Consider the following 57671-nt stretch of genomic DNA (forward strand, 5'->3'; position numbering starts at 1 on the left):
ATCCTCCACTTTTTCTTCCTTATCCGCCACTTTGAGCAGGTTATCCGCTACATTAAATTCTAACCTCTACTTTACGCTCTATCCACCGCTCTATAAAAAAACGCCCACCGAAGTGAGCGTTTCTTGTTATTCGTTTGTGCCTTTTTCCACGTCATATTCTGTAATCCAATCACTGAAGCTGCCTACATATAATTGGATGTTTTCATAGCCTTCATCTGCTAATACAGCATAAAGCGGAGAGGCTGTTACGCCGCTTCCACAGTAAACAACAACCTGTTCATCAGGTGTAACTTTTTGACGTAATGCATCGTTTGCCTTTAGTTGACCATTTGACTTCAATTGCTCCCAGTCAAAGTTTTTCGCAGTTGGGATATGGCCAGCTACTTTATCCAATGGCTCTACTTCCCCTCTATACCGTTCAGCAGCGCGCGCATCAAGTAAAGTGGCTTTCACCTCTCCATCCACAATGGCTTTTACGGCTTGGCGTGGTGCGTAAAGCTCATCTTTCCAATCAAACTCAATGATGGTTGGGGGATATTTAATAATATCCTTGGTAAAAGGAATTTTCGCCTCAAGCGCAGGGGCACCTCCGTTGACAATCACTACATTTGGGAAACCAGCGTAGGTTAGCATCCACCAGGCGCGTGGGGCAAATGGAGCTGCTCCTTGGTCATAAACTACAATCTGATCTTCATACCGTAATCCTAGTTCTTGAAAAACGGATGCCAATTTTTCTTTGCTTGGCATTGGATGACGACCTTCTTTGCTGTCCATATCCGATAACTGCTGTTCTAAATCAATATAGATAGCACCAGTAGCATGACCTTCCTCGAATGCTTTTTTGCCAGCCTCTTTGTCCTGAAGATCGAAACGAGCATCGATAAAACGGACGCCATTAAACTGAATTTCATCCACTGATTTGAATACTTTTCCCATTAGAATCACCTCATGCGTATTGTAATTGTGCGTAAATCGCTTTCCAAGAAGCTAAACGACTCTCTTCTTGTAAGGCTAATCTTTCTGTGTCAATTTGTTCAAGCGCTTGATGATAGATATAGTAACGTAATTTTTCGGCTTCCTCTGCAATAAACGTAATCGCCCATGTCATGAGAGAAACTTTCTGTGCATCTAAATAATCTTGTGCATCTGGTTTTGTTACAGCTTCTAATGCCTCACTCAGCTTCACTTTTTCATTCTTTTCAAAGAAAGCTTTTTGATTGCGGAAATGAGATTTTACGCTAGCATATTTGGAAATATCCGCAAACGGTCCTTCAAAATCCAATAAATTTGGCTCAGAAGATTCAAAGGCTAGGAATGAGAAGCTTCGATTTAACTCTTTTAATTCGCGTACTTCATCTTTAAAACGTTGTTGCATCTTTTTGCTAATGAACTGCGATAAACGGAAGTTTGTTACACGCATTTCTTGAGTAAAATCAAAACGCAAGCTTTGCATCACTTCTTTTAATGCATGCTCCAATGCTTGCTGTGCTGGCATTGCAGCAAAGGTAGAAGGATTGTAGCCTTCCTTAAAGAACTCAGGATAACGATAATAAACACGCTGAAGAACATAATAGAGTAGCTCATCAAGCTCCTGTTTTGTTTCACTCTCTAACATGCTCGTATTCAGCACACTGAACTTCGATTGAATATGCTTTTCAAGTGTTGCTAATTCCTCTAGTCGCTCATCTTTACGTTTTAAGTTTTCCTCTGTTTGGGCAATTAAATCCGCCAAACGTTGCTCTGTTTTATCAACTTCCTCTGCAAGAGCTTGAACGGCTAATGCACTCAATTCATCATTTAAGAATGTATGGAAGTCTTTTTCAAATGGTGGCATACCTGATGTTAAATCGGCACCTTCTACCTTTTCCTTCAACGCTAAAAGACTAGATACTCCATATAGTCTTGGGAAGCGAATGCCAAAGCGTTGTAACTCTGAGCGTACATACCCTTTTACATCTTCCTGTTCTTCATCCGTTGTTGCTAAATCAATCGCATTGACAATAAAGAACATTTTATCAAGCTCAAATGCATCCTTTACACGACCAAGCTGGATTAAAAACTCGCGGTCAGCTTTGGCAAAGGCATGGTTATAGTACGTAATAAATAGGATGGCATCAGCATTACGAATATATTCAAATGCTACGCCTGTATGGCGGGCATTAATAGAGTCCGCTCCTGGCGTGTCAACAAGTGTCACGCCCATACGTGTTAATGGACTATCATAATAGAAGTCGATATTGTCAACAAAGCAAGATTTATTCTCTTGTGCTACAAATTTTTCAAACTCTTCACGGTCTACACGAAGAATAGAGCCAAACTCAGACTTAAAGGTTGGATAGCCTTCTTTATAGGCACGAATAAATGATTTATGAACATTTAAACGTTCGTCCGTTAACTGAACGGCAAGCCCTTCATCAGCACGATTATAGGCTTCCTCCAATGACGAGACAGACAAACCAATCGCCGCATAGGAGCCTTGAATATCCTCTAGCATTTGTTCTGCAGTTTTAAGCTGTACATCCGCTGTTTCATGTGGGTGCTCAGGTGTAACTGGACGAATTTTATTGATGGCCGCAGTTGTTGGGTTTGGGGATACAGGTAACACCTTGGCTCCCATTAAAGCATTCGAGAAGGAAGATTTCCCAGCACTAAATGCGCCAAACAAAGCAATCGTAAAATCCTTTTTCTGTAAACGTTCTACTTTATTTTCAAGGTATTGGGCAACTTCGGCAAAGCCTTGCACCTCTTTGACTGCATTGGCAGTATGGAGTGCACGGTTAATCACACCTTCGATTGGTAGAGTCGTTGCACTAATAGCTTGCTGAGCTTCCTCTTGTTGGATGATTTGCTCTTTTGGCTGCAACATGGACTCGTCAAATAATCGAATTTCTGCTAAATCTTGCTTAAATGATTGTTCCCAATTTGTAAGCTGTTGATTGGCAACTTGACGAATTTCATTGCTCGCTTGATGCATAGTGCTTGCACTATATTGCTGATAGCCTTCAATTTCAAGAACCGCATTAATAGCATCTACTTTGTCCTGCATACCCGCCATTTTTAATTTTGACGGTGCAGCAGTTTCTGTTGCTACAGCTTCAAGTGTTGGCGCTTGCGCATTTTTCCAGCTATCTGTCTCCTGAATGAAGTAGCGCTTTGTTGCTTCTGCGACACGGTTAGCGAAGTTTAGCACAGCATCACCTGTTAAAATAGCGCCTGTTTGAACTTGTTGCTCAATCAATGAAAAAGGTAAGTCAAATACATAGGCATCAATGGCAGCGGCACGTTCCTCGTTTAATGCACTAACGTCCTTCAATGCCTTTTTCATAAGGCCTTTTAAATGCCCCGTAATTTGTGCATGGACCACATTTTGATAGGCACTATACGCATCCTCTTTACGTCGGTTTCGCTCTTCCTCTGTTTTTTTCTTTGCAGTAAAGAGCCCACCAACTTTAAAGCCTTCCTGCATACTTTCTAAATAAAGGCGTAAGCGATCACGTAAATCAGCTGGCATAATTGCAGCATTCGCGAGCAACTCCTTACGTTGCTCCTCAAACGTTTCGTTCCAAGCTTCTACTGAGAATAATTCAACCTGACGATTTAATTTATTGTATTGCTCTAAAATATCTTGATGGTGTGCCCAGTCATCCGCACTTAAAATTTCTTCATCAATTGCTAAACGATCCTGTCTTTCTTCCATTAAATAATTGTCATGCTCGCTTTGCAATAAACGCAATGTATTCGTAGCTGTTTGTACAAGCTGCTCCTGCCAATCATTCATACTGTCCATCACGATTTTCTTTACTGCCTCAAAATCATTATGTGGATGTTCAGGCTCTCTTAATGATGTGAAGAAAACACCCTTCGGTACAACACCCCATGCTGCAAAGGATTGATGAACAGTTGCTTTAAATTCTTCGAAGCTCAATTCATTATCTTTATGCTTATCGATCATATTGACAATTAAATAAACATTTGGATTATATTTCATTAATTGCTTTGTGAATTGGAAATTTAATTCTGACTGCACATGGTTGTAGTCCATTGTATAAAATACGATATCGGCAATATGTAATGCTGATTCCGTTGACATGCGGTGTGCATCATCTGTGGAGTCTACCCCAGGCGTATCCATTACAGTGACACCTAGTGGTAGTGTAGAGGCACTGTGTCCAATCTCAATCTGTGACACTAAATCCCCATTTTTACTTAGCTCTTTTACTGTTTTAAAATCATAGCCAGCCTCAAATTTTACAGGCTTTTCATTGTGCATGTAAACAATCGCATAGTCTTCCTCTGATTTATGGACTTTTACGATGTTCGCACTTGTTGGAATTGGACTAGATGCCAGTAGATTTTCACCAGACAACGCATTAATCATACTTGACTTCCCTGCAGAGAAATGGCCTGCAAAGCCAATCACATACTCTTTTTGCTGAATTTTTCGAGCAAAAAGTGATGTTTTATCCATACGCTCTGTATCACCATTATGCTGATAAATTATGTATTGCAAAGAGGCTTGCTTTAATAGCCCCTCCAATTGTTGTTCAAAATCTTTCATGAAACCAGTAACCCCTTTTTCATTAATTATTCATAATTAGTATTCTACCTTATTCAACTAGCAAAGTATAACACTAATTTAAAGCATATATGCCAACGTTTCCATCCTTACAAAAACATGTTTATACAAAAAATCTATGCCAAATGATAGATGGTCAACTAGTTCTTTTTGTATTTACTTCATATTTTATAGTAAGCATATTCGGGGCAAAGTTATATTTTTTATGAAGGGAGTGTGATGCCATATGATGAATCCTAAGCCTCATCAAATCATTGAAAAATATTGCTCATGTAACTGTGAGGATCGATTTATCTGGCCCCGTATAAAGGCAACTAACGGCATACCCATTAATCCTCCTACTGAAATAGTCCCAGAAGGAACGATTATACCAACGATCCAGCGATATTTTTATATCGTTACAGCTGATCTTGATCTATCTAATGGGGCAACTCTTCCAGCCGATCTCTTTTGGAATGATGAAGCAAATTCCGTTACTGAGTTTGCAGTTTTTTCACCCAATGGTTACGTTAACCTTTATATTAATGCAGTAATGCAGGAAGGCGGTATTTATACGGTAACCCCAGCCTCCCTGACAATCGTACCCTATAATGCGACATTGTATAGAGGAACACCCATTATTATCGAATCGCTAGGCTTTACAACAAAATAAAGGAAATGAAAGGAGGTGAAATGGGTGGCACTTTCCATTATTAATATTCACGTCAATGTAACAGGTAGTTCTACAAGATTTTTTAACGTCTTAGCTGCACCACTAGCCATTGCAGATGGCACAACAGTCGCTGCAACAACGTTTTTAAATGATAGCGGTACAGCCGCAACAGCATTCCCAGAAGTCGCAAATGGTTACTATAACTTATATATCAATGGTGTTCTTCAGGAGGGTGGTGCCTATACAGTTTCTACAACTGAAATAACGTTCAATACTGTCACAGGTACACTTTCTGCTGGTACGCCCATTGTGCTAGAAGCTGTTGAGCTAGTGACAACAATCTAAATAAAATGGATGCCTTGTTTAGGGCATCCATTCTTACATTTTATTGCAGTTGCTGTCTGACACCTGCAATTTTTTTTGCGTAATCTAGCGCATGTGGGCCATCTCCGTGAATACATAAGGTTTGCACCGCAACTTTAATTTTTTGGGACTGGACTGACAACACTTCATTAGCAGTCAAAATACCTTTTACATGCACTAGCATTTCTTCTTCCGATTGTATTAAGGCATTTGGTTCCTGTCTGTTCACTAATGTGCCGTCATCGTTATAGCGTCGATCCGAAAAAACCTCTTCATATACTTGAAGCCCTATGTCTCTAGCAATCTCTACGATGAGGCTACCAGATAAGGCATATAAAATAAGCTGCGGATTAAAATCATACACTGCATTGACTACAGCTAACGCTTTTTCACGGTCATTCGCGCATTGATTATAGAGAGCGCCATGTGGTTTAACATGATGAAGCGTACCTTTTTCAATCTGCACAAATGCTTGTAAGGCACCAATCTGATAAACTAACATATCATAAATTTCAGCTGGGCTACATTCCATATTGCGGCGACCAAATCCCTCTCGATCAGGATAGCCTGGATGTGCACCAATATGAACATTTTTATTAATGGCACTGCGGACAATTTGATGCATAATCGAATGATGTCCAGCATGGTAGCCGCATGCAATATTGATGGAAGTTACATAGTCTAATAGTGCTTCGTCTTTACCTGTGATAAATGCATTATAGCTTTCACCTAAATCACAATTAATATCAATTGGCATCATGCTTCCTCCAGTACAAAGTGAATAGTGTTAAACATACGCATTTGTGCTACTTTATGTAAATCCTCTTCATGAACTGTCGCAATAATAGGATAGCCTCCTACTGTTTGAGCATCAGCCATTAGGATAATGGGATCACCACTTTGCGGCACTTGGATCGTACCGAACTGTGTAGCTTCTGACAGTATATCTTTCATTTCCTGAAGTTGTAAGGCAGGTCCTTTTATGTAGTAGCCCATACGATTGCCGCCGATAAATTGAAAAGGATTTTGTAAAAATTGTTGCTGACTCTTTTCTGTAAATAAATGAAAGTGCGGTCCTTTAAACAATCGAACCGTAATGGAACTGTCAAAATTCGGACGATAGGGTGCATATAGCCCTCTATTATATTTTAAAGACGATGATACCTGCCCATACAAAATACTTCCTTTTGTAATCCGTGTTCCCAAATTGCCAAGCGGAAGGCAGGATTGGCTACCAAGCTCATCGTTTGTACGAAAACCTCCTAATGGAGTTAAGTAAACAATAGAGCCTTGATGGACACCCTTGATAGCTAATCTATCTCCCCTCGTTAAATGGAATGTTTTCCACATTTCGATTGGTACATGATTAACCAAGCATGTACTATGCCCCCCTGTTAATACATAAACACAATCAGCAAGCGCCTCAAATTCAAAACCACCAACAAACATTTCAAAAGACGTTTGATCATGGTGGTGATGTAAGATTCTCTGAGCTGCTTGAAACGATCGGTTATCCATTGGTCCAGATAACGGAATACCAAATGCCCGATAGCCGTACCTTCCTTTGTCTTGTAAGCTACCATAAACCCCTTGTTTTGTTACGAGCAGAAGTGGCTTCAAACGCTACACTCCTTTGCTTTTCATTTCCCAAAATTGCTGTTTGGTTATTTCATAAAACTGAACTTCATCACCAAGTTCAAATAAAAATGGCTCTTTGCCATGAACATCAAATAAATCCAACGGTGTTTTTCCTATAATATTCCAGCCACCGGGTGAATCGACAGGATAGATTCCTGTTTGTCCACCCCCAACTCCAACAGAGCTTGCTGATACAGATGCCCTTGGTTTCTGTAAGCGTGGCACAAATAATTTAGAATCAAGCTCGCCTAAGTAAGGAAAGCCTGGTAAAAAGCCGATTAAATACACATAATAGCTTTTGGACATATGCAATGTTTTAATGTCCTCAAAAGGTAAACCTGTAAAATTCATGACGCGCTTTGAATCTAAGGCAAATTCCTCATCATAGCAGACGGGGATTTTTAAAAATCGATTCGTTCCTTTATCAATTGTTGTGGAGGCTTGCATCTCAAGCCACTGCATTTCTAAACGTTCAACATCTATATTTTGTTTAATATAAGCTGTTACTGTATGGTAGCTTGCAACACTTTCAACTAGGTTATGTCGTAGCTGCTGTTTCAGAAAACGATTAAACGTTTGGACCGCGTGAAAGTTTGAGTGGGAGATTTCCTCCTTGAATGCAAAACGAATAGTATGTTGACTAATCCACATCGAATGAGGAAAATCAATGATTGGTTGCACGTGCCGTCTCCTCAATACAAAGCTGTACTGCAGCTATCAAATCTCCGATATTCCAGCCGGGAATTTTGCCATGTTGGATTGCCAGCTCAAATGATGCTGGAATATGAATAAAGCCAGCACGAACCCCTTTATGTTGCTGGGCATAAGCAAGCCCCTCATACATAATGTTATTACACAAGTATGTACCTGCTGTATTGGAGATTTCCGCTGGATATCCTTCTCCCTGCAAACGATTTACCATACTGCGAATCGGTAAGTTTGTTAGATAAGCATCCTCCCCCTCCTCATAGATACTCTCATCAACGGGTGTATAGCCATTATTATCAGGCTCTCCGTCTTTCACATTAATGGCAATGCGCTCTGGTGTTACTTTAAAACGTCCTCCTGCTAACCCTAATGAAATGATGATTTGTGGTTTCACTTCTTCTATATGTTGTTTTAATTGCTCCGCTGATTGCTGAAAATCAACAGATAAAATTCGTCCGACGATATCATAGCTATCTATCTTCTTTCCATTTAATGCTTCCACAATTTGCATTGTTGGATTTATTTTAAAATCAAGAAATGGTTCAAACCCTGTTACTAATATTTTTGTCATATTTGTCACCTGATTTCTATCGGACGTTTTTTAAAGTAGCGTCCAAATTGTTTAATTTTATTTACTTTAGTAGAAAGTGCTGCTTCAATAATAGCTTGATTAAATAATTTATGTGCTTCAATACAAGAAGTTAATTCTTCATCATAAACAATTTCATCAGACACTTCAGAAATGATATCTAGAGCCACCCACTGCGGGTAGCGTAATATACTTACAGATGAGTATGTTGGCGTAACTTCCATACTTCGATAAAAATTTATATTTCCCATTTCTTCAATTGGGTACTTTTGTGGATCCCACTTTGTGCCATATTTATAGTAGCGTTCACGCCAATAAGCATTTTCTTGGGCAAATATTGTACCCTCAAAAATCATATTCACTTTTTCAGCTACTCGTTCTAGATTCGTAGCCTGGACTTCCCTCGTATCATAATCCGCATATCGACCAATTCCGTAGATCTTAGCACTTGGAAGCGTGTAAGAAACAGGGAAAATAGGTGGACACGCATATCCTGCGAATGGTTGAACCCATTCACGAGCAGGGATTCCATGATCATCAATCACTATATCAGGTGCCCATTTTTTTAAGATAAGTGGTAAAACATTTGCCTCACCAAATACACTTTCTTGGAATTTGACATAGGCAAACTCTAAACCTACCGCATTAAATCTTGCAGCATGATGTTTCCATTTTGGATGTTCTTTTGTCAAGCTCTCCATTATTTCATAACCATCTGGATTTGATAGCGGAATAATGATTATATTAATCTTTTTTAAGATTTCAGGATGGTGACAAATAATATCTTCCATGAGCTCTAATATAGCAGGTGTACTAGATACTTCGTTTGGATGATGGCCCGCTTCAAAGACAATCGTATGCTTTTCATCCGATTTTTTAAGTCCTGAATAAAAGTCACTAGTAATAGGCTCAGTCACTTCAAAAAATGGAATGACATTCCCTTTGTAAGATATATCCCCATAATTTAGTTTGACCTCAGAATAATTTTGATACCGCGTTGATAGTTGATAAACATTTTTAATTTTGTATTTTAAATTATCATTCATTTTCATTACTTTCAGATAATTACCTAAATACATTTCTACTGTTTCAAATTGCCCCTCTTGGTTAAATAAAATTCTTTTTGTAACTGGAACTAAATTGGTTTTTTCATGCCATTTGTATGCCCGTATTACACTTTTAATAGGCTTATAAATATTTTCCTCTATATGAATAAAGGGAATAATACCACCAGGAGCTTGATAAGGTTGATTAACTAATCGGCGACCGAGTTCATTAAAATAATCAAGCGTGTTAAAATAAAGGTCTTCGTATAACGCTTCAAAGGACGAGTTTGCTTCTTGCTTCACGTTTAATTCTTCTTCAATTCCAGATGAAGTAAAGTCAATTTCGATGCGATCAAATAAAGGGAACAATTGTCCTTGATCACGATTTGTTACATCAATATTTAATTTTCCCACTATCTGAGGAAGAAACCCATTGATATACGTTTTATAGAAACGCTCACGATCTGACAATATTGCATTTTCTTGAACCAGTTTCCCATCTTCAAATAACCTATACCCCGCTGTAGTTGGATAGACTTTTCTCTGACCATCAACATAATCCAATTCACTAATCAGCGGATTTAATTCAGCAATTAATAGATCATCAACATAGACACTATAGATGTGCTGCTGTGTGCTTGAAAGCTCAAATTGTACATTTTCTTTCGGTATGCCATATTGCATTTCAATCAATTCGTCCACTGGGTAAAGTTCCATAATCCAGCGATTATGTTGTTCTAAACCATTTTGATTAACCCCATCTTTACATATTATTTTTACTTGTTCAAAATGACCCGAAACAGATGGAAGTACTTCCTCTAATATCCAGTATAACCCTGTTTTAAACGCAGAGCGAACTGTAATTGTCTTTAAATTTGAAAATTTCTTATACAAATCTAAACAATATTCATCTCGATTTTTTTTAGAAGCTGTAAGATAGATTTCAGCATCAAGCATTTTATTTGGTTCATCTTGCAAAGCATTTAAAATATACGATGCTTCCGATTCATCTTCCCATGTTGTTTCATACAACAAATCTGCTACATTTACTTGTTTTTCGTTTAGCTCCCAAACACCAAATAAGCCACCTTCAGACACATGCTTTTCTTTTGCTATTGAATGTAGGACAGTCGGTAAGCAATCTTTAGTACCACAAATTTGAATAACGTTTCTAGAACTTAACTCCATGAAATTTTCAGTTCCTTGCTTGATATCAATCGAGAACTGTCGATGATCTTCTGTGACAACTGGTAAAGAAACAGAGGTAGCATACAGTCCTAAACGTAATGCAAGATAGCAAACTTCTTTTATAATGGCGTTTGACATGATTTCTTGTTGTAAATTAATTTTCACACTTAAATGCTGATGTGGATGTGCCTCGTCCTTCTCACCAGTTCCATAGGCTGACCACAGATGACTTAAACTTTCATAATAAGAGGATGGAATATCTGTATGCGTTTCGGCCATTCCTTCACTTGCTATCGTACTTAACAACGTTGACAGCGAAGACTCAGTTTCATAATAGAGTGTAAAGATAGATCCATTCTGTGAAATAAATGTACTACTATGTTGTAAAAATTCCATTGAGTACTGCTGATTAGACGCTTGAAATAAATCAAAATCTATTTCATTTGACTCTAAGCCTAACCTCGCACAAAAATCAATCAATCCGATTGGAACAAGATTTGTAGGTAAGTTTATAAATAAAGAAGGCTTTTTTAGGGTTTCATTCTTATTAAATAAAATTGAAAATATTTTTGAGTTCACACTATCACCTAAACTTTCATATTTGGATCTAAGCGATCTCGTAGCCAATCTCCTAGTAAATTAAAGCCTAGTACAGTTAACATAATTGCAATACCTGGAAATACAGAAATCCACCAAGCTGACGTCATATAATTCCGACTGTCTGCTAACATTCCGCCCCACGAAGGTACTGTCGGTTCAACACCTAACCCTAAAAATGTTAGTGAAGCCTCTAATAAGATAAACTCTGCGATACACATCGTTGCTAACACTAAAATCGAAGAAGCAACATTTGGTAAGATGTGCTTAAGGATAATTTTAAAATGTGTGCCTCCGATTGCCTTTGCAGCCTGTATATATTCTTGTTCCTTTAGAGCTAAAATCTCCCCTCGAATTAGCCTAGCAAAACTAACCCAATATGTAAGTCCAAGAATAATAATGATTTTTTCAATCCCTGTTCCAAATACACTCATAATTACAATTGCTAGTAAAATAAATGGCAGACCTAATTGAACTTCAGCTAACCTCATGATTAAATCGTCCATCCATTTCCCAAAATACCCTGACACAATTCCAAGAAATGTTCCAAGGACTAACGAAATGAGCACACCACAAATCCCTACCAAAAGGGAAATACGAGCACCATATATAATCCTACTTAGCAAATCCCGTCCAACTTGGTCTCCCCCAAGTAAATATTGAGATTTACCAGTATCGTCTAACCATTTAGGCAAATCTAGACGATGTCCTAAACTAGCTGCTCCTGGATCATGTGGAGCAATATAAGGGGCAAATATCGCACATAGAATAGTCGTGACAACTAATAATAGACCGATTATCCCAGTTGGATTATTTTTAATAAACTTTAAAATACTTATTATTCTACTAACCTTTTTTATTTCGACTGTTTCTGCTTCCATTATCTGTGTCATTAATTGTCACCTCTTCCAGTGCGTATTTTTGGGTTAATTAATGAATAACATAAATCCACAATTAGATTAACGACAATCATGATAAGAGCTAGGAGAATTACTCCACCCTGTACGACTGGATAATCTCGTTGATTAATAGAATCAACAATTAATCTTCCGATTCCTGGCCAAGAAAATACTTGCTCTACAATAACAGCCCCCCCTAAAAGTCCACCGAACTGTAACCCAACAAACGTCACAGTTGGCAATAAGGCATTTCGAAAGGCATGTCGAATAATGACAAGCCATTCTCTAATTCCTTTTGCTCGAGCAGTTGTCACATATTGCATTTTAAGCACCTCAAGCATAGAGGTACGAATTAATCGAACTAAAATACCAGATAAAATCAGACCCAATGCAATGGATGGAAGGATCAATGAGCTAAACCCATCAAAGCCCGATACAGGTAACCATTTTAACTGAACAGCAAAGATCAAGATTAGCATAAACGCTAACCAAAAATTAGGGAAAGAGATACCTAATAAAGAAAAAATACGACCAAAAATATCAATGGACTTGCCTTTATAAACTGCAGATAGGATACCGATAGGAATAGCGATTAACAATGCTACAGTCATCCCCCCTAAAGCAAGTGCTAGTGTTGGCCATGCTCGTTCTAACAACATTTCCAAAACTGGACTATTCGAACGATACGATGTACCAAAATCAAGCGTTACTAAATCTTTCATGAATATGATATATTGCTCCCAAATAGGCTTATCTAAACCCAACTTTGCTGTCAGTTCCTCTACTGCTTGTTGTGAAGGTTCCCCAGCACCGAACATGATGCTTACCGGATCCCCCGTTAAACGAATGGCGAAAAATATAATTAATGAGACAGCAATTATCACCAACACTGTATGCGATAAACGTCGTAGTATATAGGAAAGCATAATTCCATCCTCCTAATTTGAAATGAAAGAGATAGTATGACAAGCATACTATCTCATAATTTTTTACTTACTCGACAGTGACACCTTCAAATCTAAAGCGGCCATCATGAGGTGGTTGGAAATCTTTTATTCGTTTATTCACTGCGTATATTTCAACCTCAGAATATAAATTAACTTCTGCAGCATCTTCATATAACACTTCTGTCAGCTCTTTAAAGATTTTTTGACGCTCCTCATTATTAATCGTTGCTCGCTCTGCCGCTAATAATTGTTCAACTTTTTCATTTTTATAGGATGGATTCCAGAATTCCCCTTCGTGATACATTAAATAAGCTGTATTATCAAAATCTAAAGTCCAACCACCCCAGCCATTTTTATACATTTGACCAGCTTTCCCTTGTGGTATTAACTCTGATTGGAATGTAGTATTTTCCACACTATTAATAGAAACTTTCAATCCCACTTCTTGTAAATAAAATGCTACTGCTTGGGCTATTTCTTTAAATGTTCCATCCGTACCTGGAATAAAGAATTCAAGTGTAGTACCTTCAGGAACCTTAGCTTCTGCAAGTAATTTTTTTGCTTTTTCTGGATCATATGGATATGGCTCTAAATCTTTGTTATAGCCAAAAGATAGATTACTTTGGAACGAACTAATGAGGTTGCCATAGCCACCTAAAATTTCTTTCACTATTGTTTCCTTATCAATGGCATAGTTAATCGCTTGACGAACACGTACATCATCAACAGGCTTTTGTGCTGGATCAAAACGAATTGAATACGCTGTAGGAGTGGACACATCCTTTAATTCAATGAAATCAGTTCCTTCTGCTGTTGCCGCTTGCGAAACCTCTAAACGTGTCATAATATCAATATTTCCTGTTTGTAATTCTGCCAGTGCCGTCGCTGTTTCTGGAATCACTTTAAATGTTACTTTATCTAGTTTAATAGCATCTTTATTCCAATAATCTTCATATCGCTCAATAACTACTTGTTTATCACGTTGATAATCAGTCATTTTAAATGGACCAGTACCAACAGGCTTCATGTCAAAATTCTCTGCACCCTGTTCTTGGATATATTTAGGTGGTACGATGACAGCACCATATCCTGAAAGTTTAGTCAATAATACTGGGTCAATGGCATTTAGGTGCATAGTGACTTCATAGTCACCTGTCACTTCAACATTGTCAATCGACGTATAGTTTGAATATTGCGGACCTTGTTGACCTTCTTCTCCTAGTAGACGATCAAATGTAAATTTAACTGCTTCCGCATTAAACGGTTCGCCATTATGGAAGGTAACACCTTGTCGTAGTTTAAAAACAATCGTTTTATCATCTATATATTCCCAAGATTCCGCTAACCCTGGTTGAATTTCTAAATCTAAAGAACGACTTACTAATCCTTCAAATACCGATGTTGCTACTGTACTCCAAGCAAGTAAAAATGTATCAATTGGGTCCCAGTTTTGTGGGTCTCCTGCCACACGAATAACTAATTCATTTCCACGTGTTGCTGCTGGATTTTCACCAGATGATTTACTACTATTTTTACTTTCGTCTTTTGATGATGTACCGCCACTACATGCTGTTAAAACAATCATTATACAAACAAGTAATAGCGCAATCCATTTTTGTTTCTTCATACATTGTTCATCCCCTTTTGTATTTGTGCTATCTATACGCCATAAGGATATGGCATCGAATAACCTAGTTCAGCAGATATTGAAGCTGCCGTTTCCCACAGACCTTCTAAAAATTCATTTATTTTTTCTTTTGGTATGAGTGTCTCTATGCCCGCTATACTAATCGAGTATTCTACCTTGCGTTCACTATTGAAAATCGGTACTGCTATTGATACAGTGCCTTCTTCCAATTCTGACACGCTGTAGGCATAGCCATTTTTTTTCCCAAATTCAATTAGTTCAAATATCTCTTCATCAGTAACAGGTGTTCCACTAGCATATTTTTTACGAGTTTTTTGAAGTACCTCACTAATTTTTTCCTCTGATTGAAAGGATAAAAGTATTCTTGAACAAGCGCCTGCATAAAGAGGTGCTCTTCTCCCCACCCGTGTATATAATAAAACTGGTTTTAAACTTTCGATTTTTTCGATATAAAGACCATCTGTTTCATCCAGTATGCTTAGTTGAACAGCCAAGTCAAACTTCTGTTGCAACATCTTCATATACGGTATAGCCAAAGAACGAATTTCAATTGAATTTGCAGCAATTGCACCTAATTCAATGAGTTTATTCCCAAGTAGATAATGATCACTCAATACTAACTGTCCACCGCTTTGAACGTAAGGACGTTTTAATACGCCTAAATCTGTAAATGTTTTTAAAAACCTATGTAAAGTCGGTTTAGGAATATCCGTTTCGATCGCTAGCTCGTCTAACCGCCAAGAAGGTTTTTCTTCAGTAAATAACGTTAAAATATTAATACCTTTTTCCAATGTTTTGCTCATGTTAATCGCTCCATTTGCTCTTCATAAAGTAAACAGGAAACTTCATGCTTATCGCCAATTTTTTTAAATTTCGGAGGTGTCACTTTACATATTTCCATGCAGTTTGGGCATCGTGTATGGAATGTACAACCCGATGGTGGATTAGCAGGATTGGGAACATCTCCACTTAGCACAATTCGCTCCTTTACTTTTGAAGGATGAGATTTTGGTAATGCCGATAGTAAAGCTTTTGTGTATGGATGTTTAGGATTATTAAATAATTCGTGTTTATCTGCCATTTCCACTAACTTTCCTAAATACATTACCCCTATGCGGTCACAAAAATGATGCACTACACTTAAATCATGTGATATGAAAATGTAGGTAAGGTTCATTTCCTTTTTTAAATCTTTCATAATATTTAATACTTGAGATTGAATGGAAACATCCAGAGCAGATACTGGTTCATCTGCAACAATCAATTTTGGATTGGACACTAATGCTCGAGCAATTCCAATCCGTTGTCTTTGACCACCTGAAAATTCATGTGGAAAACGTTCTAACTGCTTTTGTGTAAGTCCAACCTGTTTAGCTACTTCATAAACGCGTTGTTTTCTCTCTTCCTTTGTACCTATTCCAAAATTCACCAAAGGTTCTTCGATTATTTTAAACACCTTCATACGAGGATTAAGGGAAGAAAAAGGGTCTTGAAAGATGATTTGCATATCACGGCGCTTTTGACGTACCTCTTTTGGGCTAAGAGTGGCAATATTTTCTCCATTCAGTAAAATTTCACCCTCAGTAGGTGTTAGAAGCTGAATTAATGTTTTACCCATAGTGGACTTTCCGCACCCAGACTCTCCGACAATTCCTAAAACCTCACCCTCATTTACAAAAAATGAAACATCATCTACTGCTTTTAAATGACCTGAACGTGATCCTTTAACTGGAAAATATTTCTTTAAGTGTTTAACTTCTAACAATGGACTGCCCATTGACAATTCCCCCTCCTACTTCGTTCTCTTCGTACAGCCAACATCTAACTTTGGTACCAATAGAGGTTGTATATAGATCAGGCTTCTTTTTACATTGATCTGTTGCAAATTCGCAGCGATCGAAAAATCTACAACCTGAAGGCATATCGGATGGTGATGGCACCACCCCTTCTATTGATGGAAGGTACTCTTGTTCTGATTCAATGTCAGGCAATGAATTTAATAACCCTTTTGTATATGGATGAAGCGGATAATTAAACAAATCTAGCACTGTTGCCTCTTCAACAATTTCACCAGCATACATCACAATTACTTTCTCACATATTTCTGCTACTACACCAAGATCATGGGTAATTAAAATGATGGACATATCTAGTTTTTCTTGTATGTCTCTCATTAAATCTAAAATCTGAGCCTGGATTGTCACATCTAATGCTGTAGTAGGTTCATCTGCAATTAATATTTCTGGTCCACAAGCCAATGCCATGGCGATCATAACCCTTTGTCGCATTCCTCCTGATAATTGATGAGGATATTCATTCACTACTTTATCTGGACGAGGAATACCTACGAGACGAAGCATATCAACGGCACGTTCATGAGCTTCTTTCCTTGAAATTTTTTCATGGCTATGAATCATTTCCATAATTTGAGAACCAACCTTATATACTGGATTGAGCGAACTCATTGGTTCTTGAAATATCATAGAAATTTTTTTCCCACGAATCTTTCGCCATTCCTTATTCGACTTTTTATTAATTTGTTTTTGATCTATGTAAACTTCTCCACCTTGCCAGTTAACCCCAGCAGGTAACAATCCCATAAGTGAAAGTGATGTCATGCTTTTTCCACAACCTGATTCCCCTACAATCCCCAAAGTTTTTCCTTTTTCAAGTTGAAATGATACTCCATTCACAATGGCAATATCTTTTTTATTTTGTTGAATACCTATTTTCAAATCGCTTACTTCTAAAATATTCAAACTCATTTCCCCCTCCGTTCCAAAATATGAAACGCGATTCCATTTTTTAAAATCTTAACAGAAAAAACTTGGTTATTTCAATAGTTTTCAGAAAAAAATAAAAATTCATCTTAATTAAATTATTCCGAAAAAACATTTAATTTTTTTATCATTCCTAGAAATACAAAAAAACATGGTCCGAATATTCGGACCATGCCTATAGATGTTTAACAAGTATTAGCTCTTATTTCAAATGTGCAGTTGCCTGGTTCATGACGTATTTTCCAACTCCAATATAGATCACTACAGCTGCTCCAATCAATACGAAAGTCATTGCGAACCGCTCCTTCTTAGTTATTTTTCGTTAAGTTTTCAGACGTTTACATTGAATTTGAAAATCATTCTCATTAATATATTATAAATTTCACGTTAATTCGTCAAGACATACTTTCATCTTACCCTTTTTACATGGTAAGATGTAGAAAAGTCGGAAAAAGGATGCGGTAATGATGAGTAATTCGAAGTACTTTCAAACTATTTTAAACGGGACAATCCACGCTTTAAAAACCATTCTTCCTATGGATATAGAAGTAAAGTCGCCTAGTATTATTTCTGAACCCTTTCAACAGCAACAAATGGGCGTATTAATTGGCTTAATCGGAGATTTAAAGGGACGCGTTATCATTGACTCCTCTCCCGAGGTGTTCAGCGGGATCGGTAGCACTATGTTCGGTATGCCGCTTGAAGGAGAAATGCTAGAATCCTTTACAGGGGAATTTGGTAACATGATTGCAGGAAATTTATGTACAGCTGTTGGGCAAGAAAGCTTAGAAATTGATATCACTCCGCCAACGGTGATGGTGGGCAATACAAAATTATATGGCTTTGAAAAGGCCTTTGCTCTCCCAGTTTCGGTCCCAAGCGTCGGTGCCCTAACAGTTCTATTAACAATTGAAGAAGAAGCGGAATAGAAGCTTGGTAGGTTTAAAGTCTGTTCCAAATAAGACATTGTATGCAAGACATTCAGCATGTATGTGTGTAAGATTTGCCTTTCGCCCACAAGGGAATGAGAAGGACGGTTCTCCCTTTCTTAAAATCTATTATTTTTATTAAAAAAAGTTAATTACAATCATTAAGCAAGCCATCTCAATGACTTTTGAGATGGCTTGTTTTTTTTCTCTCTTAAATCCTTCACACTTTCTTCACATAATTCCCCTAGAAGTGTGATTTTTTTCACATCAAAATGCAATGGATTTCTATATGATGACTGTAAGAAACACAACAATAAAAAGCGTAGGAGGAGCAAAAATGGCAAATAAAAAGAAGTCAGATGAAAATTTAAAAGGTTCACTCTATGCAGTTTTTGGAGTAGGTATTATCATCATTTTACTTTGGGTGTACTGCTTCGATTTGTTCATTGGACGGTTTTAATCTACGAAGAAGGGACAGAAACATATGCACATACATAAGTATGAGAAATACTGGCTTGTGTTTGGAGTTACCACTTTAGTGGCATTCCTGATCATTCTCGGTATCGGAGCATTTCATCAAGGCTCCCATCCAAACAATGGTAAAAAAACACTAGATTACGAGAAAGTGAAAGAGACAGCACCTTTTGATAATCCAGGTGTCCATAAGGTAGAAGGTAAGGATTGGGATTACGAAGTGGTGGTAATTGCTTCTGCATTCAATTATAATCCTCCACAAATCGAGGTTCCACTTGGTGCAAAAGTGAAATTTATCGCAACAAGCGAGGATGTTATGCATGGTTTTGAGGTTGCAGGTACGAATATCAATATGATGCTTGAGCCTGGCTATATTTCGGAATATGTGACAGAAGTCAATAAGGTTGGCGAGTTTTTAATCGTATGTAATGAGTATTGTGGTACTGGACATACGATGATGCACTCTATGCTAAAGGTGGTGGATTCAAATGAGTCACACTAATTCAATGACAAAAGTGGATCGTCGAGATGCAAAGCTAGCAATGGCACATATTTACGTGGCATTTATCGCATTGTTATTAGGTGGTCTTGCAGGTTTATTACAGGTTTTTGTACGCTCTGGTCAATTTACATTACCAGCAGGCATCGGTTATTATCAAGTACTAACAGTTCATGGTGTATTACTCGGTCTTATATTAACTACATTCTTTATTTACGGCTTCCAAATTGCAAGTGTAAGTCGAACATCTGGTACATTCACTGATACTCAGAGAAAACTTGGCTGGATTGGTTTTTGGTTAATGACTATTGGTACAGCTGCTGCAGCAACGATGGTTTTATTGAATAAGGCAACTGTTCTTTATACATTCTATGCGCCATTAAAGGCACATTGGATTTTCTATTTAGGTCTTACATTCGTCGTAGTTGGTTCTTGGGTTGGCGGCGCAGGTCAAATTTTACGTTATGTCCAGTGGCGCAAAGAAAATAAAGCGAGTGGACAACGCAGCCCATTACTATCATTTATGGTAGTTGTTAATAATTTAATGTGGTTCGTGGCAACGCTTGGTGTGGCAGCTTCTGTTTTAATTCAATTGTTACCATGGTCCTTAGGTTTAATTGAGCGTGTCGATGTGGCATTATCGCGTACCCTTTTCTGGTATTTTGGCCATGCGCTCGTATACTTCTGGTTATTACCTGCCTATATGGTGTGGTACGTGATTATTCCAAAAGTAATTGGTGGGAAAATTTTCTCCGATTCTTTAGCAAGACTTTCGTTTATGCTGTTCTTACTCTTCTCTATTCCTGTAGGGATTCACCATCAGTTAACAGAGCCTGGTATTGATGGTACATGGAAGTTCATTCAAGTTGTTTTAACATTTGCTGTAATCGTGCCTTCTCTCATGACGGCCTTCTCGATGTTTGCAATGTTCGAGTTACGTGGACGTGAATTAGGTGGAAAAGGACTATTTGGTTGGTTTAAAAAATTACCTTGGAAGGATGCTCGTTTCTTCGTACCATTTATCGGTATGGTGTCATTTATTCCAGGTGGTGCAGGCGGAATTGTCAATGCCTCTTATCAAATGAACCAATTAATTCATAATACTATTTGGGTTACAGGGCATTTCCATTTAACGATTGCCACAGCTGTTGTTTTAACTTACTTCGGTGCGGCATTCTGGTTAATTCCACATTTAACAGGCCGTACACTTTCGAAGTCTTTAAATAATCTTAGTAATTTCGCTGGTATCTTATGGGCTACTGGTATGACGATTATGTCTTCAGCAATGCATATTGCTGGTCTGATTGGTGCGCCTCGTCGCTCAGATTACTCAGAATATGGTGGCGCTCAGCAGGCTTACGATTGGATTCCTTATCAAATCGCACAAGCTGTGGGTGGAACAATTCTCTTTATCGCCATCCTTGTGATCATTTATATCGTAGTGAAATTAGCTTGGTTCGCACCTAAAGGCGAAGAGGAATTCCCAGTAGGTGATGTACATGAGCTTAGCGGTCCGACACCAGCTATTTTAGAAAACTTTAAAATATGGCTTGTTATTTTAGTAGCCTTAATTTTATTCGCTTACACAGTACCAATTATCGATATTATTTCGAATTCACCAGCTGGCTCCAAAGGCTATCAATTGTGGTAAGCATCCAAACGCATCTTCCTATAAAAAAGCGATTTCTCTGTAACGAGAAATCGCTCTTTTCACTTTATAATTGATAGAGTTTCGTATATTTTTCTTGTAGATAGTCTGCTAGGTACTTAGCATTTAAGCCTTCCCCTGTCGCTTCTTGTAATAGCTCGAATGGCTTTTTCAATGCTCCATATTGGTGGACCTTGTCTGTTAACCACTCACGAATAGGTAGTAGCTCTCCCTTTTCTAATAGCTCATCAAAGTTTGGAATATCCTTATCCATCGCGTGCTTCCACTGTGCTGCATAAATCATTCCTAATGCATAGGATGGGAAGTAACCGAACATGCCACCTGACACTCACTAAAATGTCTCTCGATGTTGCTTACTCTGAAAATCGTCAAGTAAATCCCTCAATTACTCATAAATTTAAATAGTTGTCCCATAATATCATATTCTTGAGCAGGAATTGCATTAATTAACTTATTATATTTTCCATCTGCCTATGTTCCTTCTTTTCCATATAAAAGTTACCAAGTTACATATACTTCACAAACTTAATCGAATTCTAACATAAACTTCTTGTTGATTAGATTTGTAATAAAGTTTGATTAAATTAACGATATCAACCTTGATATGAGAACAAAACTAAAGAGCAAGTTTTGAAAAAATGATTGTTCAAAGCTTGCTCTTATTTAATGGGATAGATTAAATTTTTTAAAGTTCGATAATTTTTGAAACTCTTGTTGTACAAAGCGCTACGTTAACTCAATTAGTAATTCATTATTTAACCAACGTTTGAAGACTTATTAACACGGGGGCATACACAACTAGTGGAATAAGCAAAATTACTGCACCAATTTTTTTATTCCCCTTTTGTAATAATAAAAGAGTAGTCAAGAAAAATAATGGATAAATAATAAAAGTAATTATTAATACACCATCAACTACTTGATACAATTTTCCTGTAAATGCACTTATGAATGGGATTGAAATCCATTCTAGTACGCAAAATGCAATAACCAATATCCACAACCATTTAAGTGTCACCATAATCACCCCTAAATTTTTAATTGGTCAAAAAAGTAAAAACTATATACGGTTCATCATACATAAGCTACACTACTCAACAATCTGGCCAGATTGTTTAACACAATAGTTCAATTTAAAAATGACTCTTTATTATGTTGAACATTATATAAAAAATATTGATGTAACATGAAATGTAGCTTACTTTCAATCTTGACTTGTAATTTTAGTAGCCTTATTTATATTAGCTTACACAATTCCAATCTTCGAAATTATTTCAAATTCACCAGCGGGCTCAAAGGCTTTAAGCTTTGGTAAGAATATTTTCAAAGCAACAAGCGATTTCTCTAAAATGAGAAATCGCTTGTTTTTCTATAGCTGATATAGCTTTGTATATTTTTCTTGTAAATAATCTGCTAGGTACTTAGCATTTAAGCCTTCCCCTGTCGCTTCTTTCAGCAATTCAAATGGCTTTTTCAATGCTCCATATTGATGAACTTTATCAGTTAGCCACTCTCGAATAGGTAGCAGCTCTCCCTTTTCTAGTAGCTCATCAAAGTTTGGAATATCCTTGTCCATCGCATGCTTCCATTGCGCGGCATAAATCATTCCTAATGCATAGGATGGGAAGTAACCAAACATGCCACCTGACCAGTGCATGTCTTGTAATACTCCCTGTGCATCTGTCTCAGGACGAATACCTAAATATTCCTCATATTTATCATTCCATACCTGTGGGAGATCCTTCGCCTGTAAATCACCATTGAAGAGGTCACGTTCAATTTCATAGCGAATCATGATATGTAATGGATATGTTAGTTCATCTGCTTCAATGCGAATCAATGATGGTTCTACCATATTGATGGCACGTAAAAAATCGGCTAATGCAACATCGCCAAATTGAGCTGGTGAGAAGTGTTGAAGACGCTCATAGTTATGCTCCCAGAACTTTTCATTTCTGCCGACAAAGTTTTCATAAAATAATGATTGGGATTCATGAATCCCCATCGATGTACCAGTAGCTAATGGCAGACCTGCAAGTTTTTCATCAATGTTTTGCTCATACATCGCATGACCACACTCATGAATCGTGCCAAAAATAGCTGAACGGAAATCATTTTCATCATATTTAGTGGTAATACGCGCGTCACCATAATTTAAGCCGATCATAAATGGATGGACACTTTCATCCAAGCGACCAGCATCAAAGTCATAGCCGAGCTGAGTAAGCAATTCTAACGATAATTCACGCTGTGCCTCTCGCGGGAAATGCTTAAATAACATGCTAGTATCAGGTTTATTCGATGAATGAGCAATTTTTTGAACAAGCGTCACAATAGACTCTCGTAATTCACCAAATACTTGATCTACGACATCTGTTGTCATATCTGGCTCATATAAATCTAGTAATGTATTGTATGGAGATCCATTTTTAATGCCCCAATATTGAATGAATTTTTTCTGCCATTGAATGATTTCTTCTAGGTATGGTAGGAATAGAGCAAAATTATTCGTTGCCTTCGCTTCTTCCCAAGCCGTTTCTGCCTTCGATTGAAGAATGACGAATTCTTTGTATTCATTAGCAGGAATTTTTTTATTTTGATCGTAATTCTTTCTTACTTCTTCTACTAAACGTAGTGTTACATAGTCAAGATCAGCTTTTTGTGCCTCTAATGCTGCTAAAAGCTCTCCTAGTTCTTCACTCGTCTGCATATCAAATAAGGAGGCTGATAATGTACCAATTACCTCAGAACGTTGTGCTAACCCCTTTTTCGGTGCACCCGTCCGCATATCCCAATAAATCACATTGAGCGCTTCCTCATAATGCTGCATTTTCTTCACATAGTCTGTAAATTGTTGAACAGTCATGCATTCATCCTCCTTTTCACGTTATTATTTTATCATATTTTCGAAAATTTTGTATATTGCGGACTTTCTAGGATAATCATTCAGAATATTCCTTTTTTATCTTCTCTATTATTTTAATATATTGTCTATCCCCCAATCCATAGTGTGGAAATAGGGAAAATAATTGCTTTAACAGGTCATTTTGGGATAGATGGAGGTGTTTTTTTATATACGTAGTGATCTCATTCTCTTCATTTAAATAGCTGAAAAATAAGTGAATGCCCTGATACATGACAGGTATAAGCGTTGTCTTGGGCAGACGATGGTGCATCAATACTTCCTGATAGACCTCCCCATACGGTCCAAGTTCTATCTCTGTTTCTTCCACTTCATAGGTCATTTCCTTGACCATATAATAATAGACTTTGCCTTGATAGCTTTGTTGCTCTAGGAAAGCGAGGACTGTCAATAAATTCATCTGACAAAACATATCATCTCCAAACCATAAAACAATACATTCAGAGTCATTTGTTAACAATGGCTTTAACGGATTCAATGTCACCTGCTCATATTGCTGTAAAGACACCTCATGCCCTATAGCACGCAGTTTATTAAATTCTTCACTGAAAATCGGACTAATCGTTGGATTCGCACACATCGCTTCATTGAAAGGAACGTAATCGCTGTTGCCCATTAATTGTTGTTTTGCGAACTCCTCATACATCATTTGACCATTTAATACATTCAATAGCTTCTGATCGTATTGCGCATTAATCTTCTCTTGTAATACTTCAATTTTTAATTTCTGAGAAATATCCATCGTCAACCATCCTCCTGTAATCTCAACTTTACAAAGGTTTGTAAAGGTTGAGGGGACTTTCTGTAATCATTCGGACTTATACCAAAGTACCTTTTAAAAGCTCTAGAAAAGGATTCCTGCGATGAAAAGCCGTAGTGAAAGGCGATGTCGATTATTTTCTTTTGGGGATCTTTTAATGCAGTAGTAGAAAGATAGATTTTACGTAGTGATCGATATTTTTTAATCGTCATCCCTGTCGCCTGATGGAATTTAAAAGAACAGTAATAAGGAGAATAACCCATATCCTTTCCTAATTGCTCCAATGAAAATCCTTCTGATAGGTGACGCTCAATCCAATCAATCATCTCCTGTACAATGTTGTTCATCCACATCCCTCCCAATTTCATTATAGTAGAAGCGATAATGATTTTTATGATATAAGTTGTGAATGAAAAAAACTGCAGCAAACTTTAAAGTCTGCTACAGTTTCTGCTCTCATAAATAGAGGAGAGTTTTCTATATAATTGGGGATTTATACTAGCCTTCAAGTCATGTTCGGTTTCCAATCAAACATTTTTTGAGCTATCATGAAGCTTTATTGGAAAGAAAGTTGGGGATCCTTTCGATCCATTGAAAAATAGAGTCTGTTTACTCTATTCAATGTTTTGGCAAATAGCAATTACCTGTTTCACAGCCTCTGCAGAGTGCTGAAGGGCTGTTTGTTCTTCATTTGTTAGGTGCAATTCAATGACAGATTCGATGCCATTGCCACCTAAAATAGTTGGTACCCCTAAAAAGAGATCGTGGTACCCATATTCTCCTTCTAATAGGGCAATAGAAGGGATAATTTTTCGTTGATCTTTGATAATAATTTCAACCATTTGGGCACACGCTGCTGCTGGTGCATAGTAGGCACTACCATTACCTAGTAAGCCAACAATTTCACCGCCGCCTTTACGCGTACGCTCCACGATTTGCTGTAGTCGTTCCTGAGGAATTAGTTTCTCTAATGGAATGCCGCCTGCATAGGAATAACGGATTAATGGTACCATTTCATCGCCATGTCCTCCTAGGACGAAGCCTGATACATCCTCTGGTGCAATGTGAAGCTCCTGCGCAACAAACGTGTTGAAGCGAGCTGTATCTAATACACCAGATTGACCAATGATACGATTTTTGGCAAAGCCTGTTTCCTTATGACACACATACGTCATGGCATCAACAGGATTACTCAACACAACAACAATACTATTTGGAGCATAGTGTTTAATTTGTCTTGAAACCTGTTGAATAATTTTAGCATTTGTTGTGACTAAGTCATCACGACTCATCCCTGGTTTACGTGGAATACCTGCTGTAATGACAACAATATCCGCACCAGCGATATCTTCATATTGACTCGTGCCTTTAATGGACACATTGAATTTTTCGATGGGGCCTGTTTGTAGCAAATCCAAAGCTTTCCCTTTTGTCGGGTTCTCGGCCTCTGGAATATCAACAAGCACTACATCGCCTAATTCTTTCTGTGCTAAAAATAAACTCAGTGTGGAACCGGTGTGGCCTGCTCCAATAACAGCGATTTTATTTTTACGAAATGCCATTATGCCTCACCTCGATTATCTGTCGCTGATGTTGTTTCTGTTGTTTTTTTAGCACGCGTTGCTGCTGGTGCAGAGACAGCCCTTTTCTTTGGTGCCTCTGGTCCTTTAATCATTTTAAAGACATCTTCATCAGGTCTCGGAATGACGTGAGCGCCTAATAATTCACCAACACGCATAGCGGCTGCTTTTCCAGCCTCTACTGCGGCTTGTACAGAACCTACGTCACCCTTCACGACAATCGTCACGATGCCACCATCCACAAACTCTTGTTTGACGATTGTGACGTCTGACGCTTTAATCATCGCATCAGCAGCTTCATAAGAGCCTACTAATCCTTTTGTTTCGATCATTCCAATTGCGCTACTCATTGTCCTCACCTCTCATTACTTCAGTAGAATCAATAATACCAATGACAACTGCATCAATCGGTAACGGATTATCTTTCATGATATAGCGAGATGACCCACCACTTGTAATCAGGACATCATCACCAATACCCGCTCCTATACGATCAGCTGCAACCATTTCTGTGCGAATCGGCTGTTGATTGGAATCAATAGGTTGAATGATTAGTAGCTTTAAACCATTCAGTCCCTCTTCCTTGCGTGTTGCCCATACACTGCCTATCACTCTTCCCATTTGCATGAACTTCACCCTCTTTATGCGACACACATTGTCTAACTACTCTCAACGAATCGTTAATGTTTTATTTAACTCTCGCAGCTTATCATAAGCCAATGCTGTCACAATGGTTTTCTTTGGAACGACAATTTCTTGTGCATCGATATCGAGCACTTCTATTTGTGAAAGTAGCTTTTTGTCATAATGATAGACGGACGGTTGCTCTACTTTCTGTACGACTGGCGACTGCTCTTTCACAGTGATCATAGGTTCACTTACTTGATGATGCACGATTTCTGCAAGCGTTCCTTGTTGAATTAACCCTGCATTTGCTTCATCTGTATCAATATGCATTTCTAAGCGATAGCGCTCTGAAACACGGATAACCACATTCGATAAAATAATTGGGCGAATACCTTCTACCTTAATTTGGACAGATTGCCCATCTACGACTTGGAATCTCGCACTATCCGCTGGGGACATATGAATATGTGCCTGTGCAATAATGAGGCCTTCCTTTAACACAACACTTCCCTTTGGACCAATTAATGTAACAGGACTGGAACCTTGAATATCACCAGAAATTCTTAATGGTGGCTTCAGACCTAATTTCATAGCATCTGTCCAGCTTACTTCCACTTGAGATAAGGAACGAGCGGGACCAAGAATACGCACGCGCTCAATTGACCCTTTTGGACCTGCAATTACTACAGTTTCCTCCGCAGCAAATTGCCCTGGCTGTGAAAGCTCGAATTTCGGTGTGAGCTGATAATTTTCACCAAAGAGCTGTTCCACTTCTGCTTGTGCAAGATGGACATGGCGGGCAGATACACCAATCGGAATTTTACCGTCATGTGGAGGGGAAGATTGATTTTTTAAGACCTGTTGCAGAACTTCTTCCACAATTTTTTGCACTAAATTTTCTTGCATCTTGCCTCCTCCTTACGATGATACTTTTATTAATTTACCCTGTGCCTGCTGTTCGATAAAACCAGCATTTGCTTCATCTGTATCAATGTGCATTTCCAGACTAAAATCATTGGAAACACGTACAACGACACCTCGGAAAGTGACAGGTCGATCACTTACAACTTCCACTGAAACTATTTCATTATTGCGTACTTCCAATGCTTTGGCATCTTCCTCAGTCATATGAATATGCGCTTGCGCAATGATGACTCCCTGCTGGATTTCTATTTCTTTGTCTTGAGAAAGTATTTTAATGCCCGCAGAATTGTCTATATCACCTGATTGGCGTAAAGGTGGTGTCACTCCTAGCTTCATGGCATCAGTGCGGCTTACCTCTACTTGGGTTGCTGGTCTTACAGGTCCAAGGACACGGACATTATGAATAACGCCTTTAGGTCCCTCAATAGAGACGCGCTCTTTTGCAGCAAATTGCCCTGGCTGTGATAAGTCAAAATCTTTCGTTAGAGTCGCATTTGGGCCAAAAAGTGCTTGTAAATCCGCTTCACTTAGATGGATATGACGAGCCGAAATGGCCACTGGAAAAGTTTTTATTGCTGTTGTCATGTTAGCCACCTCTTTATTTTATGGATTGTATTATCAGAACAAGTTGGAGAGCTGTTCTAAAGTTAGATCCAGCTCTCCTCTATAAATGGTAGTTATTTTTCCATCTATAGCGTTGGGAATTTTCTATCCAAAGAATATGAAATTATGCTTCTGCTTTTGGTAGAATCATTTCTAATTCGTGGTGTGGACGTGGAATTACATGGACAGATAATAGCTCTCCTACACGTTGTGCTGCTGCTGCCCCTGCATCTGTTGCTGCTTTTACTGCACCTACATCACCACGTACAAGAACTGTTACGATCCCGCCACCAACATGAACTTTTCCTACTAGATTAACGCTTGCTGCCTTTACCATTGCGTCTGCTGCTTCAATTGCTCCTACTAAACCTTTTGTTTCTACCATTCCTAATGCTGTACTCATTTGTCATTCCTCCAAATAATTTATTTATTTTGTAATGTGATTTGTTTTAATACTTGATCGACAATTTGTTGAACCATTGTTGTATCTAGAGCAGGCTCTTGTGAAACTACCGACTCAACAACGGACTGTACTTCGAATTCCGGTTTTGGCACTTCGACATCTTTAATGCCATACGCCATACGTTTGATATTTAATAAATGTCTTGCTGTAATGTTGTCTGACGTAATATTGCCGCCAAATGTCCCACAGCCTAATGTAAAGGATGGCGCTAAGCCCGTTGTGCCACCTACTGCACCAATTGAGGATAATGTATTAACCACAATCCGTGATACTGGTAATTCAACAGAAAATTGCTCTGCTAATGCTGCATTTTCAGTGTGAATTGAGCATGTATGTCCGCGTCCTCCAATATTTAGTAGGTCAATCATCACCTGCTTGGCTTCTGTACTGTTTTCCACAATATAAAGCGCAAAGATTGGTGATAGTTTTTCAAGAGAAAACGGAATATTTTTACCAATCATTGTTTCTAAGCCCACAAGAACTTTTGTATCGTCTGGTACTGTAATACCAACAGAATCTGCTAGGCAAGTAGCTGATTTACCGACAATCTGGGGATTTACTTTCCCAGGAACTGGCGAGATCAATTTTTCCATTTTAGCTTTTTCTTCGGCATTTAATAGATAGGCACCATTTTTCTTTAATTCTGTTTGCACTTGCTCTGCAATCACCTTATCCACAATAATGGCTTGCTCTGTTGCACAGATTGTGCCATTATCGAATGATTTACTTTGCACCAATTGACGTACAGATTTTTGAATATTAGCCGATTTTTCAATGTAAGCTGGTACATTTCCTGGCCCAACCCCATAGGCAGGTTTGCCAGAGCTATAGGCCGCCTTTACCAATGCACCACCACCCGTAGCTAAAATTAAATGAATGTTTGGGTGCTTCATTAGCTGCTGTGTTGCCTCCATGGAGGACATTGTTAAACATTGTAGTAATCCTTCTGGCGCACCTGCTTTTTCAGCAGCTACTCGACAAATATCCAAAGCCTCTTTTGTACATTTCACTGCATATGGGTGTGGACTAAGCACTAAACCATTTCTCGTTTTTAAAGAAATAAGTGTCTTAAAGATCGCTGTAGAGGTTGGATTTGTTGTTGGTACGATACCAGCAATGACACCGAAAGGACTTGCAATTTCGGCTACTTTTTTCATCCGATCATAGCCCACAATACCAACTGTTTTTAATTCTTTAATATCTTCATAGACATCTCGTGAAGCTACTTCATTTTTCATCTTTTTATGGTTAGGAATACCCATTCCTGTTTCTTGCACAGCCATTTTTGCTAAACGATCTGCTTCCTTAAAGGCAGCATCCGCGACAGCCTTTACAATGTTGTCTACTTGTTGCTGAGAAAATTGCATATAGGCAGCCTGTGCTGTATTAGCATGTTTAACGGCATCTCTCATTTCCTGAATCGCTAATAAGTCTTTGTCTAATGTGGCCATAAAGCCGCCTCCCTTCTAGATCACTGGGTTTCTAGCTATATTTTCAATAGCTTCTCTGAATGCATGTGCCGCAGCCTCGCATGAAGATTGACTGCCAGTTAATAAGCCGCCCCCAAAATTGGTTTCAGATGGAGGACCAAAGAAAACCTTTAGCTCAACATCTGCAGCCTTTAATGCTGCATCTAATCCAACAACTGCCTCAAGCGGCGGTGCGATTAAATAAGCAAGTGGGGTGCCAACTTTTACATCTGCAAGCTCAGCAAGATACGTCCCACAGCTTGCCACGGTATGGGCAAACAAGGCATGATTGTCATTATTATTAATGGCTTCAAAATACGTATCAAATTCAATTTTTTGTTGAATGGCATCAAGACCACTACGAATTTCATCAGGTGAGCTTCCAGCAATAATGCCAATCACTTCACCTGACAATGGACCAGATGCATGTGCCGCTCCCGCATAAAAGCTTTTTGCATAGACAACATCGACATCTGCCTTTTTCGTCGCCTCGTCTAAGGCTACGTAGCCAACATCGTCGATTGTCAGTGTGACAAGCCCAATGCTATGATGATGTGGCTTTAAATCTAACTGCTCTGCTAGTTCACTGTTGACTCTTGGAATGGTTTGCATCGCCAAGATTTGCGCCATAATTTTTTGAGGATACATATTTCAGCCTCCTAACCTTCTTTTGCGACAAGCTCTACGCCACTTGCCTGATAATGCAGGATTTTTTCTACGACTGTGCCAAGATAAGCGCCCGCTTCTAATGGTGGGATACCACCCTTATGGATATTTGAAATTACCATACGTTCCGCTTCCACTGTCCCAATTCTTGGCTTGTAGCATAAATATGCACTCATTGATTCTGCCGATACGAGCCCTGGACGCTCACCAATTAGGTAAACAATAACCTCTGCCTGTAGCAGCTCACCAATCTCATCCATTAAAGCAACACGCCCTTTATCGATATAGAACGTAGTACCGATGTCAATATTTAAATTGCTAAGGCTTTGCTGAAGGGCTAAGTAAACATCTTGAACATTCTCTTCAATCGCACTTGCACTCAAGCCATTCGAGATAATAATCTGAACCTTTGGCTGTGGTTTACATTTTTGCTGAATCAATGCCTTTGATTCCTCTGATAAACGACGCCCTAAGTCAGGTCTTGTAATGTATTCCTCTTTATCTGTGACTTTCGTTGTGACCTGAAAGACATCAAGCTTTTGTAAAAGATCTTCTGACACTTCGCCATACACAGCATCTACCGCAGCAGCATGATCGAGTCGGAATTTTAACCAGGTTTTCGTTTTCGGTCTTGTCCCCGCTCTCCCTACACCAATACGAGCAGGTGTATGTTTCTTAGCAGCCTGTACACTTTCAGTTAACGATTCTTCCTCAAACTGAAAGGGCTTGATGGGCACAGCGTCATTTACTGGTTGGTTGAAAGTAGTAGAAGCAAACGTTGTTACTTCCTGGGGAGCTCCATGCTGATACAGCTGAATTAATGGCTCCTGTGATGTTGCTGTAGCTTCTGTTGTTCCTGAAGAACGATTTTCCACTTTATCATAAAACTTAATAAGTGGTTGTTCTGTTGAAGTAGCAGCTATTTCAGGTGCTTGACTACCAGTACTTTTCTCCATCTTCTCCATGACAAGCTGTGTAATCATTGAAACTAATTGATCATTCACTTGACTCACCTACCTTTCAAAAATGGATAAATCGCCAGCTCTTGCTGACAGTCGACCATTTTCATAAATGCCCATTTTCTCTAACCATGCTAAATACTCTGGTGCTGGTTTTTTACCAAATGTTTGGAGTAATGTAGCCACATCATGGAAGCTCATCGATTGATAGTTGAGCATCACATCATCGCCCATTGGCGCAGCAATAATAAAGTTAACGCCAGCAGCTGTCAGCAATACACTTAAATCTTCCACATCATTTTGGTCTGCCTTAATATGGTTGGTATAGCAAATATCTACCCCCATAGGAATACCATGCATTTTGCCCATGAAATGATCTTCAAGACCTGCTCGAATTACTTGTTTATTGTTGTATAAATACTCTGGGCCAATAAAACCAACTACTGTGTTCACAATATAAGGATTAAAATGTCTAGCAAATCCATAATTGCGCGATTCCAGTGTTACTTGGTCAATGCCCATATGTGCCTCTGCCGATAGTTCTGAGCCTTGACCTGTTTCAAAGTAGAATAAATTTGGGCCAGTACCTGTTCCTTGTTTTTTAATGAGCTCCTCTGCTTCTCTTATTAAATCAGCAGATATACCGAACGAACGGTTAGCAATTTCTGTCCCTGCGATACTTTGGAAAATCATATCTGCTGGGGCGCCTTGTTTAATTGCCTTCATCTGTGTTGTAATATGAGCCAATACACAGTTTTGCGTAGGAATAGACCAATCATTGATGAATTCCTTTGTAGCCGTAAGTACTTTTTTGACACTTTCAACTGAATCATCTACAGGATTAATGCCGATAACAGCATCCCCAATACCATAGGACAGTCCTTCTTTTAGAGAGGCGATGATGCCATCAATATTATCTGTCGGATGATTTGGCTGTAGACGAGATGACAGCGTCCCTTTTTGACCAATCGTAATATTACACGTTGAAAGTATTTCAACTTTATTGGCTGCGTGAACAAGATCTAAATTGGACATTAGTTTTGTAACAGCAGCAATAATCTCGGAATTCATCCCTTTACTTAAACGCTTTAATTCACGATCACCCGTGTCATTTGATAAAATGTATTCACGTAGCTGCTCGATGCTCCAGTTTTTGATTTCTCCATATATTTGCTCATTAATATCGCCCTCAATAATGCGTGAAACCTCATCATTTTCTTGTGGCACTAATGGATTTTCGCGGATATCTTTAACTAAAAGCTCACTTAATACTGCCTTTGCTGCGATTCGTTGTTGAACCGTCTCAGCGGCAATACCTGCTAGCTGATCGCCTGATTTTTCTTCATTGGCCTTAGCCATAACATCTTTTAATGATTTAAAATTATATTTTTCTCCACCAAATATCACCGATAAGTTCACATTCATCCTCCTTACTTTGAATGGAAGGCAAGGGTCTTTACCACAACAGGAACAACGCCAGATGGCAGAACCTCTCCAATGTCGATGTAATCGCCCGTTTCCACTTTAATTTGATCGATGCAAATAATTGGTACTGTCGCATTTATGGCTTGTATGGTCTGTCCCATAATCTTTGCATAATCTGATTGAATGACTATGATAATTGGTATGTCCTTAGAGCATCTTGTCGCCAAATGTAGCAAAATGGCCTGACACAATGCATGTACATCCTGAAAGCTTAAATACGGCAATTCACTAAAATAAAGTGCAAATGGCGAACGATTGTCCTCTATAGAAAATAAATCATTTGCTCTCTCTACTGCTGTCTTCACTGTCGAGTTAAAGTCTGTTAAAGGATCTATATGACAATTGAAGACAGGTACATTTTTTAGTGGTAACACTTGTGCATCCACCTGAATGGTTGCCCCACTGATTTCAGTTGTTTGTGTACCAGCACCCGTCACTGTTGCACGTGCTGTTTCCTCTGGTTGTAACCATAAAAATGATTGTAGCTGTTCATGCTGTTGTAGCATTTTCGCTAATTTTTCACCAATATCATCATATTGACGCTGTGTACATTCATTTTCATAAATACAAGAGGCCACACCACCCGTAAAAACAATGGCATCCACAGGTTTATGCCAGTTTGGTAAATGCCCTAGTAATAATGGATGCTTTTCATCTCTGCATTGCCCATGAAGAATCATGGCAAGTGTTTGCACCATTTCTTCAATACAATGTGTCACTCGAATATCTTCGGCCGCATCACCGACCGCTAACGGATTAGCCCATCGTTCCATCAATCGCATGAGTGGCGGAGAAATTGATTGAATCTTGCCATCCTTAAACTCAATCAATCTACCACCAACATGTAAGGTACATGTACCAATGACCTCTCCAAATTGCATAACAGCAATATTCGCTGTCCCTCCACCAATGTCGATATTGGCGATGACTTTGGATGTATTCTTTGATTGCTGTAAAGTACCTGCCCCTTTGGCAGCAATAATGCCCTCTAAATCAGGACCTGCGGTAGCAACTAAAAAATGACCTGCGCCATCTGCAATGGTATGGACAACCTCACTTGCATTTTCCTTCGTGGCTGATTCACCTGTAATGATGATGGCCCCTGATGCAATATCAGATGGAGCAATTTGTGCCAATTGATACTGTTGAGAAATAAATTCCTCTATCTTTTTCATATCAATGATGTCTTTATTGATAAAAGGTGTTCTAATAATTGGACTTTGATGCAACACCGTTTTCTCAATAATTTCAATCCTTGGCACATGTGTTATGCCAGCCACATTCTTTAACAGAAAACTACTGACAACCATTTTTGTGGTACTTGTCCCAATATCAATGCCTGCACTAAATATTTTTTCTGTTTTCACCCTACACCTCCCTCTCGCTACTGTGAGCAATACATGAGATACGGACTATCGCTTTCCTTAACAAATTGTCGAATTTCTTCATTTGTCTTGAGTTGAATCAATGGTTCAATCAATTCAATGCCAAGCTTTTGCCAGGAAGAGGTTTGCACGATAGGGCCCTGCGTCATAACATTTTTTAATAAGGCGGTAGCCCTTTCTACATCTGCATCAGGGGCATCAATCTTGGTAATCACACCTATTTGTATTTTGGGAATCCCTAAGCTGAATTGCGGAGGGAATACACTCCTTGCTGATGTGGCATCCTGCAAGTAAATCACATGCGTTACTTCCAAAGATGTTGCCATAATATTTCTGTAATACATTGGATTTTCAACATATTCACCTGGTGTATCAACAATCCAGTCATCATAAACGAGTGCTTGTGTTTTGTTGGCACTGCTTTCTTTGCCCAACAATGTATTCATCAATGTTGACTTTCCTGCTTGCACACCGCCTATTATCATTACTCGATTTTTCATATGACACATCCTATGATTTTGTTATTTTTGATGGTGTATAGCCTAATACCTCGGATAAAAAACGATTGATTTCTAACATCGCCATTTCTACCTCTGACACACTACCAACAATAACGAGACTACCTGTAAAACGATCTAAAAACCCAAGTTTGACATTGGCAGCCTTTGTTGCTAAGTCCCCTGCAATAATTACCGTTTCACTTGGCGTACAAGTCATAATGCCAAGTGCACCTGCTTCTTGGATACCTAGCTTTTGAAACATTTCTGGATCAGGATTGGCAATAAGGTGACTCAATGTTAGCTGTTTACCCGGCACAAACTCCTGAATAAATCGTTTTTTCTCTTCACTCACACGTCATCACCTCACTTTTTAATCAATTAAGATTTTTGATCTGTTAAATACTCGCCTTCTTTGATAATGCCAGCCTTGCGATCTTCAATTTCCAACCTTAATGCAGTTGGTACTGAAAGCTTATAGGCTAAAATAATCGCAATAACACCCGCTAAAAACTTCCCTGCAATAACAGGTAAAATAATAGTTGGCTGGAAGTTAGCCGTGAATGATAAGTGATCACCTAATAAGAAGGCCGAACATACACCAAATGCAATGTTAATCACTTTGTCTTTTGGTGGCATATGGCGAATGAGTGTAAACATCGCTAAAATATTCGCAATCGTTGCTAAAATCCCAGCACTCCCTACAGAGGATAAGCCTAATTTTTTACCAGCTGCTTCAAGTGGCTTGGAAGCATACTTTCGAATTAGATACACCATTGGGAAGGCACCCGCTAGCATAATCCCGATATAGCCGGCTGTTTCTAATGCTCGGAACTGGTCGATTTCATCAGCCATGATCGGATCGAAGCCCCACGCACCAAAAATCTTTGTAAAAATACCTGTAAAAATTTCAACAATAGAGAACACTAACACCAGTTTAATTCCCGCATCCATTACACGACCGAAGACCATAAAGCCAGTAATCATGCCGTTTGGAATCAGCTTTAAGCCTAGTGCGATTAAGATAACAAAAATGAATAAAGGTAGTAAGTTAATTAATATTTGTAAAACAGAAATGGCAAATACATATGTAGGCGCCTCTGTTGTACTAATGACTTCACGTACTTCTGTGTTGAATAGCACAATCATGATGGAAGAAATAAATGCACCAATCGGGATTGTTAATACGCCAGCCATAATTCCTAGCGCCATATATTTATGATCACGCTTATCCAACATCGCAAGACCCATTGGAATCGAGAATACGATAGTAGCACCTGACATAAAACCAACAACAAGAGCCATTACCCATCCCTCATAAGACTCCTTTAACGCATTGGCTAATTGGTAACCACCCATGTCCGAGGCTAAAATCGTCGTTGCTGCGATCGCAGGATCTGCACCAATTAACTCAAAAATCGGACTAATAAAATGACTAATAAACCATGTTAAGTAAGGTATAGCTGCCATGATCCCTGCTGCTGGAACAAAAATATGACCAACCGTATGAATCCCATTCATAAATTCTTTCCCAATTCCATACTCAGCATCTCGGATAGCTCCGATTGCCCCTAAAACAGCACAAATCATAATAATATAAACGATAATCGTTCCTATCATTGCCATCTTACTCATCACCCCTTTTTTATTTATAAATTTATATAAAAAAAGGCACTTTAAAGAAGAAATCTCTTTAAAGCGCCTTTGCTTCAACTATTGACTTGTAAGTTGTTAATAATTTGCTGTGCAATCTGCACCATTTCCTGTTGTGTTTGCATACTTTCATTGCGAATCTTACGGTAAGCCTCGTCCTCGCTTATATTTTCAGCCTGCATCAGCAAGCCCTTCGCTCGTTCAATGACTTTTCGCTTATCTAATTGTGTTTGCTTATGCAAGATCTCCCCATTGAGACGGTTGAATTTATCAATTTGATGAAAAGCAACCTCTAGCACAGGCAAAACATTTTTTTCAGAAAACGGTTTCATTACATATCCTAATATATTATCCTGCTTCATGTATAGCAACAATTCTTTTTCACTATATGCCGAGATGAAAAGAACAGGTATACCAAGCTGTTGTTCAATAATTTTACTTGCCTTTAAACCGTCAAGTTTAGGCATTTTAATATCCATTAAGATTAACTGTGGTTTATGTAAAAAGGCTAATTCAATGGCAGTTTCTCCATTGTTCGCTTGAGCTACAACTTCGTAGCCGTTATCTTCTAACATAAACTTCAAATCAATCGCAATCAGTGATTCATCTTCGACAATCATAACTTTCCTAGTCATTTACGATAAATACCTCCTCACTTACAGGGAACTGAATCTGAGTATGTGTACCTTCATTACTAGGGATAATTGAAAATGAGCCAGCTAAATCATATTCTACAAGCCTTGTGATAATCTCCATACCAAAAGATGCCTTCACCTCTTGCATTCCAACGCCGTTGTCAGAAATATGAAGCGAAATTGTAGAATCTTCCTGAATGAATTGAATATCGATGATTCCTTCATCACGTCCGATAAACGCATACTTTAATGCATTTTGCAGTAGCTCGCAAATAATGAGTGCTAAAGAGACTGCCTTTTTTGAATGGCAGAATACCCGCAAATTTTCATGATGAAAGGCTAGTTGAATAGTTGCTGTATTAGACGTATCAATCATTTTATGACCAATTTTTTTAGCTAAAGCGATAACGTCTACTCTTTCTTCCGCGTTATCTTCATTTTCTAAAATTAGCTCATAAACCGATGAAATACTATAGATTCGATTTAATGCCTCTTGAAAAGCACTTGCATTCGAAGCAGACAGCTCATTGCGCATTTGCAAACGTAATAGACTTGTCACTGTCTGAAGATTGTTTTTCACGCGGTGGTGAATTTCTCTTATCGCAAATGTTTTCATCATTAGCTCATTTTCTTTCAGCTTAAGCTCTGTTAGATCATGAATAATGAGTAGTGTGACTTTCTCGTTATGACTGCGAATTGGAATTTTCTTCACAATAAAGGATTTACGATCAATCGTAATTTCAAGGAAAAAGACATCGTCGCCTTTATCATAGACCTCCTGTAAAAAAGGTAAGATTTTATCCAATGCTACATTGTCAAAATTTTCTAATCCAGATAGCTCTGAAATAAAATGATAGCCAGCAGGATTACTATAAATCACTTTATTTTCGTGATTTGTGAGAATAATCGACTCTACGAGTAAATCAGAAACAACTGGAATCGGTTGAGAATTTGGTTCAACAATATGCTCAATTAATGCAAAAGGCATATTCTGAAAATCATCCTTCGGTGTCGTTTGCATCTTCACCATTTTTTCCTGAATCAATACAGCAATTACTTGCTGCTGCTCATTAAAAATGGGAATGACATTTTGCTCCACCGTAATGCCTTCCTGCGTAATTGCTCTGGAAATGGATGATTTTTCTTTATGTTTAAACGCAGCAAATACGGCTGGTTCAAAACTTTCAAATACGAATTTTCCGATAACTGATTTTTCGTATAAACCAATCTCTTTCTTTGGGAATGCCTCTGCCACAACGATTGCATGCAGTAAATTCTCCAACAAGCAATCTATGAACATGTAACAATCAGTCAACTCAGCATAATACGTTAGCGTAGCCTCTATTTCTATTAACTTGTCAATATCCGTTGCCGATAGATTTGTATATTTTCTACACAATGATTGAATGTTCGACAGGTTCAAGCCCCCTATCAAGGAATAGTCAGCAAGCAAATTGACTATTCTTAAAAATCTTTGTCATTATTATAAACCTTTTGTGAAATTATTTTCAATACAAAAAATATATTCTTCCACAAGATTTCGTTGCATTACAAAGAACTATATAGCTTAAAAGAGAAATATTCAACAGTTTTTTAAAGAACCATAATTTAACTACGCACATAATGTTATTTTAAAATAGCAAAAAACGAGCTTACCTTTTGGGTAAACTCGCTTTTTTCTACTTGATTTCTGGAACAACTGCTACTATATTTTCAAAGGCTGCACGCTGTTTTTGTTCATCTTCATTTAATAATATGTGAATATCACCATGGTCATTCGATGTCCGAATTAAACGCCCCATCCCTTGCTGCAAGCGTAATTGCATGAAAGGTAGCTCCACCTCTTCAAATGGGTTTTCGGCAAATGTACGTTTCGCATCAAATAATGGGTCCTGTGGAGGAAACGGTAAATCATAAATAATCACACGCGTTAATGCTTCCTTAGGCAAATCTAACCCTTCCCATAAATGATATGAACATAATGTTTTAACTGTTCCTTGCTGGAAGTCTCGAACAATGGCTGATAGCTCTCGATCTCCCTCAAATGCTACATACATACGTTCCATTAGCGGTAATTCCGCCTTGAAGTTTAGCATGGCTTGCTTCGATTTAAATAAAATTAACGTTTGCTCGCCATCACGCAGCAACTGCTGAACACGCGCTGTTTTGTCTCGCTGTGTAAGCTCATGTAAATAGATTTTCATAACCTCTTCATAGTCGAATGGGGATGGTACAGAAAATGATTGGTAATCTCGAATTCCTAAACTATAGGCAATATAAGAAAAGTCTTTATTGACCGATAACGTGGCAGAAGAAAAGACGATTGGAAGCTTTTTAGAGAATAATTTTTCTGCTAAAACTTCTGTGATTAAACGAGGCATAATGACGAGCGTTTCTTCACCATCTGTTTCCTCTAACCAATCTACTGCATCTCCCTGTGCGATGAAAATACGCAATGAAGCCTCATATTGTTCTAAATATTCTTCCGCCATATTTAGCTCATATTCAGGAATCATGTACATTTCTGATTCAAAAACGAATTCCTCCATCAATGTTTCTACATCATCAATTAACTGCTTCCCGTAAGCGAGCAATGTTTTTGATTTGTTTATGCGTTTGCGATCTTCATTAGAAGCGACGATATCATCACGAAGTTGATCAAAAAATAGTTCATGATCATCCTGTAATTTCTCCATTGCATACAGTGTGCGCTCGCGTACACCATCTACCATCAAGCGCTCCAGTAATTGCACAATGGTCGTTGCCTGTACTTTATAGGTCATCGCTTTTTGCGCAGCATACTCCAATAAATGTCCTTCATCCAGCACCATCATTGATACCTCAGGCAGTAATGCTAGCTGACCTTCACGCTCACGAGATTCCTTTGTAGCCAAATGCTCCATTAGAAAATCTTGTGAACAAATAACAAGATCAGTTGATTTTCGATAATGAGAGCGATGCAATGTTTGCCCACAGCGATTACGAAGATCACAAACCGAGCATTGCATAATCGAATTGTAATTAACCTTTTGCCAATCCTCATCACTGACAGTTGGATAATCACTGCGTTCCCCATATGGATGAACAGCAATCATCGAACCCTGTGCATAAACACCATCAGGGATAGAAAAGGCAATATCGTCAATCCATTCATCCGACTCCACTTTTTCTGCTTCCTCAAAGCGTTTTAAGCATAAATACTGATCTCTCGATTTTGCTAGACGAACATCAATATCAAGTCCTAACGTTTTTTGGAGTTTATAAATATCGCCCCCCTCTTTTACAAGTTGGTCGATTAATGTTTCATCTGCACAAGCAATCAACGCAGGTTTCCCTGTGTAGCGTGCATAGGAAATGGCTGGAAGCAAATAAGCGATCGTTTTGCCAGTTCCCACTCCTGCCTCTGCAAAAAGAACATTCTTTTCTTTTAGTGCTTGTTCTATTTGATAAGCCATAAAGATTTGCTCATCACGGCATTCAAAGCCCTTTTCTGGTAATTCATCATAAAGAACATCGCCCATCCAGTCACCTAATGAATCGAAAAATGAACGGTCCTTTGATAATGCAAATGGTAAAGATTTACGCAATTAGTGTTCCCCCTCTAACTATCTGGTGCTATTATACGCGACGAAACGGAAGATAAGAAAAAATCTTATCTTCCGTTACTATTCGTTAATCTCTTTTAGACTTTTGACCCCAGAACTGATAATAATTTGTTTCAATAAAACCATTAAATAATTTACGCTTTTTCGTCGCTTGGCGTCCATATAATTCTTCAAAATTCTTCATGGAGGATAGCATATATACAGACCAAGTTGGATAGTTTTTCATGACCTTCCCAACATCGCGGATCACCTGTTCCACGACTTCCACATCACCAATACGTTCTCCATACGGCGGGTTTCCAATCATGACGCCATCCGTTAACTGTGTTGTAAAATCACGTGCTTGCATTTGCTTAAACGTGATTAACTCTCCAAAGCCTGCTTCCGTTGCGTTTTCTTGTGCAATGCTGACCATGCGGTGATCAATATCGGAGCCAATTATTTCTAATGGCTGATCATAGTTCGCTAAACTCTCTGCTTCATCACGAACCATATCCCAGATTGCAGCTTTCATCCATGGCCAGTCCTCAGAAATGAATTCACGGTTATAGCCTGGAGCTATGTTTTGTCCAAACATCGCCGCTTCCAATGTAATAGTACCAGAGCCACAGAATGGGTCAACAAACGGACGATTTGGATTCCATTTTGAAATTTGTACAAGTGCAGCAGCTAATGTTTCTTTTAATGGTGCCTCACCTTGTGCCTGACGATAGCCACGCTTATGTAGGCCAGCACCAGATGTATCAATCGTTAGTGTCGCCACATCCTTTAAAATTGAAACCTCAATTTTGTAAGTCGCTCCAGATTCATCTAAAAAGCCAAGTCGTTTATAATGCTGTTTCATTCGCTCAACGATTGCCTTTTTGGTAATGGCTTGACAATCAGGTACACTAAATAGTTTCGATTTTACGGACTTTCCTGAAACAGGAAAAGCAGCGTCCACTGGTAAATACTTCTCCCAAGGGAGTGCCTTCACACTTTCAAATAATTGTTCAAACGATTTTGCTGGGAATTGCCCAACGACAATCTTTACACGATCCGCTACACGTAGCCATAAATTGGTACGAGCAATCGCCGTTTCATCACCTTCAAAATATACTTTGCCATTGTCAACGGTTGTTTCATAGCCAAGTGCTTTTACTTCTTGTGCCACAATAGCTTCTAAGCCCATTGCTGACGTAGCTACTAATTGATAGTTTGCCATAAATTATTTCCTTCCTTGATGCTCAATTTCCCAATACTCCATAAACTCCATCAATTCGTTTAACGGGAGTGGTTTGCTGTAATAATAGCCTTGGATAATATCACAGTTCATTTTACGTAGTATATCCACTTGTTGTGCTTGTTCTACACCTTCAGCAACAACTTTCATTTTTAGGCGATGGGACATTTGAATAATAGCATCTACAACTGCCTGTTTTTCATCGAGTGATCCAATATGCTGAATAAAGCTACGATCAATTTTTAAACAATCTAATGGGAAGCGAACTAAATAGCTTAAGGACGAATAGCCTGTCCCAAAATCATCGATTGAGATTTTAAAGCCTAATTGTTTTAAACGAACCAATTTACTGACAGTCTCATTGGCACTGTTCATCACCGTTCGCTCTGTCACTTCTATTTCAAAATTGTTAGCTGGCATATTATAGCGCTCTAATATTGTTTGTATCGACTCCAAAAAATTCTGCTGTTTAAAGTGAATGCTCGAGATATTAATGGCGACAGGTGTTTTCCAACCATATTGTTGCATTTGAATGACTGCCTCACATGCTTTTTCAATAATGAGCTCACTTAATGGAATGATTAGACCTGTATCCTCCGCATAAGTGATAAACTCCGCAGGCGACACAAAGCCTAGCCTCTCGCTATTCCAGCGGACTAGTGCTTCTAAACCTTGAATCTGCTCATTTTCCATAGCAATCTTTGGCTGAAAATATAGTTCAAATTCACGGTTTTCTATTGCTCTTCTTAACTCAGAATCTAGCAATAGCACTCGTTGTGCGTCTGTTTGCAGCTCATCAAAATAAAAGGAATAGCCGTTCAATTCATTCTTTTTTGAATACGTCATTGCTCTATCTGCACAATTGATTAGTTCTTCTGTGTTCTTACTATCAACTGGATAAACACTAATACCAATACTTGTAGAAATAAAAACTTCCTGATCATTTATCATCATTGGCTGTTCAATACTACTAATAATTTGTTCAGCGAATTTTGCAGCCTCTTTCACATTTTTCACATTGGTTAATGTAATGACGAATTCATCTCCGCCATATCTTGCAATAATATCTTTATTTTTCAGTAATTTTTTTAGTCGATTTGCTACTTCTATTAAAATTGAATCTCCAACAGCATGGCCTAATGTATCATTAATTTGCTTAAATCGATCCAAATCTAAGAAATAGATCGCATGCTGCACTGAATGAGAAATAGCAGAAGTCGATTCCAAAAGATTATCCATTCTTTCGATATAGGCAAAACGATTGGATACATCTGTTAATGAATCCGTGAGCAAACGCTTTTCTAATTCATTTTCTACTATTTTTCTTTCAGACAAATCTGTGAAAATACCACAGTAATTTGTAACCTCACCCTCATCGTTGGTTACACAAACAATTGTTAACCATTCAGGATATACGTCTCCAGTTTTACGACGATTCCATATCTCACCTTGCCAAATGCCTTCTTGTCGTATCTGCTCCCACATCTCTAAATAGAACGGCAATTCATGTACACCAGATTGTAAAACGGCTGGCGTTTTGCCAACCACATCATCACATGTATAGCCTGTCACAAATTCAAAGGCAGGATTAACCATTACTATTTTTTTGTATTCATCAGTAATCATGATACCTTCAGATACATTTTCGAAGATTTTAAGTATTAAGGTAGTCGGATATTTAGATATCAGTTTCAGTTTATCCGTACTTTCCCAATTGTTTACTCCGTTCATGTTTCCGCTCCATCCTATCTCTCTATACTCCCCCTCAGAAGGGCATTTCGTCAGGCCAACCACTATGTAATCTATTACGCTCGGCGTAATTGTCACTGACGCTTCTCTTTCGCGCAATGAATGCGTCCAGATTTTTCGAACTAGCTCGAAAAGCGTCTCACGTAAATCTGTGACAATCGCCTAAGGCAATCTCTTGATGAACAGGTAGCACTACATCATCTAAAATGATAAATCATTTAAAGAACTGTTTGTCCTGGATACCTGGCGCATTTGCTTACATTACAAAATATGTGAGCAGTCAAGATCAATACATCACATTGATGCGATAACCGTTTTCAGATGTTGTGACTTAGAAGCGGTAGCGATACTTCTCAAACGTATAGCGCATACCAAGACTTGATTAACAAGGTTACTTTTTCCTCATGAATTCAAAATAAAAGCTCTCCACCGAGTTGGAGAGCGCTTGTTATTTCGTAGATAAGCATCAAAAAATTCCATAAGCCATGTTTTGTTCCCGAGTACTCAAACAGCTTGCGCCTCGTACGATCGGGTGGTAATCATCTATCTACAGAGCAAACTCTGTCCCTCTATCCGTTCAATTCCTTCTAGAGAGTGCCCCTACCATAATTTGGGTTTCTCACTCGTGGGGTTTACCTCGTTCCACCTTGCAAGTTTCCAAGCAAGCTTCGTCACTGTGGCACTTTCAGGAAGTGTCAACCATATCCAGAGGACTTAGGTTTTCCTTCCGCCGTCAGCCTTAATAGCTGCCTTACCTTATTTTTTCAGTAAGCACGAACACTACGGTCATCTCAGAACCGTGCGAGCATGGACTTTCCTCTACGACGTCTAGCGCCGCAGCGATTACCAGAATTTTGTGATGATACGAAAGATTATACTAGAGTTTTATGTTAAATACAATATAATTGACTAAAATTATTCGTACAGCTTGCTACCAAATACATGTTTTTCTAAATTAGAAAGACGTTTTAAAATATCAAAATTCGTTGTACCAGCTGCCGCTGAAGCAACAGGTTGTCTCTTAGGTGTGCTTTCAATTTCTTCTTTTAATTGTCTATTTTCTTCACGTAGTTGGGCCACCACTTTTTCAAACGTTTCATAGTCTTGAATAATTTCATCAAGAAAAGAATCTACTTCTTCTACATTGTAGCCTTTAAAGTTCTTTTTAAATTCCTTTTCAAGGATCATTTTTGACGTTAATTTAATGTCCATTCACATCGCCCTTCCTCACACTACATACACATATACATTATAATAGCATACTTCATCACATTATATCGTCTGAAAACACTAATTGTAAGGCTAAACTTGTCGTTTCATGCGCTTACCTAGGAATTTATTTCTTATTTCCTAATCTGCGTAGTCTCTTTTCCCAAGAAATTTCCCATTTTTGTTTTTGTTCTGCTCTCCATTGCTCATGATCTTGAATGAGACGTATGCCTTCTTGCGTATAATAAAGGGCCTGCTCATAATCCTTCATTTGGTGCTCATAAAGTATGGCTAGCTGCTCAAGGGCATGTAACTTTGTTCTTGCTTCAACAAAATGAAGAGAGGCCACGAATGAGTCAATAGCTTCACTGTAGCGTTTATTCTTTTTGTGCTGTATTGCTAAATAATATTGAGCATGGCCCGCTTCTAGTGCATCAAATTTCGATGTCACTTTTTCTAAAACCCTCACACTTTGTGTGCTTTCTCTTAAATCACCATACCATTTCCCGATGTTGGTGAAAGTTTTTGCCGATTCTTCCTGGTCCTGCTCAAACAATAAATACGTAGAATGACTATACAGTGTGATTAGTGATAGTAAATCCCACTCATTATGATGCAATACCTTCATAAGTGCATCAGGTACGCCACTTTTTACAGCATCCAAATAAATAATAGGTGCGAGATGGCCTGGGATATCCCCTTTACGCGAAAAACCAAGCTTTTCTTCCTCGACAGATTTTAATTTTAAGCGCTCCATATCATTTTTCCATAAACGCTTCGAACTATGCAACAAATCGATCTGTCGCTGCGAGCGTAATTTGGGTAAAGTTTTTTGATGCAATGTCCATCGTGTTTCAAGCTGTGGCCAATCAAAGCTTTTCCCATTATAGGTAATCACGGTAGCCGACTTTTGCCAAAGCTTGGATTCAAACAAGAAGGCTGCTTCATGTGCTGGATCTGCCATAATATATTGTGTGAGGATGAAGGATTCTTCAGCTACCTCTAAAAATCCAAGCAAAAAAATATGAGTCCCAACGCCCTTTAAACCTGTTGTTTCCGTATCAAAAAATAATACAGACTCCCCCATATCGAGCGCATAAGGATGATCAAACTCAGCATCTTGCCATTTTTTCAGGGCTTCAAAGAATGTATTTAGCTGATAGTGACCATGCTGATAGCTAAACGGATAGCTTACTTGACGCTTAAAGACGATGCCAAAATCATTTTCAACAACAGTTAGTCCTGCTCGTTTCCATTGCTCTGTATAGCTCGGCCTAGCAGGTTTTTGGAACGCAGGTTCTTCAACTTTCTGTTTAGCAGTCACTGGTTTTTTTCCAAGCATTTTTTTCATTTGTAATATTTTATTTTCGTAAGACATGAATTTCACTCATTTTCTGCTTATAGTATAAGACATCTCTTTTGCAAGAGTAACATGATTGTTAACCTCATTCAAAATATTCTTCGCCTCGACTTACCATGAATACAAATAAGAGGGCGGAAGAACCATTTCGCGTTCTTCACCCTCTGTTTGCTAAGCCATTAATTGTTGCAGTAATTTAGCTACCTTCCCTTTTGTTTGAAGCAATGATTCTTGTGCCCCAATACAGGAAGGACAGCCTGATTCACATGCACAATTTGCGACATGCTCATATGTTTTCATGATTAGCTCTTCCCATAGTTCATATACCTTTTCACTTAAGCCGATGCCACCAGGATACTTATCATAGACAAAAAACGTTGGCTGCTCATTATGTGTAGCCTTCACCTGCGGTACAACGGCTACATCACTACTATCACATTGGATAAATAAAGGAATGAAGGCGTTCATCGCATAGGCTACGCCAGTCATAGCATCTGTTAGCTCTTCCTCAGTCCATTTATCTGGTGCTGTAAACGATAGCCACGAAGCACTTGTATGCATTTCATCTGGTGGCAAATGTATAGGTCCTGAGCCAATATTGTCATGTGTGCCAAAGCGTATTTTCTTGAAAATCGTTGCTTGTGCAACTAAGCCAACATCGCCAAAGCAAATCGTACCGCCCGCATATGAACGGTTACGATCTTCCTCTAAAACTTTCATTTCAACGGCTAGATTGGCATCTGTATAGTAATCTACATCTACTTCACGTACATAGGCTTTCTTTTCCTCCCAGTCAAGCTTCTCTACTTGGAATTGAATACCTTGGTGTAAGTAAATAGCTTCTTCATGCAAGAGTGTCATGGCACTATGACGATCCATTTCACCAATAACCTTTGTCTGTGCAGGAATGGTAAGATCAATAATGACTACATTTTCCTGTGACGCTGAACGTAAGCTAATATCATGTGCCGGGAAACGATCACTCATCCAATGCCATTTATCACTTGTCTTAAATACTACCCCTTCCTCTGCTAAATACTCCAGCAATTCCTGTATGTCATATTCTCCATACGTATCGCCTGTTGAGAAAGGTAGCTCGAAGGCGGCACATTTCAAATGATCCATTAAAATCAGCATATTTTCTGGATAAATACGTGCTTCCTCTGGTGTACTGCCTAGTAAAAATAGTGGATGATTGACCACATACTGGTCCAATGCCGAAGATTGCGCAACATAAATAATCAATGCCTCATCCTGACGTCTCCCTGCACGTCCTGCTTGCTGCCAAGCACTCGCAATATTTCCTGGATAACCGGTCATAATACATGCTTGTAATTGACCGATATCGACACCTAATTCTAATGCATTGGTGCTAACTACTGTTTGAATCGTCCCATCACGCAAGCCTTTTTCGATGACACGTCGCTCAGATGGTAGATACCCCCCGCGATAGCCACGTACAGATTCATCGAGTAGCTTATTACGTGTCAGTTCCTTTAAATAGGTTACAATCATTTCTACTCGTACCCGACTTTTGGCAAAAATAATGGATTGAATGCCGGCCGTGTACAGCCTTTTAGCTAAATCACTAACCTCTAATACTGCACTTCTACGCACGCCAAATGTTTTATGAATAATCGGCGGATTGTAAAAAAGAAAGGTTTTCTTACCAACTGGAGCGCCCGAATCAGCAATGAGCATATGTGATTCATTCGTTAACAGCTCAGCAAGCTCTTTAGGGTTTTTAATGGTAGCTGATGTACAAATAAACACAGGCTTACTACCATAAAAGTCACAAATTCTTTTTAATCTCCGAATAACATGCGCCACATGGGAACCAAACACACCTTTGTATGTATGCAATTCATCAATCACGATATATTGTAGATTTTCAAAGAGTGAAACCCATTTTGTATGATGCGGCAAAATCCCCGAATGAAGCATATCTGGATTCGTCATGACGATATGCCCGGCCTTACGAACCTTTTGGCGAATACCTGGAGCCGTATCTCCATCATAGGTATAGCTTAAAATCTCCTCACCACTTTGCTCGATTAGTTCATTCAAATCATTTTTCTGGTCCTGTGCCAGTGCCTTTGTTGGAAATAAATAAATGGCACGCGCATTTTTATCTTCCATTATTTTTTGTAGCACTGGTAGATGATAGCAGTAGGATTTACCGGAAGCAGTTGGTGTCACCGCAGTAAAAGACGTACCACTCTGCGCCAAATCAAAAGCCTCTCGCTGATGTGTATAAAGCTGCTCAATACCACGTGCCTGTAAGGCTTTCACTAATGACGGATGTAAACTCCTCGGAAAAGGTGCATAGTTAGCTGGGCGACCTTCTAATGTTTGCCAGTGCAGGATACGCTCTTTTAGTTCTTCATCATATCTCCACTCTTGTAAAAGCTCACTAATCGTTCGTTTCTTCGATAGCATCCGTTACTGCCTCCTTTACTAATCGTTCAAATATTTTCAATGTATAGGAAGTAGAATGAATCGCATCTAAAAAACGTTTTTTACTCGTTTCTTTATAAAAAGATTGCACAACAAATTGCTCCATCGACTCTACGGCTGAAGCAATTTGTTGCGTATGCATGTATTTCGGTCGATTTTTTTGAATCCATGTATTGGCTTCTTGCTGCCATTCCTTCAAAAGTTGATGGATTTCATCTGCATGTGGCTTTACCTCTTGAAAAAAATCAGGTGTTCGATCTTCCTCACGCATTTGCCAAAACCGGGAAACGCATTGATCACATTCATCTATTAATTTGGATGTTTGCTGGATAACTAACAATTTTGCACCTCATCTCTCATCAATTACAAATAGCAAATATATTTCGTAGTGATGGCATATACATGGTGAGTATGTCTTGTCCACCACTTCAGCTATGGAAATATCACTGCTGATGACACCTATTTACCACAGCATTATGGCAAATATTGTATCATTCTTCATGCTATTGCGTTACTTCAATTGCTATGAGATAAGTGTACCAAAGTCTATCATTTTTCACTACTAATAGGCGAACAAGCATTCTTTACTTGCCAGTTCTTTTCTGCTAAGCTTACTTTCTGGCTAACCGCTTTGAGCTGCATAAAAAAATGCAAACGATGAGCATTGTTTTCCAGTGACACTCTCGTGAAAAGTAATTGATTGACCAGATCTAACTGCGCAACTAATTGTTCTAACTTGTTCAAAATAACGCCTCCTTTGCTTTACTTTAGTATTCCTCGTATGTATAGAATTACCTTCATACGTGACAAAATAAGCGTAAGTTAGCTGAAAGAAGAAGATTTTCGATAAAATTTTAAGAGCGAACCTCCCACCAAAAAAATCGTCATGAATGAAAGGTCACTGTGTGAGTATATTTTCATCCCAATGACCTACTTAAATTTATCAGTTATTTTGACGATTTGAGTAATAATGAAGCTGGCGATTTTTCGACGCAAATTATTTATACTTACCATCTGTTTTCTACTATTCTAGTAACAATTTCATGACTGATGGAGGTAGAGAACCGCTATTAAAACATGGTAAACTAGTGGATAGAAAAGCAGTAAGGTAAAGGGTGAGCTTAATGACAATTCGTTATCCAAACGGGAAATTGTATACCCCAAATGCTTCTGTACAGAAAACAGAAAAAAAGAGCAAAAACAAAGATTTATCTTTTAGTAATCGTGGGAAGACGCTAGAAGATGAAATTAATGAAGCAAACGACTATTATATAAAAAGGCGACTTGCTATCATTCATAAGAAACCTGTTCCTGTGCAAATCGTCAAAGTAGAGTACCCTTCACGAAGTGCTGCTGTCATTCGTGAAGCTTATTTTCGAACACCCTCTACAACCGACTACAATGGTGTTTGGAATGGGCATTATATAGATTTTGATGCAAAGGAAACAGCTTCCAAAACGAGTTTCCCCTTAAAAAATATTCATGAGCATCAAATGACACATATGCAGCAAGTGACGGAACAAAATGGTGTGGCTTTTATTATCGTTCGCTTTTCTGCTTATGAACGATATTTTATTGTGCCATATGAAGTTTTACAAAAGGCCTGGCAAGCAATGGAGAATGGCGATCGTAAATCGATACCCTTTTCGATCATCGAAGAAGAGGCATATGAAATTCCCACGAGCTATTATCCGCGTATCGATTATTTACCCATCATCCAACAATTGATTGATGCAAAATGCTACGGGTCTGAAAGTGAGGAGAAATAAGAATGACTGAACGTCGTCGAACACGTGGAGAGCATCAAAAAGCTCTCGCTGAAAAAAATAAAAAGAAAAAAACGAAACCAGCCTCATCGGCTAAGTCATGGTTTAAACGCATTTTCTTAACAGTCTTAGCAATCGGTGTAGCAGGCTTAATCGGAGGAGCTGCATTATTTGCCTTCTATGCAAGCTCGGCTCCAGAGCTCGATGAAGAATTACTGAAAGATCCTGTTTCTTCAGAGTTCTACGATAAAAACGGTGAATTATTTGCAACAATCGGTGCTGAAAACCGTAAATATATAAAATATGAAGATATACCTGAAGATATGATCAATGCTATTCTGGCTACAGAAGATGTACGCTTTTTTGAGCATCATGGTATGGATTTTTATCGTCTAGGCGGTGCTATTCTAGCAAACTTCCGTGATGGCTTTGGTGCGCAAGGTGCATCGACTTTAACACAGCAAGTAGTCAAAAACTCATTTTTACAAAACGAGAAGAAATTAAAGCGTAAAGCACAGGAAGCATGGCTTGCCTTCCAATTAGAGCGTAAGTATACAAAAGAAGAAATTTTTGAAATGTACTTCAATAAAATGCTTATGTCAGGTCGTATCTATGGCTTCGGCACAGCCGCACAATATTTCTATGGTAAAGAATTAAAAGATTTAACATTAGATGAAGAAGCATTATTAGCAGGGTTAGTGCAACGACCAAATGCGTATAATCCATTAAAAAACCCTGAGCTTGCTAAAAAACGACGTAATACTGTTTTAGGTTTAATGTATCAACATGGAAAAATTACTAAAGCCGAAATGGAAGAAGCGAAGAAAGCAGAAGTTCAATCAGGTTTAGCGGATGACGCAACACGACAATCATTTGCAGGTTCCAAATATGATGCCTTCCTAGATGTTGTTATTAACGAATTAGAAAATAATGGTGACGGTTCGGCAATGGCAGAAGGAATCAAAGTCTATACGACGCTTGATCCAAATGCTCAACAAGTTGTAGAAAATGTGATGAATGATGATAGTAATTTCCCAACTGAAGATATTCAGTCAGGTGTGGCGGTTGTTGATACAAAAACAGGTGCCATTCAAGCCGTTGGTGGCGGTCGTAAATATGGTGCAGAACGTGGCTGGAACTATGCCGAGGACTTAACAAATAATCAACCAGGTTCCACAATGAAACCGTTAGTTGACTATGGGCCAGCAATCGAATATTTAAAATGGTCTACAGGTCAAACACTTGTCGACGAACCAATGAATTATACAGGTACAAAGCAAACAATCACAAACTGGGATGGCAGATATATGGGTGCTATGACTGCACGTAAAGCATTATATGCTTCACGAAATGTTCCAGCTGTCAAAACATTACAGGAGGTAGGCACTGACAAAGCCAAGGAATTTGTTGGACGTTTAGGAATTGAAACAGAAAACCTTTATGAGTCAGATGCAATTGGCGGTGGTGCTATTACTATCTCTCCTATTCAAATGGCAGCTTCCTATGCTGCTTTCGGTAATAACGGGGTCTATACAGATCCACATTCGATTACAAAAATTGTTTATCGTGATGGTAAAACGTCTAAAAACTATACACCTGAGTCTAAAGTGGCTATGAATGATTATACGGCCTATATGGTAACAGACATGCTACGTGATGTAGTCAGCAATAAGCCTGATGCTTCAGGAACTGCTGCCAATGTGCCTGGCTTAGATATCGCAGGTAAAACAGGTACAACCAACTATTCAGCAGAAGACTTTAACAAATATAATTTACCAAATACAAGTGTGCCAGATTCATGGTTTGCTGGTTACACAACTAACTATTCCATCGCTATATGGAGTGGCTATGAAAAACACTTTGATCCAATTACAACGTGGGAAGAACGTCGTTTACCACAAAACTTATTTAAGACGATTATGCAAGAAATTTCAGCGAATGTTGAGACAGCTAGCTTTAAAAAGCCAAGTACTGTTGTAGAAGCAACGGTGGAAGTAGGCTCTAATCCTTTAAGATTGGCAAGTGACTATACACCTAGCGAACTACGTCAAACAGAGTTATTCGTTCGCGGAACTGAACCAACAGAGGTTTCTGAGGTATATGAGGCGCCAGAATTATCTACACCTTATAATGTTTCAGCAAGCTTAGATTTAGGAGCACAGTCTATCAATATTTCTTGGGAACATGATGCCATCCTAAATCCAGAAACGGATGAACCATTACCAACTTCATTTGAAGTTTCTGCCACACGTGAAGGTGGAGAAACGGTTATCCTTGGCACAGCAGATACTAAAGGCTTAACGGTTGCCAACACGCTTGAAGATGGTAATTATACAATCTCTGTCGTAGCTATTGTAGATGGCACACGCAGTGAGCCTGGAACAACTACCTTCCAGATTACAAGTACCTCTGAGGAAGATTTGGAAACGGAAGATCCAGATGAACCAGATATTGATTTACCGATTGATCCTGGTCAAGAGGACAATGATCAAGGTAATCACAATAATGGCAATGGCAACAACGGCAATAACAACAATAATAATGGTAATAATGGTAATGGCAATGGGCATGGTAATAACGGCAATGGTGGAAACAATGGCAATAATGATGGTAATCAGCAGCCAACACCTCCTACAGAGCCTACCAACCCAAATGAAGAAGACCAAAGCTCAGAATAAAAAAAACCGAGAAGCAGTTCATTCACTGCTTCTCGGTTTTTTATTAATGAAGGATCTGAGGAGGCTATCCGTCAGTTTTGACGTTCTATCCGCCACTTCTTACACTCTATCCTTCACTCTACACAGTCTATCCGCCACTTTTCGCGTCCTATCCTATCCTATCCATCTACTCTAGCTTTTACTAGCTTGAATCCGCAGTCGTGCTGTGCGCTTTTTCGTTTCTTTAAATAGCTCATCTAGTTGACGATAGCATGCATATTGACCTGGCTTAGCTTTGATAAAGGCTAGTCGCTCAACCCCATTAATGGGTAGCACTTCATCGCCTGCAGCTTGCACTAGTTGTTCAAATAGCTCAATAGCTTCTTCCATTAGCCCTTTTGCTAGACCGTTTCTGGCATCATGCGCTGTATGGATAGCGGCTTGTAGTGTAGTCCATTGGGCAAACCATGCATCTACTTTGTCTTTTGCAATGGCTTCACTATTCATGCTTCCTTCACCAGGCCTTTCTTTAAACGCTTTTGCCCTTCACGACAATCGTCGAGTAAAGGACAAGTATGGCATCCAGGATTTTGGGCCTTACAATGATAACGTCCAAAGAAAATTAATTGGTGATGTGTTTTTGACCATTTGTCCATTGGCGTTTTCTTCATAATCGTTTCTTCCACTTCAAGCACCGAATCTTTCCAGCGACAGAGCCCAAGGCGTTTGGATACTCGCTCCACGTGGGTATCCACTGCAAGTGCTGGAATATCGAAGGCTACTGACAGCACAACATTGGCCGTTTTTCTTCCTACACCTGGTAATGTCACCAATGCTTCACGTGTTGCAGGGATTTCGCCATCGTACTCATCTAGTAAACGTTGACATAGAGCCTGAATGTTCTTCGCCTTATTGCGATAAAGGCCAATAGAGCGAATATCCTGTTGCAACTCCTCTAAAGAAACAGCTAAATAATCTTCTGGTGTTTTATATTTTTGAAATAAGGTTTTCGTTACTTTATTGACTAGTACATCTGTACATTGTGCAGATAATAATGTGGCAATCGTTAGCTCAAAAGCATTGTCATGGACGAGCTCACAATGTGCATCGGGAAACATTCGATCCATTTCTTCTAGACAATGCTCCCACTGTTTTTTCGTTAACAAACTGGATGCCCCCTATTCTCTTTCTTCCAACCAATTGTAAAAAGGAACTCTACCCGTTGATTGTGTTTCTTGTTGAACTGTTCGAGCTGGTGCTCTGTTAAAGGTCTGTTTCTCACGGAACTGTTCACTTTGCTTTTGTGCTGCTTGTGGTGTTGTAATATTTTTCTTTTTCCATTCTAATAAAATGCGATCAATATAGCGAATACTCAGTTTCCCAGCAAAGACAGCCTCCTTTAGCGCCTCTTTGATGAGTGCTGGACTATGCTTGTCCTCATCAAGCCAGCATCCGATTTTTTCAAGTTCTAAAGGAGATAAAAGGCGACCCATTTCCTCTTCAAAAAGACGGAATATCTCCCCTTCTTCTTGTTGAAGTGTCACTGCCGTTTGTTGCTGCTCTTTCATATCGATCATCTGCAAAATGCGCTCCCATAGCGGGTATACGGAATACTTTTCATAAAGCTTCCCACCCGCATCAACATCTCGTGTAATTTCAAGAAAACCCTTTTGCATTAATCGCTGCAAACGTGATGTAATGTCATTGTCAGACATTGTGAGACGGTTCTTTAGATCATTAGGTGTTGGGAAGTCATTCTCCTCCATATGAAAGGCTAATAAGTGCATGACAATTAGTGCCTCTTCATCCTCCATATTTAACTCCTTATAAAACTGAAAAAAAAGCTGAGGAATGGGAATCATTCTCTGCTCAGTCCATGTACGGAGTCGATGATTATTTACGTTCATTATTCTCCAGACTCCTTCTTTAAGTAAGTAGAAAAGCCGCGTAGATAGTTCACTACGCGACTTTTAAATTGATTAGCTTATGGATATAAGCGGTTCAGTAAACGTGGGAATGGAATTGTTTCACGGATATGCTCTGTGCCTGAAATCCATGCTACAGTTCGCTCTAACCCTAGACCAAAGCCTGAATGCGGGACAGAGCCATGTTTGCGAAGCTCTAAATACCAAGCATAGGCATCTAATGATAGGTTATGCTCTTCCAGACGTGATTTTAATAGATCGTAGTCATGGATTCGTTCAGAACCACCAATAATTTCTCCGTAACCCTCTGGTGCAATTAAATCAGCACATAATACAACATCATCACGATCTGGGTGTGGTTGCATATAGAACGGTTTAATGCCTACTGGGTAACAAGTAATAAATACTGGTTTGTCAAATGAATTCGCAATCGCTGTTTCATGTGGCGCACCAAAATCATCGCCCCACTCAATATCGTCGAAGCCTTGTTCGTGTAAAAGCTTAATCGCATCATCGTAAGAAATTCGAGGGAATGGCGCTTTAATGTTTTCAAGTGTTGAAGTATCACGGCCAAGTCGCTCAAGATCTAATTTGCAGTTTGCAAGTACAGATTGTACGATGTGCGCTACATATTGCTCTTGTACTTCTAAATTTTCTTCAAATTCTACGAATGCCATTTCAGGCTCAATCATCCAAAACTCGATTAAATGGCGACGAGTCTTAGATTTTTCAGCACGGAAAGTTGGACCGAATGAGAATACTTTTCCTAAAGCCATCGCAGCCGCTTCCATGTAAAGCTGACCAGATTGAGATAAATAAGCATCTTCATCAAAATATTTTGTATGGAACAGCTCTGAAGTACCTTCAGGCGCAGAACCTGTTAAAATTGGTGGGTCCATTTTTGTAAAACCGTTGTTGTTGAAAAATTCGTATGTAGCGCGAATAATTTCATTACGAATTTTCATAATGGCATGTTGTTTACGAGAGCGTAGCCATAAATGACGGTTATCCATTAAAAATTCTGGACCATGTTCTTTTGGTGTGATTGGGAAATCTGTTGCTGCATGTAGTACCTCGATACCAGTTATAGCAAGCTCACAGCCAAAGCTTGAACGTTCGTCAGCTTTCACCTCTCCAATCACATACATAGAAGTTTCTTGCGTCATCCCTTTTGCCGTAGCAAAAATTTCTTCGCCTACTTCTTCTTTCACTACAACGCCCTGTACAAAGCCAGAGCCATCACGTAACTGTAGGAACGCGATTTTTCCGCTTGAACGTTTATTGGCTAACCAAGCGCCAATTTTGACTGTTTCACCGATATGCTGTGGCATATCTTTAATCATAATTTTTTTCATAGAAATCCTCCAAAGTTGACTAGAAGGATTAGTCTTGCCATTTTGATTTTACAAATGTATCAATACGACGGACTGCCTCTTCTAATAAGTCTAAAGATGTAGCATAAGATAATCGCATAGTAGTTGGTGTACCGAAGCCAGAGCCTGGAATCACTGCTACGTTTGCTTCTGTTAAAATATCCGCAGCAAATGCATCTACTGAATCATAGCCAGTGTGAGCCATAGCCTCTGCAACGTCTGGTAATAGGTAGAATGCACCCTGTGGCTTTAATACATGGAAGCCAGGAATAGCACTTAGCTGCGGGTAAATTTTTTCAAGACGAGATTCAAATGCTTGACGCATTTCCTCTACCGCATCCTGAGAGCCATTATACGCCTCCACAGTTGCATATTGTGCTGTTGTTGTCGCATTAGATGTTGAGTGTGATGCAAGGTCAGTCATTGCTTTAATAATGTCTGCGTCACCTGCAGCATATCCAATACGCCAGCCTGTCATAGAGTGAGATTTTGCCACACCATTTACAACGATTGTACG

At 38.8% G+C, this 57671-nt stretch carries 52 protein-coding genes, 1 other RNA gene and 2 pseudogenes (1 of these 55 running past the window's edge); 8 read left to right on the top strand and 47 right to left on the bottom strand.

What is annotated here, in order from left to right:
- Positions 1-126 precede the first annotated feature (126 nt).
- Positions 127-936 carry a sulfurtransferase gene (locus CD31_RS10510; RefSeq protein WP_036077483.1) on the bottom strand — a complete coding sequence of 270 codons (810 nt, stop codon included), beginning with the start codon at positions 934-936 and terminating at the stop codon, positions 127-129.
- Positions 937-946: 10 nt separating this feature from the next.
- Positions 947-4558 carry a dynamin family protein gene (locus CD31_RS10515; protein WP_036077485.1) on the bottom strand — a complete coding sequence of 1204 codons (3612 nt, stop codon included), beginning with the start codon at positions 4556-4558 and terminating at the stop codon, positions 947-949.
- 244 nt (positions 4559-4802) lie between these two features.
- On the opposite strand from CD31_RS10515, the gene CD31_RS10520 reads away from it, so the two are divergent.
- Both CD31_RS10520 and CD31_RS10525 read left to right on the top strand, forming a co-directional pair.
- On the top strand, positions 4803-5228 hold the full coding sequence (locus CD31_RS10520; RefSeq protein ID WP_036077487.1) for a DUF4183 domain-containing protein: 426 nt from the start codon (positions 4803-4805) through the stop codon (positions 5226-5228).
- A 24-nt stretch (positions 5229-5252) separates the two neighbouring features.
- Entirely contained in the window at positions 5253-5573 is a 321-nt protein-coding gene (locus CD31_RS10525; protein WP_016991913.1) for a DUF4183 domain-containing protein, read from the top strand.
- A 40-nt stretch (positions 5574-5613) separates the two neighbouring features.
- Here the strand turns inward: CD31_RS10525 and CD31_RS10530 are convergent, their stop codons facing one another.
- From CD31_RS10530 to CD31_RS10580, 11 genes are all read right to left on the bottom strand, one after another.
- Positions 5614-6348, bottom strand: a complete 735-nt coding sequence (locus CD31_RS10530) for a 5-oxoprolinase subunit PxpA (protein ID WP_081977493.1) — start codon at positions 6346-6348, stop codon at positions 5614-5616.
- Positions 6348-7211 carry a 5-oxoprolinase subunit C family protein gene (locus CD31_RS10535; protein WP_016991914.1) on the bottom strand — a complete coding sequence of 288 codons (864 nt, stop codon included), beginning with the start codon at positions 7209-7211 and terminating at the stop codon, positions 6348-6350. Before CD31_RS10535 ends, CD31_RS10530 begins: the two co-directional genes overlap by 1 nt.
- A gap of 3 nt (positions 7212-7214) precedes the next feature.
- Positions 7215-7910 (bottom strand): 5-oxoprolinase subunit PxpB, encoded by a 696-nt coding sequence (gene pxpB, locus CD31_RS10540; protein ID WP_036077491.1) that lies wholly within the window; start codon positions 7908-7910, stop codon positions 7215-7217.
- Positions 7894-8508, bottom strand: coding sequence for a pyroglutamyl-peptidase I (pcp, locus tag CD31_RS10545; protein WP_036077493.1), 615 nt, complete (start codon positions 8506-8508; stop codon positions 7894-7896). Before pcp ends, pxpB begins: the two co-directional genes overlap by 17 nt.
- Positions 8509-8513: 5 nt before the next feature.
- A complete protein-coding gene (locus tag CD31_RS10550) occupies positions 8514-11156 on the bottom strand; it encodes a M14 family metallopeptidase (protein ID WP_244905048.1) in 2643 nt (880 codons plus the stop codon).
- 191 nt (positions 11157-11347) lie between these two features.
- A complete protein-coding gene (locus tag CD31_RS10555) occupies positions 11348-12250 on the bottom strand; it encodes an ABC transporter permease (RefSeq protein ID WP_016991918.1) in 903 nt (300 codons plus the stop codon).
- Complete coding sequence (gene nikB / locus CD31_RS10560) at positions 12250-13182, bottom strand: nickel ABC transporter permease (protein ID WP_036077499.1); 933 nt, start codon at positions 13180-13182, stop codon at positions 12250-12252. Before nikB ends, CD31_RS10555 begins: the two co-directional genes overlap by 1 nt.
- Before the next feature lie 67 nt (positions 13183-13249).
- The gene (locus tag CD31_RS10565; RefSeq protein WP_036077502.1) at positions 13250-14830 is read right to left on the bottom strand and encodes an ABC transporter substrate-binding protein; all 1581 of its coding nucleotides are present in this window, start codon (positions 14828-14830) and stop codon (positions 13250-13252) included.
- 32 nt (positions 14831-14862) lie between these two features.
- Positions 14863-15654 (bottom strand): IclR family transcriptional regulator, encoded by a 792-nt coding sequence (locus CD31_RS10570; RefSeq protein ID WP_016991920.1) that lies wholly within the window; start codon positions 15652-15654, stop codon positions 14863-14865.
- On the bottom strand, positions 15651-16628 hold the full coding sequence (locus CD31_RS10575; protein ID WP_036077504.1) for an ABC transporter ATP-binding protein: 978 nt from the start codon (positions 16626-16628) through the stop codon (positions 15651-15653). Before CD31_RS10575 ends, CD31_RS10570 begins: the two co-directional genes overlap by 4 nt.
- Positions 16603-17616: an ABC transporter ATP-binding protein gene (locus CD31_RS10580; protein ID WP_026023343.1), complete on the bottom strand. Its 1014-nt coding sequence runs from the start codon at positions 17614-17616 to the stop codon at positions 16603-16605. The genes CD31_RS10575 and CD31_RS10580 overlap by 26 nt, the downstream gene beginning before the upstream one ends.
- A gap of 482 nt (positions 17617-18098) precedes the next feature.
- Here CD31_RS10580 and CD31_RS10585 point away from each other — a divergent pair, with 482 nt between their 5' ends.
- From CD31_RS10585 to CD31_RS10595, 4 genes are all read left to right on the top strand, one after another.
- The gene (locus CD31_RS10585) at positions 18099-18560 is read left to right on the top strand and encodes a chemotaxis protein CheX (protein ID WP_004269332.1); all 462 of its coding nucleotides are present in this window, start codon (positions 18099-18101) and stop codon (positions 18558-18560) included.
- Positions 18561-18897: 337 nt separating this feature from the next.
- Entirely contained in the window at positions 18898-19020 is a 123-nt protein-coding gene (locus CD31_RS24025) for a hypothetical protein (RefSeq protein ID WP_009370491.1), read from the top strand.
- 24 nt (positions 19021-19044) lie between these two features.
- On the top strand, positions 19045-19536 hold the full coding sequence (locus tag CD31_RS10590) for a cupredoxin domain-containing protein (protein WP_016991924.1): 492 nt from the start codon (positions 19045-19047) through the stop codon (positions 19534-19536).
- Complete coding sequence (locus CD31_RS10595; protein ID WP_016991925.1) at positions 19523-21184, top strand: b(o/a)3-type cytochrome-c oxidase subunit 1; 1662 nt, start codon at positions 19523-19525, stop codon at positions 21182-21184. Before CD31_RS10590 ends, CD31_RS10595 begins: the two co-directional genes overlap by 14 nt.
- A 64-nt stretch (positions 21185-21248) precedes the next feature.
- On the opposite strand, the pseudogene CD31_RS10600 reads toward CD31_RS10595, so the two are convergent.
- From CD31_RS10600 to CD31_RS10740, 29 genes and pseudogenes are all read right to left on the bottom strand, one after another.
- Positions 21249-21527 (bottom strand): annotated as a pseudogene (locus tag CD31_RS10600) (carboxypeptidase M32); the annotation flags it as partial.
- Positions 21528-21953: 426 nt separating this feature from the next.
- Positions 21954-22220, bottom strand: a complete 267-nt coding sequence (locus CD31_RS10605; RefSeq protein WP_036077509.1) for a hypothetical protein — start codon at positions 22218-22220, stop codon at positions 21954-21956.
- Between the two features lie 351 nt (positions 22221-22571).
- On the bottom strand, positions 22572-24068 hold the full coding sequence (locus tag CD31_RS10610; protein WP_036077511.1) for a carboxypeptidase M32: 1497 nt from the start codon (positions 24066-24068) through the stop codon (positions 22572-22574).
- A 76-nt stretch (positions 24069-24144) separates the two neighbouring features.
- Positions 24145-25232: pseudogene (locus tag CD31_RS10615) on the bottom strand (helix-turn-helix domain-containing protein).
- Positions 25233-25499: 267 nt separating this feature from the next.
- On the bottom strand, positions 25500-26447 hold the full coding sequence (gene mdh, locus CD31_RS10625; protein WP_016991928.1) for a malate dehydrogenase: 948 nt from the start codon (positions 26445-26447) through the stop codon (positions 25500-25502).
- The gene (locus CD31_RS10630; RefSeq protein WP_036077518.1) at positions 26447-26815 is read right to left on the bottom strand and encodes a BMC domain-containing protein; all 369 of its coding nucleotides are present in this window, start codon (positions 26813-26815) and stop codon (positions 26447-26449) included. Before CD31_RS10630 ends, mdh begins: the two co-directional genes overlap by 1 nt.
- Complete coding sequence (locus CD31_RS10635; RefSeq protein WP_004269324.1) at positions 26808-27092, bottom strand: EutN/CcmL family microcompartment protein; 285 nt, start codon at positions 27090-27092, stop codon at positions 26808-26810. Before CD31_RS10635 ends, CD31_RS10630 begins: the two co-directional genes overlap by 8 nt.
- A gap of 42 nt (positions 27093-27134) precedes the next feature.
- A complete protein-coding gene (locus CD31_RS10640) occupies positions 27135-27998 on the bottom strand; it encodes a phosphate propanoyltransferase (protein WP_036077521.1) in 864 nt (287 codons plus the stop codon).
- Positions 27999-28010: 12 nt separating this feature from the next.
- Positions 28011-28601, bottom strand: coding sequence for a phosphate propanoyltransferase (locus tag CD31_RS10645; RefSeq protein WP_016991932.1), 591 nt, complete (start codon positions 28599-28601; stop codon positions 28011-28013).
- Positions 28602-28743: 142 nt separating this feature from the next.
- Positions 28744-29022 (bottom strand): BMC domain-containing protein, encoded by a 279-nt coding sequence (locus tag CD31_RS10650; RefSeq protein WP_004269321.1) that lies wholly within the window; start codon positions 29020-29022, stop codon positions 28744-28746.
- Positions 29023-29042: 20 nt separating this feature from the next.
- Positions 29043-30533, bottom strand: coding sequence for an aldehyde dehydrogenase family protein (locus CD31_RS10655; protein ID WP_052125369.1), 1491 nt, complete (start codon positions 30531-30533; stop codon positions 29043-29045).
- A gap of 15 nt (positions 30534-30548) precedes the next feature.
- Positions 30549-31199, bottom strand: coding sequence for an ethanolamine utilization microcompartment protein EutL (gene eutL, locus CD31_RS10660; protein WP_036077522.1), 651 nt, complete (start codon positions 31197-31199; stop codon positions 30549-30551).
- Between the two features lie 11 nt (positions 31200-31210).
- Positions 31211-32221 carry an ethanolamine ammonia-lyase subunit EutC gene (gene eutC, locus CD31_RS10665; RefSeq protein ID WP_036077524.1) on the bottom strand — a complete coding sequence of 337 codons (1011 nt, stop codon included), beginning with the start codon at positions 32219-32221 and terminating at the stop codon, positions 31211-31213.
- Positions 32222-32230: 9 nt separating this feature from the next.
- Entirely contained in the window at positions 32231-33601 is a 1371-nt protein-coding gene (locus CD31_RS10670; RefSeq protein ID WP_008176446.1) for an ethanolamine ammonia-lyase subunit EutB, read from the bottom strand.
- 5 nt (positions 33602-33606) lie between these two features.
- On the bottom strand, positions 33607-35028 hold the full coding sequence (locus tag CD31_RS10675) for an ethanolamine ammonia-lyase reactivating factor EutA (RefSeq protein WP_036077534.1): 1422 nt from the start codon (positions 35026-35028) through the stop codon (positions 33607-33609).
- 17 nt (positions 35029-35045) lie between these two features.
- A complete protein-coding gene (locus CD31_RS10680) occupies positions 35046-35546 on the bottom strand; it encodes a EutP/PduV family microcompartment system protein (protein WP_036077537.1) in 501 nt (166 codons plus the stop codon).
- Between the two features lie 10 nt (positions 35547-35556).
- Positions 35557-35898, bottom strand: coding sequence for an ethanolamine utilization microcompartment protein EutS (eutS, locus tag CD31_RS10685; RefSeq protein WP_004269314.1), 342 nt, complete (start codon positions 35896-35898; stop codon positions 35557-35559).
- Positions 35899-35924: 26 nt separating this feature from the next.
- Positions 35925-37169 carry an ethanolamine utilization protein EutH gene (gene eutH / locus CD31_RS10690; RefSeq protein ID WP_036077540.1) on the bottom strand — a complete coding sequence of 415 codons (1245 nt, stop codon included), beginning with the start codon at positions 37167-37169 and terminating at the stop codon, positions 35925-35927.
- Positions 37170-37252: 83 nt separating this feature from the next.
- Positions 37253-37831, bottom strand: a complete 579-nt coding sequence (locus tag CD31_RS10695; RefSeq protein WP_036077542.1) for an ANTAR domain-containing response regulator — start codon at positions 37829-37831, stop codon at positions 37253-37255.
- On the bottom strand, positions 37824-39254 hold the full coding sequence (locus CD31_RS10700) for a sensor histidine kinase (protein WP_036077544.1): 1431 nt from the start codon (positions 39252-39254) through the stop codon (positions 37824-37826). The genes CD31_RS10695 and CD31_RS10700 overlap by 8 nt, the downstream gene beginning before the upstream one ends.
- A 256-nt stretch (positions 39255-39510) precedes the next feature.
- A complete protein-coding gene (locus CD31_RS10705; RefSeq protein ID WP_036077545.1) occupies positions 39511-41418 on the bottom strand; it encodes an ATP-dependent DNA helicase in 1908 nt (635 codons plus the stop codon).
- An 85-nt stretch (positions 41419-41503) separates the two neighbouring features.
- Positions 41504-42640 carry a THUMP domain-containing class I SAM-dependent RNA methyltransferase gene (locus tag CD31_RS10710; protein ID WP_036077548.1) on the bottom strand — a complete coding sequence of 379 codons (1137 nt, stop codon included), beginning with the start codon at positions 42638-42640 and terminating at the stop codon, positions 41504-41506.
- A 3-nt stretch (positions 42641-42643) separates the two neighbouring features.
- The gene (locus CD31_RS10715; RefSeq protein WP_036077551.1) at positions 42644-44389 is read right to left on the bottom strand and encodes a GGDEF domain-containing phosphodiesterase; all 1746 of its coding nucleotides are present in this window, start codon (positions 44387-44389) and stop codon (positions 42644-42646) included.
- A gap of 492 nt (positions 44390-44881) precedes the next feature.
- Positions 44882-45262: RNase P RNA component class B (rnpB, locus tag CD31_RS22980), an RNA gene on the bottom strand.
- Between the two features lie 60 nt (positions 45263-45322).
- A complete protein-coding gene (gene gpsB / locus CD31_RS10720; RefSeq protein WP_004269307.1) occupies positions 45323-45619 on the bottom strand; it encodes a cell division regulator GpsB in 297 nt (98 codons plus the stop codon).
- A 124-nt stretch (positions 45620-45743) separates the two neighbouring features.
- Positions 45744-46994, bottom strand: coding sequence for a ribonuclease H-like domain-containing protein (locus CD31_RS10725; RefSeq protein WP_036077554.1), 1251 nt, complete (start codon positions 46992-46994; stop codon positions 45744-45746).
- A gap of 153 nt (positions 46995-47147) precedes the next feature.
- Positions 47148-49415: a DEAD/DEAH box helicase gene (locus tag CD31_RS10730; RefSeq protein ID WP_036077557.1), complete on the bottom strand. Its 2268-nt coding sequence runs from the start codon at positions 49413-49415 to the stop codon at positions 47148-47150.
- Positions 49390-49773, bottom strand: coding sequence for a YppE family protein (locus CD31_RS10735; protein ID WP_036077559.1), 384 nt, complete (start codon positions 49771-49773; stop codon positions 49390-49392). The genes CD31_RS10730 and CD31_RS10735 overlap by 26 nt, the downstream gene beginning before the upstream one ends.
- 209 nt (positions 49774-49982) lie before the next feature.
- Positions 49983-50177, bottom strand: a complete 195-nt coding sequence (locus CD31_RS10740) for a hypothetical protein (RefSeq protein ID WP_036077560.1) — start codon at positions 50175-50177, stop codon at positions 49983-49985.
- A 380-nt stretch (positions 50178-50557) separates the two neighbouring features.
- On the opposite strand from CD31_RS10740, the gene recU reads away from it, so the two are divergent.
- Both recU and CD31_RS10750 read left to right on the top strand, forming a co-directional pair.
- On the top strand, positions 50558-51202 hold the full coding sequence (gene recU, locus CD31_RS10745; RefSeq protein WP_036077562.1) for a Holliday junction resolvase RecU: 645 nt from the start codon (positions 50558-50560) through the stop codon (positions 51200-51202).
- Positions 51203-51204: 2 nt separating this feature from the next.
- A complete protein-coding gene (locus CD31_RS10750) occupies positions 51205-53877 on the top strand; it encodes a penicillin-binding protein 1A (protein WP_036077563.1) in 2673 nt (890 codons plus the stop codon).
- 171 nt (positions 53878-54048) lie between these two features.
- Here the strand turns inward: CD31_RS10750 and CD31_RS10755 are convergent, their stop codons facing one another.
- The 5 genes from CD31_RS10755 to CD31_RS10775 form a co-directional block, all read right to left on the bottom strand.
- A complete protein-coding gene (locus CD31_RS10755; protein ID WP_016994288.1) occupies positions 54049-54363 on the bottom strand; it encodes a YpoC family protein in 315 nt (104 codons plus the stop codon).
- Positions 54360-55022, bottom strand: a complete 663-nt coding sequence (gene nth / locus CD31_RS10760; RefSeq protein WP_036077565.1) for an endonuclease III — start codon at positions 55020-55022, stop codon at positions 54360-54362. The genes CD31_RS10755 and nth overlap by 4 nt, the downstream gene beginning before the upstream one ends.
- 12 nt (positions 55023-55034) lie before the next feature.
- Positions 55035-55763, bottom strand: a complete 729-nt coding sequence (locus CD31_RS10765; RefSeq protein ID WP_016994290.1) for a DnaD domain-containing protein — start codon at positions 55761-55763, stop codon at positions 55035-55037.
- 77 nt (positions 55764-55840) lie between these two features.
- The gene (gene asnS / locus CD31_RS10770; protein WP_004232833.1) at positions 55841-57136 is read right to left on the bottom strand and encodes an asparagine--tRNA ligase; all 1296 of its coding nucleotides are present in this window, start codon (positions 57134-57136) and stop codon (positions 55841-55843) included.
- A 28-nt stretch (positions 57137-57164) separates the two neighbouring features.
- A protein-coding gene (locus CD31_RS10775; RefSeq protein ID WP_016994291.1) for a pyridoxal phosphate-dependent aminotransferase crosses the window boundary here: on the bottom strand, positions 57165-57671 show its 3' end. Its footprint extends 687 nt past the window's final position; 507 of the gene's 1194 nt are visible here — the last part of the coding sequence; its start codon lies beyond the right edge, outside the window — the gene reads right to left on this strand; the stop codon is at positions 57165-57167.

Origin of the sequence: Lysinibacillus boronitolerans JCM 21713 = 10a = NBRC 103108 (assembly GCF_000772935.1) — a bacterium.
GTDB lineage: Bacteria > Bacillota > Bacilli > Bacillales_A > Planococcaceae > Lysinibacillus > Lysinibacillus boronitolerans.

Bases quoted from the DNA above. Each gene is read 5' to 3' on its own strand.
- CD31_RS10510 (WP_036077483.1), bottom strand. From the start codon at position 936: ATGGGAAAAGTATTCAAATCAGTGGATGAAATTCAGTTTAATGGCGTC.
- CD31_RS10515 (WP_036077485.1), bottom strand. From the start codon at position 4,558: ATGAAAGATTTTGAACAACAATTGGAGGGGCTATTAAAGCAAGCCTCT.
- CD31_RS10520 (WP_036077487.1), top strand. From the start codon at position 4,803: ATGATGAATCCTAAGCCTCATCAAATCATTGAAAAATATTGCTCATGT.
- CD31_RS10530 (WP_081977493.1), bottom strand. From the start codon at position 6,348: ATGCCAATTGATATTAATTGTGATTTAGGTGAAAGCTATAATGCATTT.
- pcp (WP_036077493.1), bottom strand. From the start codon at position 8,508: ATGACAAAAATATTAGTAACAGGGTTTGAACCATTTCTTGATTTTAAA.
- CD31_RS10550 (WP_244905048.1), bottom strand. From the start codon at position 11,156: ATGGAATTTTTACAACATAGTAGTACATTTATTTCACAGAATGGATCT.
- CD31_RS10555 (WP_016991918.1), bottom strand. From the start codon at position 12,250: ATGACACAGATAATGGAAGCAGAAACAGTCGAAATAAAAAAGGTTAGT.
- nikB (WP_036077499.1), bottom strand. From the start codon at position 13,182: ATGCTTTCCTATATACTACGACGTTTATCGCATACAGTGTTGGTGATA.
- CD31_RS10565 (WP_036077502.1), bottom strand. From the start codon at position 14,830: ATGAAGAAACAAAAATGGATTGCGCTATTACTTGTTTGTATAATGATT.
- CD31_RS10570 (WP_016991920.1), bottom strand. From the start codon at position 15,654: ATGAGCAAAACATTGGAAAAAGGTATTAATATTTTAACGTTATTTACT.
- CD31_RS10575 (WP_036077504.1), bottom strand. From the start codon at position 16,628: ATGGGCAGTCCATTGTTAGAAGTTAAACACTTAAAGAAATATTTTCCA.
- CD31_RS10580 (WP_026023343.1), bottom strand. From the start codon at position 17,616: ATGAGTTTGAATATTTTAGAAGTAAGCGATTTGAAAATAGGTATTCAA.
- CD31_RS10585 (WP_004269332.1), top strand. From the start codon at position 18,099: ATGAGTAATTCGAAGTACTTTCAAACTATTTTAAACGGGACAATCCAC.
- CD31_RS24025 (WP_009370491.1), top strand. From the start codon at position 18,898: ATGGCAAATAAAAAGAAGTCAGATGAAAATTTAAAAGGTTCACTCTAT.
- CD31_RS10590 (WP_016991924.1), top strand. From the start codon at position 19,045: ATGCACATACATAAGTATGAGAAATACTGGCTTGTGTTTGGAGTTACC.
- CD31_RS10595 (WP_016991925.1), top strand. From the start codon at position 19,523: ATGAGTCACACTAATTCAATGACAAAAGTGGATCGTCGAGATGCAAAG.
- CD31_RS10610 (WP_036077511.1), bottom strand. From the start codon at position 24,068: ATGACTGTTCAACAATTTACAGACTATGTGAAGAAAATGCAGCATTAT.
- mdh (WP_016991928.1), bottom strand. From the start codon at position 26,447: ATGGCATTTCGTAAAAATAAAATCGCTGTTATTGGAGCAGGCCACACC.
- CD31_RS10630 (WP_036077518.1), bottom strand. From the start codon at position 26,815: ATGAGTAGCGCAATTGGAATGATCGAAACAAAAGGATTAGTAGGCTCT.
- CD31_RS10635 (WP_004269324.1), bottom strand. From the start codon at position 27,092: ATGCAAATGGGAAGAGTGATAGGCAGTGTATGGGCAACACGCAAGGAA.
- CD31_RS10640 (WP_036077521.1), bottom strand. From the start codon at position 27,998: ATGCAAGAAAATTTAGTGCAAAAAATTGTGGAAGAAGTTCTGCAACAG.
- CD31_RS10645 (WP_016991932.1), bottom strand. From the start codon at position 28,601: ATGACAACAGCAATAAAAACTTTTCCAGTGGCCATTTCGGCTCGTCAT.
- CD31_RS10650 (WP_004269321.1), bottom strand. From the start codon at position 29,022: ATGAGTACAGCATTAGGAATGGTAGAAACAAAAGGTTTAGTAGGAGCA.
- CD31_RS10655 (WP_052125369.1), bottom strand. From the start codon at position 30,533: ATGGCCACATTAGACAAAGACTTATTAGCGATTCAGGAAATGAGAGAT.
- eutL (WP_036077522.1), bottom strand. From the start codon at position 31,199: ATGTATCCTCAAAAAATTATGGCGCAAATCTTGGCGATGCAAACCATT.
- CD31_RS10670 (WP_008176446.1), bottom strand. From the start codon at position 33,601: ATGAATGTGAACTTATCGGTGATATTTGGTGGAGAAAAATATAATTTT.
- CD31_RS10680 (WP_036077537.1), bottom strand. From the start codon at position 35,546: ATGAAAAATCGAGTAATGATAATAGGCGGTGTGCAAGCAGGAAAGTCA.
- eutH (WP_036077540.1), bottom strand. From the start codon at position 37,169: ATGGCAATGATAGGAACGATTATCGTTTATATTATTATGATTTGTGCT.
- CD31_RS10695 (WP_036077542.1), bottom strand. From the start codon at position 37,831: ATGACTAGGAAAGTTATGATTGTCGAAGATGAATCACTGATTGCGATT.
- CD31_RS10710 (WP_036077548.1), bottom strand. From the start codon at position 42,640: ATGGCAAACTATCAATTAGTAGCTACGTCAGCAATGGGCTTAGAAGCT.
- CD31_RS10715 (WP_036077551.1), bottom strand. From the start codon at position 44,389: ATGAACGGAGTAAACAATTGGGAAAGTACGGATAAACTGAAACTGATA.
- gpsB (WP_004269307.1), bottom strand. From the start codon at position 45,619: ATGGACATTAAATTAACGTCAAAAATGATCCTTGAAAAGGAATTTAAA.
- CD31_RS10725 (WP_036077554.1), bottom strand. From the start codon at position 46,994: ATGTCTTACGAAAATAAAATATTACAAATGAAAAAAATGCTTGGAAAA.
- CD31_RS10730 (WP_036077557.1), bottom strand. From the start codon at position 49,415: ATGCTATCGAAGAAACGAACGATTAGTGAGCTTTTACAAGAGTGGAGA.
- recU (WP_036077562.1), top strand. From the start codon at position 50,558: ATGACAATTCGTTATCCAAACGGGAAATTGTATACCCCAAATGCTTCT.
- CD31_RS10750 (WP_036077563.1), top strand. From the start codon at position 51,205: ATGACTGAACGTCGTCGAACACGTGGAGAGCATCAAAAAGCTCTCGCT.
- CD31_RS10755 (WP_016994288.1), bottom strand. From the start codon at position 54,363: ATGAATAGTGAAGCCATTGCAAAAGACAAAGTAGATGCATGGTTTGCC.
- CD31_RS10765 (WP_016994290.1), bottom strand. From the start codon at position 55,763: ATGAACGTAAATAATCATCGACTCCGTACATGGACTGAGCAGAGAATG.
- asnS (WP_004232833.1), bottom strand. From the start codon at position 57,136: ATGAAAAAAATTATGATTAAAGATATGCCACAGCATATCGGTGAAACA.